At 39.6% G+C, this 57,671-nt stretch carries 54 protein-coding genes, 1 other RNA gene and 1 pseudogene; 41 read left to right on the top strand and 15 right to left on the bottom strand.

Annotated elements, in window-relative coordinates; genetic code table 11:
- Positions 1-208: 208 nt before the first annotated feature.
- Positions 209-526, bottom strand: a complete 318-nt coding sequence (locus ACXYMX_RS12085; protein ID WP_459044491.1) for a hypothetical protein — start codon at positions 524-526, stop codon at positions 209-211.
- Between the two features lie 156 nt (positions 527-682).
- Here ACXYMX_RS12085 and ACXYMX_RS12080 point away from each other — a divergent pair, with 156 nt between their 5' ends.
- Positions 683-1,501 carry an aldo/keto reductase family protein gene (locus ACXYMX_RS12080; RefSeq protein ID WP_459044490.1) on the top strand — a complete coding sequence of 273 codons (819 nt, stop codon included), beginning with the start codon at positions 683-685 and terminating at the stop codon, positions 1,499-1,501.
- A gap of 128 nt (positions 1,502-1,629) precedes the next feature.
- Here ACXYMX_RS12080 and ACXYMX_RS12075 read toward each other — a convergent pair whose 3' ends face one another.
- Positions 1,630-2,424, bottom strand: coding sequence for a VLRF1 family aeRF1-type release factor (locus ACXYMX_RS12075; protein WP_459044489.1), 795 nt, complete (start codon positions 2,422-2,424; stop codon positions 1,630-1,632).
- A 381-nt stretch (positions 2,425-2,805) separates the two neighbouring features.
- On the opposite strand from ACXYMX_RS12075, the gene ACXYMX_RS12070 reads away from it, so the two are divergent.
- A complete protein-coding gene (locus ACXYMX_RS12070; RefSeq protein ID WP_459044505.1) occupies positions 2,806-2,889 on the top strand; it encodes a putative holin-like toxin in 84 nt (27 codons plus the stop codon).
- A gap of 406 nt (positions 2,890-3,295) precedes the next feature.
- Here ACXYMX_RS12070 and ACXYMX_RS12065 read toward each other — a convergent pair whose 3' ends face one another.
- Positions 3,296-4,285 (bottom strand): VanW family protein, encoded by a 990-nt coding sequence (locus ACXYMX_RS12065; protein WP_459044488.1) that lies wholly within the window; start codon positions 4,283-4,285, stop codon positions 3,296-3,298.
- A 131-nt stretch (positions 4,286-4,416) separates the two neighbouring features.
- On the opposite strand from ACXYMX_RS12065, the gene ACXYMX_RS12060 reads away from it, so the two are divergent.
- Both ACXYMX_RS12060 and ACXYMX_RS12055 read left to right on the top strand, forming a co-directional pair.
- Entirely contained in the window at positions 4,417-5,082 is a 666-nt protein-coding gene (locus tag ACXYMX_RS12060; RefSeq protein ID WP_459044487.1) for a reverse transcriptase-like protein, read from the top strand.
- A 507-nt stretch (positions 5,083-5,589) separates the two neighbouring features.
- Positions 5,590-7,071 (top strand): DASS family sodium-coupled anion symporter, encoded by a 1,482-nt coding sequence (locus tag ACXYMX_RS12055; RefSeq protein ID WP_459044486.1) that lies wholly within the window; start codon positions 5,590-5,592, stop codon positions 7,069-7,071.
- Positions 7,072-7,159: 88 nt separating this feature from the next.
- Here ACXYMX_RS12055 and ACXYMX_RS12050 read toward each other — a convergent pair whose 3' ends face one another.
- Positions 7,160-7,999, bottom strand: a complete 840-nt coding sequence (locus tag ACXYMX_RS12050; RefSeq protein WP_459044485.1) for a YitT family protein — start codon at positions 7,997-7,999, stop codon at positions 7,160-7,162.
- A 212-nt stretch (positions 8,000-8,211) separates the two neighbouring features.
- Positions 8,212-8,580 (bottom strand): annotated as a pseudogene (locus ACXYMX_RS12045) (YfbR-like 5'-deoxynucleotidase); the annotation flags it as partial.
- Positions 8,581-8,820: 240 nt separating this feature from the next.
- On the opposite strand from ACXYMX_RS12045, the gene ACXYMX_RS12040 reads away from it, so the two are divergent.
- The gene (locus tag ACXYMX_RS12040; RefSeq protein ID WP_459044484.1) at positions 8,821-12,309 is read left to right on the top strand and encodes a right-handed parallel beta-helix repeat-containing protein; all 3,489 of its coding nucleotides are present in this window, start codon (positions 8,821-8,823) and stop codon (positions 12,307-12,309) included.
- A 51-nt stretch (positions 12,310-12,360) separates the two neighbouring features.
- On the opposite strand, the gene ACXYMX_RS12035 is transcribed toward ACXYMX_RS12040, so the two are convergent.
- A complete protein-coding gene (locus ACXYMX_RS12035) occupies positions 12,361-12,660 on the bottom strand; it encodes a methyltransferase domain-containing protein (protein ID WP_459044483.1) in 300 nt (99 codons plus the stop codon).
- A 267-nt stretch (positions 12,661-12,927) separates the two neighbouring features.
- On the opposite strand from ACXYMX_RS12035, the gene ACXYMX_RS12030 reads away from it, so the two are divergent.
- On the top strand, positions 12,928-13,905 hold the full coding sequence (locus ACXYMX_RS12030) for a papain-like cysteine protease family protein (protein WP_459044482.1): 978 nt from the start codon (positions 12,928-12,930) through the stop codon (positions 13,903-13,905).
- Between the two features lie 131 nt (positions 13,906-14,036).
- On the opposite strand, the gene ACXYMX_RS12025 is transcribed toward ACXYMX_RS12030, so the two are convergent.
- Positions 14,037-14,993 carry an aromatic acid exporter family protein gene (locus ACXYMX_RS12025; RefSeq protein WP_459044481.1) on the bottom strand — a complete coding sequence of 319 codons (957 nt, stop codon included), beginning with the start codon at positions 14,991-14,993 and terminating at the stop codon, positions 14,037-14,039.
- Positions 14,994-15,344: 351 nt separating this feature from the next.
- Between ACXYMX_RS12025 and bluB the strand changes: the two genes are divergently transcribed.
- The 5 genes from bluB (at position 15,345) to ACXYMX_RS12000 (ending at position 22,250) form a co-directional block, all read left to right on the top strand.
- Positions 15,345-15,986 (top strand): 5,6-dimethylbenzimidazole synthase, encoded by a 642-nt coding sequence (bluB, locus tag ACXYMX_RS12020; RefSeq protein WP_459044480.1) that lies wholly within the window; start codon positions 15,345-15,347, stop codon positions 15,984-15,986.
- Between the two features lie 198 nt (positions 15,987-16,184).
- The gene (locus ACXYMX_RS12015; RefSeq protein WP_459044479.1) at positions 16,185-17,558 is read left to right on the top strand and encodes an MBL fold metallo-hydrolase; all 1,374 of its coding nucleotides are present in this window, start codon (positions 16,185-16,187) and stop codon (positions 17,556-17,558) included.
- Positions 17,559-17,765: 207 nt separating this feature from the next.
- A complete protein-coding gene (locus tag ACXYMX_RS12010) occupies positions 17,766-19,031 on the top strand; it encodes a M20 family metallo-hydrolase (RefSeq protein ID WP_459044478.1) in 1,266 nt (421 codons plus the stop codon).
- Between the two features lie 199 nt (positions 19,032-19,230).
- A complete protein-coding gene (locus tag ACXYMX_RS12005; protein WP_459044477.1) occupies positions 19,231-19,464 on the top strand; it encodes a DUF1059 domain-containing protein in 234 nt (77 codons plus the stop codon).
- Positions 19,465-19,709: 245 nt separating this feature from the next.
- Positions 19,710-22,250, top strand: coding sequence for an EAL domain-containing protein (locus ACXYMX_RS12000; RefSeq protein WP_459044476.1), 2,541 nt, complete (start codon positions 19,710-19,712; stop codon positions 22,248-22,250).
- Between the two features lie 120 nt (positions 22,251-22,370).
- Here ACXYMX_RS12000 and ACXYMX_RS11995 read toward each other — a convergent pair whose 3' ends face one another.
- Positions 22,371-23,102, bottom strand: coding sequence for a dihydropteridine reductase (locus ACXYMX_RS11995; protein ID WP_459044475.1), 732 nt, complete (start codon positions 23,100-23,102; stop codon positions 22,371-22,373).
- Positions 23,103-23,427: 325 nt separating this feature from the next.
- Between ACXYMX_RS11995 and ACXYMX_RS11990 the strand changes: the two genes are divergently transcribed.
- From ACXYMX_RS11990 to ACXYMX_RS11975, 4 genes are all read left to right on the top strand, one after another.
- Complete coding sequence (locus tag ACXYMX_RS11990; RefSeq protein WP_459044474.1) at positions 23,428-24,204, top strand: conserved phage C-terminal domain-containing protein; 777 nt, start codon at positions 23,428-23,430, stop codon at positions 24,202-24,204.
- A gap of 3 nt (positions 24,205-24,207) precedes the next feature.
- Positions 24,208-25,464: a replicative DNA helicase gene (locus tag ACXYMX_RS11985; RefSeq protein WP_459044473.1), complete on the top strand. Its 1,257-nt coding sequence runs from the start codon at positions 24,208-24,210 to the stop codon at positions 25,462-25,464.
- A gap of 21 nt (positions 25,465-25,485) precedes the next feature.
- Positions 25,486-25,959 carry a hypothetical protein gene (locus ACXYMX_RS11980; protein ID WP_459044472.1) on the top strand — a complete coding sequence of 158 codons (474 nt, stop codon included), beginning with the start codon at positions 25,486-25,488 and terminating at the stop codon, positions 25,957-25,959.
- A 124-nt stretch (positions 25,960-26,083) separates the two neighbouring features.
- Entirely contained in the window at positions 26,084-26,665 is a 582-nt protein-coding gene (locus ACXYMX_RS11975; protein ID WP_459044471.1) for an MEDS domain-containing protein, read from the top strand.
- Between the two features lie 78 nt (positions 26,666-26,743).
- Here the strand turns inward: ACXYMX_RS11975 and ACXYMX_RS11970 are convergent, their stop codons facing one another.
- Positions 26,744-26,992, bottom strand: a complete 249-nt coding sequence (locus ACXYMX_RS11970; RefSeq protein ID WP_459044470.1) for a hexameric tyrosine-coordinated heme protein — start codon at positions 26,990-26,992, stop codon at positions 26,744-26,746.
- Positions 26,993-27,179: 187 nt separating this feature from the next.
- On the opposite strand from ACXYMX_RS11970, the gene ACXYMX_RS11965 reads away from it, so the two are divergent.
- Entirely contained in the window at positions 27,180-27,896 is a 717-nt protein-coding gene (locus ACXYMX_RS11965) for a toast rack family protein (RefSeq protein WP_459044469.1), read from the top strand.
- 80 nt (positions 27,897-27,976) lie between these two features.
- Here ACXYMX_RS11965 and ACXYMX_RS11960 read toward each other — a convergent pair whose 3' ends face one another.
- Positions 27,977-28,618 (bottom strand): GIY-YIG nuclease family protein, encoded by a 642-nt coding sequence (locus ACXYMX_RS11960; protein WP_459044468.1) that lies wholly within the window; start codon positions 28,616-28,618, stop codon positions 27,977-27,979.
- 325 nt (positions 28,619-28,943) lie between these two features.
- Here ACXYMX_RS11960 and ACXYMX_RS11955 point away from each other — a divergent pair, with 325 nt between their 5' ends.
- The 6 genes from ACXYMX_RS11955 to ACXYMX_RS11930 all read left to right on the top strand — a co-directional run bounded on the left by ACXYMX_RS11955 (position 28,944) and on the right by ACXYMX_RS11930 (position 36,466).
- The gene (locus ACXYMX_RS11955) at positions 28,944-30,563 is read left to right on the top strand and encodes an amidohydrolase (RefSeq protein WP_459044467.1); all 1,620 of its coding nucleotides are present in this window, start codon (positions 28,944-28,946) and stop codon (positions 30,561-30,563) included.
- A 97-nt stretch (positions 30,564-30,660) separates the two neighbouring features.
- Positions 30,661-32,196, top strand: a complete 1,536-nt coding sequence (locus ACXYMX_RS11950) for a class I adenylate-forming enzyme family protein (RefSeq protein ID WP_459044466.1) — start codon at positions 30,661-30,663, stop codon at positions 32,194-32,196.
- Between the two features lie 204 nt (positions 32,197-32,400).
- Positions 32,401-33,195 carry a gluconate 2-dehydrogenase subunit 3 family protein gene (locus ACXYMX_RS11945; RefSeq protein WP_459044465.1) on the top strand — a complete coding sequence of 265 codons (795 nt, stop codon included), beginning with the start codon at positions 32,401-32,403 and terminating at the stop codon, positions 33,193-33,195.
- Between the two features lie 26 nt (positions 33,196-33,221).
- Positions 33,222-34,976, top strand: a complete 1,755-nt coding sequence (locus ACXYMX_RS11940) for a GMC family oxidoreductase (RefSeq protein WP_459044464.1) — start codon at positions 33,222-33,224, stop codon at positions 34,974-34,976.
- Positions 34,977-35,140: 164 nt separating this feature from the next.
- Entirely contained in the window at positions 35,141-36,163 is a 1,023-nt protein-coding gene (locus ACXYMX_RS11935; RefSeq protein WP_459044463.1) for an Rpn family recombination-promoting nuclease/putative transposase, read from the top strand.
- Between the two features lie 57 nt (positions 36,164-36,220).
- The gene (locus ACXYMX_RS11930) at positions 36,221-36,466 is read left to right on the top strand and encodes a hypothetical protein (protein ID WP_459044462.1); all 246 of its coding nucleotides are present in this window, start codon (positions 36,221-36,223) and stop codon (positions 36,464-36,466) included.
- A 205-nt stretch (positions 36,467-36,671) separates the two neighbouring features.
- Here the strand turns inward: ACXYMX_RS11930 and ACXYMX_RS11925 are convergent, their stop codons facing one another.
- A complete protein-coding gene (locus ACXYMX_RS11925; protein ID WP_459044461.1) occupies positions 36,672-37,364 on the bottom strand; it encodes an SDR family oxidoreductase in 693 nt (230 codons plus the stop codon).
- Between the two features lie 248 nt (positions 37,365-37,612).
- On the opposite strand from ACXYMX_RS11925, the gene ACXYMX_RS11920 reads away from it, so the two are divergent.
- From ACXYMX_RS11920 to ACXYMX_RS11910, 3 genes are all read left to right on the top strand, one after another.
- Positions 37,613-39,370 (top strand): PDDEXK-like family protein, encoded by a 1,758-nt coding sequence (locus ACXYMX_RS11920; protein ID WP_459044460.1) that lies wholly within the window; start codon positions 37,613-37,615, stop codon positions 39,368-39,370.
- Positions 39,371-39,424: 54 nt separating this feature from the next.
- Positions 39,425-39,673 (top strand): DUF7669 domain-containing protein, encoded by a 249-nt coding sequence (locus ACXYMX_RS11915; protein WP_459044459.1) that lies wholly within the window; start codon positions 39,425-39,427, stop codon positions 39,671-39,673.
- Between the two features lie 160 nt (positions 39,674-39,833).
- Positions 39,834-40,289 (top strand): SRPBCC family protein, encoded by a 456-nt coding sequence (locus tag ACXYMX_RS11910; RefSeq protein ID WP_459044458.1) that lies wholly within the window; start codon positions 39,834-39,836, stop codon positions 40,287-40,289.
- A gap of 70 nt (positions 40,290-40,359) precedes the next feature.
- Here the strand turns inward: ACXYMX_RS11910 and ACXYMX_RS11905 are convergent, their stop codons facing one another.
- On the bottom strand, positions 40,360-41,751 hold the full coding sequence (locus ACXYMX_RS11905) for an MDR family MFS transporter (protein WP_459044457.1): 1,392 nt from the start codon (positions 41,749-41,751) through the stop codon (positions 40,360-40,362).
- 717 nt (positions 41,752-42,468) lie between these two features.
- On the opposite strand from ACXYMX_RS11905, the gene glmS reads away from it, so the two are divergent.
- From glmS to ssrS, 6 genes are all read left to right on the top strand, one after another.
- Positions 42,469-44,271: a glutamine--fructose-6-phosphate transaminase (isomerizing) gene (gene glmS, locus ACXYMX_RS11900; protein WP_459044456.1), complete on the top strand. Its 1,803-nt coding sequence runs from the start codon at positions 42,469-42,471 to the stop codon at positions 44,269-44,271.
- Between the two features lie 851 nt (positions 44,272-45,122).
- Positions 45,123-45,998 carry an ectoine/hydroxyectoine ABC transporter substrate-binding protein EhuB gene (gene ehuB, locus ACXYMX_RS11895; RefSeq protein ID WP_459044455.1) on the top strand — a complete coding sequence of 292 codons (876 nt, stop codon included), beginning with the start codon at positions 45,123-45,125 and terminating at the stop codon, positions 45,996-45,998.
- Positions 45,999-46,072: 74 nt separating this feature from the next.
- Entirely contained in the window at positions 46,073-46,735 is a 663-nt protein-coding gene (locus tag ACXYMX_RS11890; RefSeq protein WP_459044454.1) for an amino acid ABC transporter permease, read from the top strand.
- The gene (ehuD, locus tag ACXYMX_RS11885; protein ID WP_459044453.1) at positions 46,732-47,421 is read left to right on the top strand and encodes an ectoine/hydroxyectoine ABC transporter permease subunit EhuD; all 690 of its coding nucleotides are present in this window, start codon (positions 46,732-46,734) and stop codon (positions 47,419-47,421) included. Before ACXYMX_RS11890 ends, ehuD begins: the two co-directional genes overlap by 4 nt.
- 14 nt (positions 47,422-47,435) lie before the next feature.
- Positions 47,436-48,215, top strand: coding sequence for an ectoine/hydroxyectoine ABC transporter ATP-binding protein EhuA (gene ehuA, locus ACXYMX_RS11880; protein ID WP_459044452.1), 780 nt, complete (start codon positions 47,436-47,438; stop codon positions 48,213-48,215).
- Between the two features lie 65 nt (positions 48,216-48,280).
- A non-coding RNA gene (gene ssrS / locus ACXYMX_RS11875) (6S RNA) lies at positions 48,281-48,477 on the top strand.
- 804 nt (positions 48,478-49,281) lie between these two features.
- On the opposite strand, the gene ACXYMX_RS11870 is transcribed toward ssrS, so the two are convergent.
- On the bottom strand, positions 49,282-49,995 hold the full coding sequence (locus ACXYMX_RS11870; RefSeq protein WP_459044451.1) for a GntR family transcriptional regulator: 714 nt from the start codon (positions 49,993-49,995) through the stop codon (positions 49,282-49,284).
- 15 nt (positions 49,996-50,010) lie between these two features.
- Positions 50,011-50,625: a sterol desaturase family protein gene (locus ACXYMX_RS11865; protein ID WP_459044450.1), complete on the bottom strand. Its 615-nt coding sequence runs from the start codon at positions 50,623-50,625 to the stop codon at positions 50,011-50,013.
- Between the two features lie 189 nt (positions 50,626-50,814).
- On the opposite strand from ACXYMX_RS11865, the gene ACXYMX_RS11860 reads away from it, so the two are divergent.
- The 7 genes from ACXYMX_RS11860 to ACXYMX_RS11830 all read left to right on the top strand — a co-directional run bounded on the left by ACXYMX_RS11860 (position 50,815) and on the right by ACXYMX_RS11830 (position 54,694).
- On the top strand, positions 50,815-51,567 hold the full coding sequence (locus ACXYMX_RS11860; protein ID WP_459044449.1) for a hypothetical protein: 753 nt from the start codon (positions 50,815-50,817) through the stop codon (positions 51,565-51,567).
- A 168-nt stretch (positions 51,568-51,735) separates the two neighbouring features.
- Positions 51,736-52,158, top strand: coding sequence for a PH domain-containing protein (locus ACXYMX_RS11855; protein WP_459044448.1), 423 nt, complete (start codon positions 51,736-51,738; stop codon positions 52,156-52,158).
- A 116-nt stretch (positions 52,159-52,274) separates the two neighbouring features.
- A complete protein-coding gene (locus ACXYMX_RS11850) occupies positions 52,275-52,475 on the top strand; it encodes a hypothetical protein (RefSeq protein ID WP_459044447.1) in 201 nt (66 codons plus the stop codon).
- Between the two features lie 73 nt (positions 52,476-52,548).
- Positions 52,549-53,100, top strand: a complete 552-nt coding sequence (locus tag ACXYMX_RS11845) for a hypothetical protein (protein WP_459044446.1) — start codon at positions 52,549-52,551, stop codon at positions 53,098-53,100.
- Positions 53,101-53,274: 174 nt separating this feature from the next.
- Positions 53,275-53,862 carry a hypothetical protein gene (locus tag ACXYMX_RS11840; protein ID WP_459044445.1) on the top strand — a complete coding sequence of 196 codons (588 nt, stop codon included), beginning with the start codon at positions 53,275-53,277 and terminating at the stop codon, positions 53,860-53,862.
- A gap of 95 nt (positions 53,863-53,957) precedes the next feature.
- Positions 53,958-54,383: a hypothetical protein gene (locus ACXYMX_RS11835; protein ID WP_459044444.1), complete on the top strand. Its 426-nt coding sequence runs from the start codon at positions 53,958-53,960 to the stop codon at positions 54,381-54,383.
- 131 nt (positions 54,384-54,514) lie between these two features.
- Complete coding sequence (locus ACXYMX_RS11830; RefSeq protein WP_459044443.1) at positions 54,515-54,694, top strand: DUF6440 family protein; 180 nt, start codon at positions 54,515-54,517, stop codon at positions 54,692-54,694.
- Between the two features lie 230 nt (positions 54,695-54,924).
- Here the strand turns inward: ACXYMX_RS11830 and ACXYMX_RS11825 are convergent, their stop codons facing one another.
- Positions 54,925-55,098: a hypothetical protein gene (locus ACXYMX_RS11825; protein WP_459044442.1), complete on the bottom strand. Its 174-nt coding sequence runs from the start codon at positions 55,096-55,098 to the stop codon at positions 54,925-54,927.
- A 1,011-nt stretch (positions 55,099-56,109) separates the two neighbouring features.
- On the opposite strand from ACXYMX_RS11825, the gene ACXYMX_RS11820 reads away from it, so the two are divergent.
- The 3 genes from ACXYMX_RS11820 (at position 56,110) to ACXYMX_RS11810 (ending at position 57,444) form a co-directional block, all read left to right on the top strand.
- Positions 56,110-56,559, top strand: a complete 450-nt coding sequence (locus ACXYMX_RS11820) for an SMI1/KNR4 family protein (protein ID WP_459044441.1) — start codon at positions 56,110-56,112, stop codon at positions 56,557-56,559.
- Positions 56,560-56,633: 74 nt separating this feature from the next.
- Positions 56,634-56,921: a hypothetical protein gene (locus ACXYMX_RS11815; RefSeq protein ID WP_459044440.1), complete on the top strand. Its 288-nt coding sequence runs from the start codon at positions 56,634-56,636 to the stop codon at positions 56,919-56,921.
- A 112-nt stretch (positions 56,922-57,033) separates the two neighbouring features.
- Entirely contained in the window at positions 57,034-57,444 is a 411-nt protein-coding gene (locus ACXYMX_RS11810; protein ID WP_459044439.1) for a GNAT family N-acetyltransferase, read from the top strand.
- The last annotated feature ends 227 nt before the right edge of the window (positions 57,445-57,671 follow it).

Genomic DNA, 57,671 nt, shown 5'->3' with positions numbered 1-57,671 from the left:
TGTCCACTTAGTACGAGTGCGTATGGTCATTTCCATTTACCGGTAGTACAAGAAAAATATCAAACGTTCGTTATCAAAAAGGTTAAGAAAAATGAATTGTGAAAAGATGCCTGTGCACCACACAATTTAGACACAATTCAAAATTGTGTTGAAGTTGTGTGGTGCACAGGCATTAAATTAGTGGCGGGCACTAAAAAAGGAATCGGTGTTAAATCACATCATCATAAAGAGAAGTGGCATTGAATAGAATTTCACCATTTAGTAGTAAATCTAAATGCCACCACCATTCGTCCATGGTCTCTTTGGATGTCGAAAAGTCATAGGCTTTACTCGTGTGCTCAAAAACTTGTTCAGCATTACTTAATAATTTCATATCGTAGGAAGCTACCATCTTTTTTTCTTCTTTCGTTAGCGGTAACTGATGCAACTCGCTTCGAATATGGAAGGTTTCAAGCATTTCAAAAGGGCTTGTTTCACAATCAGTAATACCTTGACCATAAAGATTAATCAATTTCACTCGATCCATGAAAAAACCTCCTTTACTGTACCTATGTAAGTATACCCTTTTTCTTTTGATAAATAACGTTTGGGTGCCCTTGTTATCATTTATTGACTGAACAAATAGATTGCTTCCTTACTTTAGTATGAGTAAGGTTAGAACTATAGTATAGGAGGGGTTAAGATGAAGGATCTAACATTAAATAATGGCATTGACATTCCAATCGTCGGAAGTGGGACAAATACGTATGGTAAAGAGGGAAATCAATACGCAGGTGCTTTAAGAGGAGACACGGAGGAAATTGACTGGGCCATTGAAAACGGCTACCGTCATTTTGACTCTGCTCAAAAATATAGGAATGAAGAAGTTCTTGGACAAGGGATAAAGAAATCTTCCCTGCCACGTGAAGAATTTTTTATCACGACGAAGCTCAATACATTCGAAGGTTTCGGTGGTACAGACTGGGCCCATGCTGAAATTGAGAAAAGCTTAGAGAAATTACAAACGGACTATATTGATTTATTCCTTATCCATAATCCATGGGATGATCATGCTGAAATCCTGGAAGCGTGGCGTATTTTAGAAGACTACCATAATCGCGGAGTGTTTAAGTCAATCGGTGTTTCTAACTTTAAAAAAGAACATCTGGATATAATTCTTGAAAATGGCAGCGTGCCACCAGCGGTTAATCAAATTAAATCCCAAGTCGGTAACTGGAATGAAGAATTAATTGACTATAATAAAAAGAGTGACATTGCAACTGTGGCATGGTCTCCATTAGGCGGTATCGATGAAAATGCCAAGCAGGTACTAGAAGAAATCGGTAACCCGTACGGAAAAACATACGCACAAGTTGTGTTACGCTACCAAATTGAACGTGATGTGATCGTCATTCCTAAGTCTCATCATATAGATCGCCAAGCCCAAAGTTTAGATATTTTTGACTTTGAACTCACTGCAAGCGAACGTGACCGTATTGCCCAGTTACCAGGTTCTCATTGAATTCATTGGGTATCTGGTACTTTTAGTAACAATTACTTGAGATAACTAAAAAAGATGCCTGTGCACCACACAACTTCGACTCAATTCCGAATCGTGTCGAAGTTGTGTGGTGCACAGAGGCACTAAATTTATTTTTCGAACACCTGGTGAATGACATCGCTCGCTTTGCTTTTATTTAGGTTTTTATATAGACAACTAGCTGGTTTTTCTCGTAATGTTTCGGCAAAGGCGTTGGCTAGCTCGGTTTCTCCGGTTACGTGGATTTCTTGCCAGCCACGTTCATTCTTTAACTTTTCGATAACTTTTTCCATTCCTTTATAAAATCCTTTTATATTACTTCTAGGGCGGGGCTCTAAAGCAGGCCTCGCACTATCTTTCCTTCCCCCATCATGATTTGCAGAATCTATTTTCCGTACCCTCCATCCTTCTACGTTTGAGTCGAATTCGTAAGTAAGTTCCTCTTTAACAGCTCCCATTGCTGTATCTAAAATGCGCACCTCCCCAAAACTTGGTAAAACAATACCCGCTTCTGGGTAAGCTTTGTACATATATTCCATTTCTTCTGTCATCGGCAGGTTTTCCCAGTGAAAACTTGTTTTTACAGGAACTTGTACATAATGAACTGACCATAATTCAGGCTCAACAGCCCCAAAAATCACAACACTTTTACTAAGGTTATTCAGATTACTCTCCACTTTTTCTTCTACTTTTTTCCTAAGTGTGTTAAATGCTTTGACCTCTTTTTCATCTTTAGAAGCCGTTAAATACTCATCGATACGCTTAAATCCATTCTTTAAATGAATCTTCCAACCACCGTTCAATTGTTGGGGGTCACCAGGATTGGTATTTAAGTATACGCTTAGCACACAACGGTCCTTACCGTAAAATTCTTTTAATGATTCGAGTTCTTTGCCTAATGTCATAATTAAATTCCCTCCTTAAGTTGCGGTCGCTTTTAGCATGCCCATGAAAGACGATTTGTACAAAGGAAAAACAATTTTAAGCAGTTAACTTTCCGAATAACTTCGGGCGCCGATCACTTATTTAATTAATGAAGAAAAAGAATGAATACATAGAACATAAGTATTTTGTTAACCATTCCCAAAACAATTGAGCTGGTTGAATGAAAATATTTGGAGCGTCGATGCTAGTATTTATATTTTATTTAGTTTATCAAAACTTGACCCAATCTAAGATGTTATTTTCATAGAAATGCAGAACGTATGTATGGTATGATAATAGCGTAATAGAATAGGTGACTCAAGGGTGGTCAGTCATTTCCCGAAAGAAGGGAGGTGGCTGATATGACAATATTTGAAACGATGATGCTTGTATTCACATTTGCAGCATTGATTGTAGCAATATTGTCTTTCCACAATAAAAAATAATCCATCCTTGAGTGGTAAGCTCGTTTCAGGATGGATTTTTCTCATCAGGCTGACCCCCTTTGAAGGGAACCTGCTATTACAGACCGCCTAATGTTAAGAGCATTAGGTGGTCCTTTTTAGTATATGACATTTAAGTTAGTGATATGCTTCTATGTTAAAGTATATTACATGTTTTCACTTAATACAAATCAAAAGTTAGGGCGGTATGTGTTATGTTATTCTCGACACTCCGAGAAACTTTACTACTATACATGAATCACCATCTCCATAATAGTGCCAGGTGGCTGCGCGATAAACACTCGTGAATATTTCGCGCACAGGCACCTTTTTATACAGCCTCTTTTAGGCATCTATTTTTATGCGAAGGAGGAGGATTTTTTTCCTGACTTGATTTTCCATTACAAACTTACTCTACCGTATTTTCATTTGCCCTCGAAGTTCTTACTTCTATCGTGAGAAAGCCATTACCATATATCGCTTTGAATAAAAAAGGTCCGTCTTGTGTATTTTGAAATCTGAAATCCAATGCATCATACGAAACAGTAGCATCTCTTCCTTTTGGCACATAGCCCACATCCAATGAATGATGATGTCTTTCAATATAGTTTACTGATAATTGGTCGACTGCATTAAAAAGTGTTGAGGACGTTTGGCAAACCCCTCCGCCAATACCCATGACGAGTTTCTTATTACTTATTTCCGGTGCTGGTTGGTACCCATTTAGTTCGTCTCTCGGCCCGACCATCTCGTTAAATGAGAAATAATCCCCACTTCCAACGATCACATTATTGATAGCCTTTGCTGAAAGTTCAATATTTTTGTTCCTGTTTACATCTGAGATGTTGAAATAAGTTGTATAAGAAGCAATTATTACATCCTCTAAGTAAGGAATATCTTCAACATTATAACTACTTTCTGTAACATACAAAGGAATTTCAATGTTCTTGCCAGTAAATGATGCTTCTACAATCCTATCCACCAATTCACTTTCTTTTAAAATAATCCTTGGACTTCCTTTAATGATCTGACCGTCTTCATCCATTTTATCAAGAACCATTCTCTTGTCATACCCAGTTTCTGTTTCCGTACCTCTTGCTAATTCATAAGCTAATTTTTCAATATCCTTTTTATATGTTTCGAAATCTGTTTCATATCCTAAATCGATTGGTGATACAGTTTTAATTATTTCTAATGTAAGTGGATCAATGATATTTACAACTAAAGGATTTGTTTCCTTTTTTACTTTATTATCATAAGTTACGGGTATTTTTAAATCCTCCATCGGTTGTTTCTGTTCATTATCATTTGTTTCGAACTCTTCATTTACTGGTTTTTCTATACAACCCGCCAATCCGATTGAACATAGAATGACCAGAGCAACAATCCATCTTTTCATACTATCGTACTCCCTGCTATAAGATATTTCCAATTAAATAGCATATTCAAGTTGTAAGGATCGTGTGAAGAACTTCTAAAAGAGCATCGCATTAGGTACACTACAAAGACATACGAGTTGGAGGGATTGAGATGAAAGTTTTAATCGAATGCAGTTACCGAACACCTAAGGGGACAGAAACCGTCTTCCACTCGGAAGAAATGAAGGCGGCTCATGCGATGCTCATTGCCGAAGATTTGGTGAAGACTGGGCGTGCGAAAAGTTTGAAGTTTATCGATCAATATGACAACTCGTGGTCGGTCAAGGAAATGAAGAGTTATTTAATTGAAATCAAAACAGAGCCACATAATGTTACAGTCTATTTCGATGGAGGATTCGACCAGGCTACGAAGGCATCCGGATTGGGTTGTGTCATTTATTATGATCAGAATGGAAAGTCGTACAGACTAAGGCGGAGCGCATCTGTTCTGGAACTTACATCGAATAACGAGGCGGAATATGCAGCACTTCATCTTTGTATACAGGAGCTTGAAAATTTGAATGTCCACCATCTTCCAGTTCGAATTATTGGGGATTCTCGGGTTGTCATCAACCATTTAACCGAGGAGTGGCCGGCGATTGAACAAAATCTATACAATTGGGCGGACCGAATCGAAGCAAAAATGAAAACCCTTGAAATTACACCAGAGTATGAATTGGTATCTCGAAAGGGCAATACAGAAGCAGACAGACTAGCTACACAGGCATTGAATGGGATTGAGGTAACAGCAACTTTTGAAATCGAGAAAACGCAATAGCCAAAAAAGTGGATATGCGATGTGATACCGTTAAAGAAATCAATGAGGACTTGCGGAATAAAACTAAATCGTCTTCACTCCATTCAATGGGGCGAAGACGATCTAGGTGTGTTTAATATGGGCGTATTCTATAAGGTGCAAGTACCCAAACTGTGAAGGCGGAAATAGTATAGGAAACCAAAACGCGAATAAGCATTTACGAAGAAAGCCGAAGTCGATTTACTAAAAAAATCATAATGACTAATTGGAAAACCTGATGGATTGGCAAGGTTTTTTTCATTTATAAACTCAAGTCCAACTTAGAATTATCCTTTTGTTGAATAAACTTGTTCATTGAAACAAACATGAAAGTTATGTGCACGGTTACCCGAAACGATGTTTCCGTTCAAGGTTTTGTGGGAATATCTAAGATACAACCTATTTAATGAGAATGGTATTACATAAAGAAAATCGAATATAAAACAGACGATTTAAGAGGAATTCTAAAATTGAAAGGAAGTTATATGTTTGGAAACAACAGCTAATGATACGCAAAAACGAAATTTACAACCAATTTGGATAGCCCTTGCCTTTGCGGTTATGATCATCATCGTATTGCTACCAACACCTGATGATTTACCTGTCATGGGACAGCGGGCGCTTGCAATTTTGGCATTCGCAGTCATTTTATGGATGACTGAAGCCGTCGCTTATCCTGTTAGTGCGGCAATGATTATTGGGCTCACGACGTTGCTGCTTGGATTAGCACCCAACATGGAAGATCCCAGTGTGATGTTAGGAACGAAAGGTGCACTTAAATTGGCACTTGGCGGATTCTCTAACTCTGCTGTTGCACTCGTGGCGGCGGCATTGTTTCTTGCTGCAGCGATGCAAGCAACCAATCTCCACCAGCGTTTAGCATTGTTCATATTATCCAAAGTGGGAGTGAAAACAGGTGCAATCGTCTTTGGAGCAATCATTGTATCGATTATTCTCGCATTTTTCGTGCCGAGCGCGACAGCTCGTGCAGGCGCTGTAGTTCCGATATTATTGGGAATGGTGGCGGCTTTTGGATTGCCGCATAATAGTCGGCTCGGTGCACTGCTCGTTATTACAGCTGTTCAATCCGTGTCAATATGGAACATCGGCATTAAAACAGGAGCTGCTCAAAACATGGTCGCTCTCAGTTTTATTGAACAAGAAATGGGAGAAACAGTTGCCTGGAGTAAATGGTTTCTATACGCTGCGCCTTGGTCCATAATCATGTCAATTGCCCTCTATTTTATTATGATAAAAGTGATTAAACCTGAAACGAATCTTGTTGAAGGTGGTAAGGAGATGATTGAGGGAAAGTTAAAAGAGTTAGGTCCAATAAAAGCTCCAGAAATTCGCCTAATTGTCATTTCACTCATCCTCCTATTCTTATGGTCAACAGAAGAAATCTTACATCCATTAGATACAACAACAGTAACCCTTGTCGCTATTGCAATCCTGTTATCGCCTAAAATCGGGGTGTACGACTGGAAAACAGTTGAAAAGTTAATTCCGTGGGGAACGATTATCGTTTTTGCGGTCGGTATTGCACTTGGTTCAATTCTCCTTCAAACAAACGGGGCGCAGTGGTTATCTGATAAAGTATTTGGGGCAATGGGACTCGACAATATGCCACTTCTGGCAACAATTGCTTTGTTGTCCGCTTTTAACATTCTGATTCACTTAGGATTTGCAAGTGCAACGAGTTTATCATCTGCACTTATTCCTATATTTATTGCATTGACAACAACAATAACACTTGATGCAAATGCTGTCGGATTTGTACTCATTCAACAATTCGTGATTAGCTTTGGTTTTCTACTTCCTGTAAGTGCACCGCAAAATATGCTTGCGTATGGAACGGGTTCATTCACAGTAAAAGATTTCTTGAAAACTGGAATTCCGCTCACTATTTTAGGTTACTTGCTAATTCTATTATTCAGCGCCACTTATTGGAAATGGATTGGTTTATTATAAAAGAATTTTGGATGCCTGTGCACCACACAATTCGGGAACGATTTAGAATCGTGTCTAAGTTGTGTGGTGCACAGGCACGAAAGCGTCCTTACAATTTGGTGTTTTCCCTAAAGCCCTCGCCAAAGACATCTCGGACGTCATGTATGGCAATAAAAGCATCTGGGTCCGCGGCTCTAACAATCTTTTTGAGCCTTACAACTTCTTGGCTACCGATGACGATATAGAGAATATCTTTTTTCTCTTTTGTATAATAACCATGTCCGGAATAGACCGTTACACCCCTATTCATCAGTTTGTTTACTTCACTTGCAATTTCATTGGGTGTTTTGGAGATAATCGTAACAGCTTTCTTTATGTTGAAACCTTCAATGATAAATTCCATCACTTTTGTCGCGATATAAAGCATGATAATCGTAAGCATCATTTTTTCTGCACCGATAACAAAATAAGAGGAAAAGACGACGATTAAATCGAAAAATAACAACCCATAACTGATGCTCCAACCGAGGTATCTATTCGTAATGCTGGCAAGAATGGTCGTACCAGCTGTTGTTCCGCCAACGCGGATGATTAACCCAATCCCAACACCTATAAATACACCGCCGAAAATCGCATTGACGAAGATTTCGTCTGAAGCAATGCGCCAATCTGACGTTAGATGTAAAAATAATGAGTTGAAGAGTACGGCGAAAATCGTATAAACGATTGTACTTTTATTTAAAAATTTGAAGCCGGCAATGAGTAAAAATCCATTTAAGATTAAGTTAACAAGTCCTGGAGACCAACCGTATAAGTAATAAGTGATGATTGTAAGTCCAGTGACTCCTCCTTCTCCGAGATTATTCGGAATAACAAAAATATTCACCGCAAGTGCAAAGATAAAAGAACCTACGATAATGAAAAGGAAATCGATAATTTTTTTCTTCATGTTGCCCCACCTATCTACAAGTCAATTCCAATAAATTGAATCGAATTAAATTCTAACATACCGCCCGTAAGTTTGCTTTATCTTTGTACGGAAGGCGGGATTCGAATTGTTGTATTTAGGATGCCTGTGCACCACACAACTTAGAAACGATTCAAAATCGTTCGGAAGTTGTGTGGTGCACAGGCATTAATTTGCTGGCACCTGAAATCTTGTCAACTCCCATGTTCTTCGATTATGCGCATTGCAATGCCTGTTAACTCATCATGTTCTGTGAATCGTTCGCTGAGCATATCGGTAAGAATATGTTTTAGGAAGTATTCTACACAGTCCATATCTTGAAACGTCATGATTGTCCTTAATGCTTCTTCAAATATCTCTAAAAACAATGGCTCCGGATTATTCTTTTGAATCTCTCCAAATGATTCATAAAGCAAATCGATTTTATCGGCAACAGATAAAATGCGCCCTTCCAATGTCTCATCTTTACCTTCTTTAAATCGTTCCAAATAAATGTCTTGAAATTCAGATGGAAATTCCTTTTCAATAAACTTTCTTGTCATTTCCTCTTCGACTTCACTGAATTACCATAGGATGCCTGTGCACCACACAATTTAGACACTATTCAAAATCGTTTAGAAGTTGTGTGGTGCACAGGCAATAAAAATACAGGCAATAAAAATGCGTTTGTTCATAAGCAGTTCTTTGCTCTGTCTCTAGGCTTACTAGTATACTTAACTAATGGTAGTATTCATTTGTTTAATTATGTTTAGAAAAATAGTATAGATCTAAATTGAATTTAGGAATAGAAAGTAGGAAGATACGTGGCGATTATTGAAGTGTCTCAGCGTGTAGGAGCCAACTACAAAACCATTCAGGCTGCAGTAGAGGCAGCTCTACCTGGAGATACAGTGGAAGTTGAGAATGGCATTTATTATGAACATGTAACAATCGATAAGTTACTCGTTCTTCGAAGTTCAGAAGGTGAAGCTAGCTCAGTTCGTCTAACAGGAAGTGTTCGTATCGCGACAACTGAAGAAGTGCGTATCGACTCAATCACGTTTGGAGGAGGCACGGATACAGTTGACTATGGTTTACAGATCGACTCAGGAGATGTAACGCTGCACCACTGTCTTTTCTCGGAGATTCAAGGCGGTGCTATGCAAATAGATGAAGCAGCAAAAGTTTCTGCTGAGCATACGGTGTTTCAAAAAAATCTAAAAGGGATTGTCGTATTCGGGCGTCTCGCTTTGTTCGAATGTATCGTAGAAGACACAATCGAGTCAGCGCAAATACGTGTGGGCGCAGGCGGGGAAGTTGCGGTAACGAATACCGGAATTTTAAGCGGGCAACAAGAGGGCATTCGCTTGTTTGAAAAAAGTCGAGCAACGATCACCAAAAGTTCATTCATCGGAAATCGTGGGGTTCAACTTCGTTTGGAACAAGACAGTTCTATGGATATAGAAAGTACTGTTTTTTATTTTGGACATATGCAGGGAATCCATTGTGACCAATCTAAAGGTGTCTTAAAAAATTGTGTCTTTAAAAACCAACGTCTCGAGCATGTGGCATTTTCGAATGGCTCCGACATTGAAGTCGAGTCATGTACTTTTGAAAATGGTGAAGCTGAGGGAATGAACGTTAGTGGTTCATCTGTTAAGCTATCGGACTCGCAGTTTAAAAACCAAAAAGGAGACCAAATTTCCTGTAATGAACAAAGTAACCTCAGGATGACAAAAACACAGATCCTGTCGGGTGCGTCTAGGGGAATTGTTTCTGGAAATTCTACGTGTACACTCATCGAATCTGAAGTAAAGTACAATCGGTTGACGCAACTGTCTGCATTTCATCAAAGTCTGTTCACGATTCAGGATTGTGAAATTGAAAGTGGAAATAATAAAGGGATTTACGCGACAAGTAGTCAAGTGACCATTTCAGATTCTTTGATTAGCCATCATAAAGGTGTGCAGATTTTTGCATCTGATCAATCGGAAGTAATTCTGTCGGCTACTGAAGTAAAGAGTGGGGATAGTGCAGGGATATTCGTGAAAGAATCCGAGTTGACGGCTGCCAACTGTATCATTTTCGGTCATGATGGATCCAGCATTTTACTCAGTGCTGCGGCGAAAGCAAAAGTTACCGATTGTAGAATCTCAAGTGGTGATAAGAACGGTATACTTGCGGGTCCTGAAGTAGTCGTTTCATTAGAACGGTCCATTTTGTTCAATCATAAGCGACCCCAACTAACGGCAACAGCGTCTGCAGAAGTTTTTGTGAAGGATTGTGAAATCTATGACGGTAAGTCGTCAGGAATTGTTTTGAGTCAGGTTGAGAGATCTGAAGTAACGACAACTCGAGTACATAGCCACCGTGATGATCAAATCATCTTGCAAGATTGTTCAGATGCTGTATTCACAGGGGTGCACGTGATGAGTGGGGAGAAGGCTGGATTGCGTTTGGAACGTTCGGTTCCTGTTCTTAGCGACTGTTCTTTTGAGAAAAACCGGGCAGGAGATTTAGTTCGCTGGGATGACAGCGTTCCTGTGCTAACCGATACGGACGTGCAGGTTCCGCCAATAACTAGTAAGTTAGGCGGCAGTGTTGGAAGTGCCTCAACTTTAGACTCATCTACTACGGACCCGATGAACGAATTCATGAAGGGTTTGAACGCGTTTATTGGACTGGAAGATGTGAAAGACAAAATCAAGGAGTTTAAAAACATAAGCGAGATCAATCAATTCAAATTAGAGCGGGGAATGAAAGTAAGCGAAGTGGTCGCGCCCCATATGGTCTTTCAAGGAAATCCAGGTACTGGAAAAACGACAGTCGCTCGGCTTATAGGAAACATTTTTAAGGAACTCGGTTTATTAAAGACAGGCCACGTAACTGAAGTGAAGCGAGAAGATCTTGTTGGAACACATGTCGGTGAATCAGAAGCACGAACGAAAGTCATTATTCAGGAAGCGATGGGTGGCGTGCTCTTTATAGACGAAGCGTATACGCTTGCAGCTGGGGGCAACTCTAGTAAAGATTTTGGAAAGAAAGTAATTGAGACGTTGCTTCCTGCGATGGAAAATGCTCGTGGTGAATTCATTGTGATCGCGGCTGGTTATACTGAAGAGATGGATCGGTTCCTAGCGTCTAATCCGGGATTGAAAGACCGTTTTACTGAAAAGATTACCTTTCATGACTATACACCAGATGAGTTGTTTCAAATCTTCTTAACTCAGTGTGAAGGAAGTTATGTGCTCACGCAGCCTGCGAAGCAAGCAGTCTATGAGGTGTTCGTGGAACGCTATCGTACGCGCGATGAAACATTCAGTAACGCTCGAATGGCACGTATCCTATACGATCAAATCGGACTTGCACAGTCGATGAGAATTGCGAAACTTTCGCGTGAAGAGTGGACGGAAAAGGTATTGACGACGTTTGAAGAACAAGACGTTGTCCAAGCGGTACAAGAGCGCGAGGTGAAGACGTACGAAGTCCCAATCGATGAAGTACTACTCGCCCAAAAACGTGCAGAACTTCATCAGTTTATCGGCCTTGGTTCGGTGAAGGCTGAAATCGATAAAATGATTGAACTCATGAGGTACTACAAACGAGAAAATCATTCTACAGAGAAATTGATGAACCACACGCTGTTGATTGGTAAACCAGGGACGGGTAAAACCGAGGTCGGTCGTGTGCTCGCTGGTATTTATCAAGCCCTTGGATTATTAGAACGAGGCGATTTGATTGAAGTAGATCGCAGCGATTTAGTTGGGAGTCATATTGGTGAAACCGAGAAGCGAACAGCTGGGCTGGTTGAACGAGCGATGGGTAGTGCGTTGTTTATTGACGAAGCGTATACACTTGCGAGTGGTGGAGAGAATGATTTCGGGAAAAAAGCAGTTGAAGTGTTGCTGAAAAAAATGTCCGATCAACAAGGCGAGTTCCTATTAATTGCCGCAGGATATGAAAAAGAAATGAATCGTTTCTTGGATAGCAACGCGGGACTCCGTCGCCGTTTCGGACTTACGCTTCAATTTGAAGATTATACACCAAAGGAATTAATGGAGATTACCGACCTCTATATTAAAGGGTACGGCATAACAGATGAAGCGAAGAGTACGTTATATCGTCATTATGAAGAGATTTACGCGCGTAGAGATTGTAATTTCGGAAATGCCGGTCTTGCTAAAAAGATTGCGAAAGAAATGATGCGTAAAGTCGATTATCGAATGGCTGTTGCGAGCAATAAACAGCATGGGATTGCGATTGCGCTTGAAAAAGAAATTACGAAGGATGATTTAGTTTTGTTGGAGAGTTGAATCATTTTGGATGCCTGTGCACCACACAATTTGGAAACGATTCAAAATCGTTTAGAAGTTGTGTGGTGCACAGGCAATAATTTGATCCCTGATTTTACGTTTTGCTTGGTCAAGCATTCCACTGGACAGGTCTATGCCGATGACGCGTCCTGTGTTTTCAAGCTGTTTTTGAAAGAGCTTGAAATTCACGCCTGTTCCACACGGCAGGTTGATGATGGTTTGTCCTTTTTGAATGTCGAGTTCTTCAATGGCATATTGTCTAGCTTTTACATAATACCAATTCGAAATACTATCATAAATGCCGGCAAGTTTATCGTAGTGGAGGATCGCTTGTTGTTGATTCATATCCATTGTCTTCAGCTCCTTTTTCGGCGAGGGATTTGTTGTTACTCTCTGTATACCCAGAAAACACTAGTGTTAATTAATGAATAAAAAAAGAACTTTCCATTCATTCAAGAAGCATAAATAGGCTGTAAATAAATAGGGTAAACAAATGTGAAGTATTCAACTATCCGACGTATTTCAAAGTACATAAAAAAGGATTGCTAATAGTTAGATTTTGGTTATAATAAATCTCGGTGCAGAAAATGCACAAAAAAAGAAAAGGTGGAGTGATAGATGAAAAGAATCCTTACGGCAGTTGTAGCATCTGCAATGTTCTTAGGTGCGTGCTCAGGTGAAGAAGTGAAAGAAAATGCGGAGGCGTTAGTTAGTTCGAGCGCATCAGCAAAAGTGACTGAGGCGGTTAAACCAACCCCGATTCAAGGTGAAGATTATGATGAGTTTGGGGGCGCGGATGCTTACGGTAATGCTGGGGATAATGAACAATCCCGCTATTATAGTGCACCTGATTTTTATAATTTGAAATCAGATGACAATTTGACGATTATCGAAAATTTCCAAACGATGCAACAAACAACGGAATGGTCTTGTGGTCCAGCAACGGCTTTAATCGTGGCGAATCATTTTGGTTATAATGAGATGACTGAAATGGACATTGCGGTTCAAATGAAGGCAATGACGGACCTAGATGTAGAAGGTGCTTTACCTGGATCTGCAAATAGCTTCCATGAATACGGTGCAGACGTTTCTCAGTTGCATAACTTCTTTACAAGTCTTGAAGGCTTTGAAGTCGTAGAAACGAGTTACCGCGCAGATTTCACGGATGCAGATTTAATTCAAGCGGATTCGGGTGCAACGGGCAATAACGTCGGAAACTTACCTGCAAAGTTCACATGGAGCAGTTTGTATGCTTCTGAAAACAGTGATGAGACAGAGGCGTGGGTAGAAGATGCCAAAGATAGCTATTTCGTGAAATGGCTAACGGGTCATCTGGAGAATGATCGTCCAATCATGGTTGAGTGGGCGGACTGGGATGGTCACTGGCAATCAATTATAGGCTATGACAATAACGGTACACCAGGTATCGGTGACGATATGCTTATTTTTGCGGATCCATATGATACATCGGATCATTGGCAAGATGGCTATTTCTTCTATCCATTAGAGCGCTGGTTCGCGCAGTGGAATGACCGAAACATTGCACCAAAGCCATTCCAATTACAACCGTTCATCGTTGTGGATTACAATAAATAGAGAAGTAGTATCTAGGGCAGACGTTATGATTTTTTACGTCTGTCTTTTTTTTGTGCCAGTGCACCACACAACTCTGACACGATTCAGAATTGCGTCTAAGTTGTGTGGTGCACAGGCATGATTTGGAGATTTTATTTCGAAAAAAGATTTCTCTTCAAGTTTAAGTAGTTTTCGATTTCGAAAATTAAATAATAGAGATTTGCACGTACTTCAAATTCTTCTCGTGTTTTCGGTAAGTCCGTGTTGCTGATTGCTTCTTTTAATTCCTCTAATTCATGTAACGTAACGTCAGTTGTATCGCGTGAATGCACGTTTTTACTTAAATCCTCTAAGAATGCTGCAAACATTTCTTTTTGTTTGATGTGAAGGCCGAAGGAGGTACAAATGGCTATAATTCGCATCATCTGTTTTAAGAGTTCCAATTGGTTCTCTCGCATTTCTAAATAATAATAATCTTTGTTTTCTTTTCGCAATAGGTGATTTTCTACATCTTGAATCGCAATGCTTTTCGATTGGTTGATCAATTCTTCTACTTCAAGTAGCTCTTTTCCATCCCAAGTTCGTGCATTGTCACGTAAATGAGCGGAAAATTCAAAGAGGATTGTTTGGAATTTTTGTTCGATTTCTAGTTTAAGGAGTTCGACATCTTTCTTGAAATTTGGCATAAAGCTATTGACGAGCAATGCGATTCCCATCCCGATGAAAATAATATAGAATTCATTCAAAAACGTACCCCAAACGGCATTTTGAACTGCATACAGATGCAATAAAATAACCATGCTCGAAACAAAACCATCCTGGAGTCCAGCTCTTACTAAAATTGGAACAAAGATTAATATAAAGAGACCAAACACGATCGGGGAGTACCCTAATAACTCAAAAATCAAAGCACCGAGAAACATAGATAATAGAGAGGCTAAGAACTTATCCTTCATGGAGAGGATGGTTTTTTTCTTCGTTTGTTCGATACTAATAATTACCATTATGGCTGCAAATGTTGCGAATTCCAAATTCATTAAACTCGCAATCCAAATGGCAAGAGCTGCTCCTATAGCAGTCTTTATTGTCCGATAACCCATACCAGGCATACAAGCACCATCCTATAAATTTCTTCGTACGTGCACAGCAACCGTACATATAGCTCTAGTTTACCACGTGGCGCACACTTAACGAGTTATAACCTTTTCTATCGTACGTTTATACCCCCTTTGGTATATTGTGCTTAAGAAATCATTCTGAATGGAAGTAGTTTTGTTCTTTTGTCAATATGAGTTATAGGTCGAGAAGCACTAGATACATACTATTTACACAGTTAATATGGTAAAATAATGTTAGGTCAACTGATAGAATGAGTCGTATGAAAAAGGTTAATCGTAAGGGAAGCATGTAGGATATCGGTACGAGAAGTCAGAAGTTTATTACAATTAGGAGTGAGTGTTTTGTTTACGAATGAAGAAAGAGATGCGGTTTACAAATCGATTTATACGAGAAGAGATATACGAAGTTTCTTAAGTGATCCAATTCCGAGTGAAACGATACATAAATTACTAGATGCCGCTCATCATGGCCCTTCTGTCGGTTTCATGCAGCCTTGGAACTTTATTGTCATTTCGTCTCCTGAAATTAAAGAAAAATTGGCATGGGCAGCGGATAAAGAGAAAAGAGCACTTGCGATTCATTATGAAGGAGAAAAAGAAAATGAGTTTCTTAACCTAAAAATTGAAGGATTAAAGGAAGCGCCGATTACGATATGTGTCACATGCGATCCGACTCGAGGAGGATCCCATGTATTGGGACGCAATTCGATTCCGGAAACGGATATACTATCAACAGCGTGTGCGATTCAAAATATGTGGCTAGCCGCTTGTTCGGAAGGTTTGGGAATGGGATGGGTGAGTTTTTATAAGAAAAACGACGTTCGTGATATTTTGGAAATTCCACCTCATGTTGACCCGGTCGCTCTTTTATCGATAGGCTACACAGATCAATATCCAGATAAACCTCTGTTGGAATTAGCTAATTGGAGGAAAAGAGAAACATTAGATGAATTGATTTTTCGGGATAAATGGGGAACTCAATAACGCTCAATAAGCATGCAAACGATACTCGGGAAATTATTTCGAGTATCGTTTTTGTATGTAGCGAATAATCCTTGTGTGGCAAATGTGTTTCTCACGCAGGCATTCTTTATAATTTATCAAACAGGCTACTTGCTCATTTATACCCCCTATGGTATATTGAGTCTAGATTAAGAAATCATATTATTGGAGGCGGTAGAATTGTTCTTTAAATCATTCACAGATCCAAACTTAGCACAAAATGCGTATTTAGTAGGGTGTCAGCGAACGGGAGAGGCAATACTTATTGACCCACCACGTGAGTTTGATCATATTTTAGCGGTTGCAAAAGAAGAAGGATTGCGTGTCACAGCCGCAGCAGATACACATATTCATGCGGATTACATTTCGGGTGCACGTCAGCTTGCTGTTGAGCATGGAGCGAAATTGTATTTATCCGATGAAGGCGACGAAAACTGGAAATACACCTATACAGATGGCATTGATGTGGAGTTGGTGAAAGAAGGTTCCAAATTTTCTATTGGAAACATCGACTTTGACGTATGGTATACGCCAGGACATACGCCTGAAAGCATTTCGTTTATTTTAACGGATCGAGGTGGCGGTGCGTCCGGTCCAATGGGAATGTTTACGGGAGACTTTGTATTTGTTGGCGATGTGGGACGCCCGGATTTATTGGAAGAGGCGGCAGGAATTGTTGGAACAGCGGATAGTGGTGCGCGTGATATGTTCAAATCACTTGAGCGTTTTAAAGAATTGCCGGATCATTTAGTCGTCTGGCCAGGTCACGGTGCAGGTTCAGCATGTGGGAAGTCGCTCGGTTCTGTACCGATTTCGACTGTCGGATACGAGAAGCATTTCAACTGGGCACTTCAATTTGACGATGAAGAAGCATTTGTTAAAGAATTATTATTAGATCAGCCAGAAGCTCCGGTCTATTTTGCGGAAATGAAAAAGCTGAACAAAATAGGTCCAGCCGTATTACAAGGTGAGGCGGTTGATGTGATTACGGATACAGCTTCATTTGAAAAAGTAATGGGCGAGGCCAATACGCTGGTGATTGATACAAGACCTGCGACTGTCGTAGAAAACAATCTTGTGGAAGGTTCGATCAACATTCCTTACGCGAAATCGTTTACGAATTGGGCGGGCTGGCTTGCGAAGTACGATGAGCAATTGCTTGTCATTTCGGCAGAAGCCAATTACGAAAATGTGGTGAAGGCATTGCAGTCAATCGGATTGGATAACATTAAAGCACTCGTTAACCCATCTGCATTGGAAGGATTAACGCTGCAGTCTTACGAGACACTTCCAGTAAATGAATTTATCGAAGAAATCAAAGAACCAAACACGTTTGTAGTCGACGTTCGTAACGATGGTGAATGGAAGGACGGCCACTTAGAAGAAGCGAATCATCTATTTCTAGGGAAATTGCGTTCACTCGACATTCCGAAAGAGAAAAAATTGCTCATTCATTGTCAAAGTGGCGTACGGTCTGCAATTGCAATCACCGTTCTAAAAGCACGTGGTTTCGATGATGTCGCGCAATTAGCGGGCGGATATAACGCTTTATAACTCTCTTAGGTGTGCAGGCAAGAGAAAAAATCCTACTTTTCGTAATTGAGAAGTAGGATTTTTTGCGTTTTGGTGATTTTGACAATCAATTTTCCAGGTGCAATAATTGGTATAGGTGTGCCTGTGCACGAAACAACTTCAAAACGATTCTGAATCGTTTCAGAGTTGTGTGGTGCACAGGCAAGAAATCCGAGAAGGAGTGTATTCTTGAACAATCTAAAGTTAATTCCTAATATAGAACGTATTCAAAAGGATATTGAATCCATCTCTCGTTTCGTAGATGAGAGTAAACCAGGGTGGACGAGGAAGCCGTTTACGCCGTGGTATACACAAAGTAGGGATTGGTTAACGAAGCAGATGACGGACTGTGGATTGGAGGTAGAGGTGGATGCGGCATCGAATTTAGTCGGTGTGCGACCTGGAAAAAATCCCGAATTGAAGCCGATCCTCATTGGTTCTCATACGGATACGGTAGTAGGTGGTGGCCGCTTTGATGGGGTGGCTGGTGTCGTTGCTGGGTTGGAAATTGTTCGTATGTTGAACGAAGCGAATATCGAGTTAAATCATCCACTGAGGATCATCGATTTTACTGCGGAGGAAGCGAGTGATTTTGGTATTTCTACCATTGGGAGTCGAGGCCTCGTTAACAATCTTCCCGCTGAAGTTTTGACACGCGCAGACGCGACCGGTTTAATTTTAAACGATGCACTCGTAAATCTTGGGGGCAGACCTGCCAATCGTGAAAAACATGCCTTGAAAAAGGGTGACATTGCCCTGTATTTAGAACTACATATTGAACAAGGCCCTGTGTTGGATAAAACCGGGGATAAGCTCGGTGTTGTTTCAGGTATTGTCGGCATTCAAAGATTTAACGTAGTCGTCGAAGGCGTACCGAATCATGGCGGGACGACGCCTTCAAACATGAGAAACGATGCACTTATGGGGGCGTCTGAAATTCTATTGGTTTTGGAGGCGTTGTGTCAAAGTGAAGAATCCATCGTTGGAACGGTAGGCCGGTTACATGTCCATCCGAATTCAATCAGTGTCATTCCTGGGCAAGTTGAATTTGGATTTGAAGTGCGTTCGATGGATGTGGCAATGATTGAACACGTTGTAAACCAATTTCAAGAACGTGCGCGCGGCATTGCACAATCCCGTGGGCTAACTGTGGATTTTGATTTATTATCAACAACTGAACCGATTGGGATTCCTACACATGTCCAGGAGGTCCTTTACGAGTCATGCCAGACGGTTGCTTCTACAAGGGTATTAACGAGTGGCGCCGGACATGACGCCAACCAACTAGCTACTGTCGGGCCAATTGGAATGATTTTTGTGCCGAGTAAAGGCGGAGTAAGTCATAGCCCTGAAGAGTGGACAGATTATGAAGATATCGCCAAAGGAATTGAAGCGTTGGCACGTGCACTTGTTGTGTTTGATCGAAAATTGTCGGACGAATCGGGTGGAAATTAACCTTGTTGAAATCTACTTCTCGAAAGATGAGAAGTAGTTTTTTTATTGGGAAAAAGTGGTTGCAAATACATGTTCTTTATCTCATTTTAATTAAAACTGAATCCCCAGAATTATAAAACAACTTTATTTATGATAAAATAAAACCATGTTCGAGGAACGTTTTCTATTTATTTGAATGAAGAAACGAGGAGGAAAACGTATGAAAACAATGACATGTGTGCAGCTTGGTGGAGCATGCGATAAAGAGTTTCGTGCGAATACTTTTGAGGAAATGGCTAAAATGAGTCAAGAACACGGAAAAGAAATGTTTCAAAAAGAAGATGTGCCTCATATGGAAGCAGCCAAAAAAATGATAATTTTAAGCCCCGAAGCCCAAAAAAGTTGGTTTGAGAATAAAAGAAGAGAATTTGACGCGTTAGCAGAGGATAAATAAGAAACTCTACACGGATTTTCACGCTGGTTTGAATTTCCTAATTTTGACTGAAAATAGACCTAGAGCTTAAATCTATTAACAATGTACGGGATTTGGTAGAATACTACTAAGTGCCGTATTTTTGAATGTATAGTACTTATAGATTAGACACCGTACATGAGTGAAAATGGCTAATGGAAATTATTGCAATAATCAGTAAGGTGGAGGGGTCTTTAGTGATAAATCAATAGAAAGGGGGAATTTGCTTGGTTTTTAGGAGAGGTAAAAAGAGAAAATTGATGGAGTACTTAGAACAAGAAAAGGGTTCATATCCCGAAGTATTTGAAAAATCACCTGATACTTTGTTGTTCATCATTGATTTAAAAGGGGTAATTATAACTATACGTGGTGGGGAAAGTAGTGTATACAGCGAAGAGATTAAACAGCAGATTATCGGTGAGAAGTATAAAAGATTTGTACATAAAGAGGATGTAGAAAAGGTAGAGGGCTATTTCGAAAATGTGTATAGTGGCGTATCTCAATATGCGAATTACAGGGTTCTAGGAATTCGGGGTGAAACATACCACGTTGAGGTGACGCTCGTTCCGATTCGACTTGAAGACGATGAGATCGTTGGATTATATGGGTTGTCGCATAATGTCACGAATAAAGTAGAGTTGGAAATGAATTTAAAAAAGTCGAAGGAAAAGCTCCAATCTTTACTATATTACTCCCATGAGATAATTACGAAGCTTGATTCGGAGGGGACGATCACCTTTCAAAGTTCTTCGGTAGAAACAGCGTTGGGGTATAAGCCTGAAGAGATTACCGGATTGGCTTTTACGACTCTCGTTCACCCGGATGACCACAGTATCTTAACGAGGAAATTTACTGAAGCGATCGCTCGTCCAAATACGCCGTTATCCGTAGAGGTTCGCTTAAAGCATCTTAACGGGGAATGGCGAACCATCGATTTCATTGCGACGAATCTTCTCGATAATCCGAGCATTCAGGGGATTATCTGTAATGGACAAGACGTAACGGAGATGAAAAAGAAGCAAAATGAAATTTACTATATGGCGAACCATGATTATCTGACCGGATTGCCAAATCGACGCTCTTTTGAGGAGAGGCTTGATTTTGAAATTAGATTGGCGAATGTTGACGAGCGAAAGTTCGCGGTTTTGTTTCTAGATTTAGATGGCTTTAAATACTTTAATGATTCGTTGGGCCATGAAATTGGTGATTTGTTGTTAATTGAGATTGCGAGAAAGTTAAAGGTAACGCTTTCGAAAACAATTGAGTTCATTGCTAGAGTTGATGGAAATAAATTCGCTATTTTAACGAAAAAAGTGGAGGATATCTCCTCTGTTGAACGAATTGCCGGTAAGGTACTGGATATTTTCAAGGTGGCATTTGAAGTGAAGGAATTTACCCTTTATGTCTCGACGACGATGGGAATAAGTGTATATCCTGAATCGGGAGTTGATACAAACTCACTCATGAAGCATGCCGGTATTGCGCTGCATCTCGCTGAACAGAAGGGAAGCAACCATTATAAAATCTATTCGGAGTCTGCAAACGTAAGCACGTTTAAAGAGTTTTCGTTAAGAAACGATTTGCGACATGCTGTAGAAGAGGAGCAATTCCTTATTTACTATCAGCCGATTTATCATACAGGGACGAACCGAATTGAAAGTGTAGAAGCCTTAATTCGGTGGGATCACCCAGAGTGGGGCATTATTCCTCCAAATGAATTTATCCCGTATGCTGAACAGTCTGGATTGATTATACAGCTGGGTGAATGGGTTTTGAAAACCGTTTGTAGCAAACTTCGAACATGGCAAAATGCGGGCTATGAGGTGAAGGGTTCCGTGAATTTGTCCATGGTTCAATTTTTACAAACGAATTTGCTAGAGGTAATTAAAAAATCTCTTGAAGAGAATGCGCTCGATGCAAAATGGCTGACACTTGAAATTACCGAAAGTGCAGTCGTTGAGCAGGAAGTGAACGTGTTGGAAAAGGTTGAGAAAATACGTGAATTAGGAATTACAATCTCGCTCGATGACTTTGGAACGGGTTATGCTTCATTTAATAAAATAAAAGAGCTAAAACCTGACATCCTGAAGTTGGATAAGTCTTTAATTGACGGCGTTCTTACGGACCCGGAAAGCATCGAAATTACGACTGCGGTTATTCGGTTGGCACATCGACTTTCGATTCGGGTCGTAGCCGAAGGGGTAGAAACGCAAGAACAGCATGATTTTTTAGCAACACTCGACTGCGACTGGGTGCAAGGGTATGTAATGAGCAGACCTGTACCTGAAGAAGATATTTTGAGATTGCTAAAAGGCAAATGGGAAATTGAAGAAGAAACTGAAATCAAAGAAGAACGAAGAAAATACTTTAGAATCAAGTTCGACTATCCATTGGAAGCTTGGATGACGCTGTCCGAATTGAATGGACGAAAAGTTGAATTAGGAAATACGAAAGTATTGGTAGAAGACTTCGGGCCAGGTGGATTGTGCTTTTTATCGAACATCAAACTCCCTTCATTAGCAGGCGTGGTATTAAAATTCAAAACAACTATACTTAACGAGGAACTAACACTTTATGGCGCGATTATACACGATTCCGAGCAAGGTAATCTGTATCGTTACGGTGTCGAATTCATCTTGGATGAACCGAAACGAGAGGATCTAATTAAATACCTCAATCAATTTCAAGTTCAGTTAAATAGAAATCCGATTTTAGAAGGCCATCCTTTTGTAACAGAAAACGTACACAAGTATTTTAACAATAGGTGAAGTTGAAACAGTTTTGAGACAGTTAAAAATGCAGCATTGAATTCCACAGTTGGAATTCGATGCTGCATTTTTTTGTTGTTTGTTTTTGTGTGCCTGTGCACGAAACAACTTCAACTCAATTCAGAATCGTGTCGGAATTGTGTGGTGCACAGGCACAAAAAAGTCTGGTAGTTGTTGTTCACGTTTGTCGAGCATAATTTGTTCGGGTTGAATGCCTTGTTCACGCAAGACGCTAATGTTTTGCATAAGGAATTCATCGCTTCCTACTACATAGAAGTGTCCGCTTTTGTCGTTAGCGAGTTGCTTCACTTTGTCATAGTAGTCCTTCCGATTATCGACGAATTGTGATGTAAACTTCTTGTCCGGTGCCGATGCAAAAATTGGAGTGAATAAGAATTCTTTTGATGAGTCGATGTTCAGGGAATGGATTTGATTGACGTTGTCTGCACGTTCGAAATAATCAAGGACAAGTGGTCTGAAAGTTGCCAAGCCCACACCTGAAGAGAGCAAGTACACATTTTTATCCTCTCTTTTCAGCGGTATATTCGAATGCGTTTTAAAGAGTGCCACTTCATCCCCAACATCAAGACTTCTCAACGATGCTTTAAACTCAGAGCACTGCTCTTTGATGCGTGTTGTGATACCGATTGAATTTTCACGCGGCAAGGTTGAAATGGACATGTGACGAATCAGTCCGCGGTTGGGTTTATCTCCGACATTAAAACCTTGCAGTGCAAAATGCGTATGAGCACCTTCTTCCCACGTAAAGTCTTTCGGGCAATCAAGCATATACGTTTTTACCTCAGGCGATTCTTCAATAATCTTATTTATTTTCGTCCAGTAGATTTCCATTAGACATTCTCCTCACTCAATTGTATGGTCCACTTATTCATTTAGTATACAGTAATTGATAACCATTCTCAATTAAAGTTGCTTAAATCGTTGTTGTGTGCCTGTGCACGAAACAACTTCAACGCAATTCAGAATCGTGTCAGAATTGTGTGGTGCACAGGCACACAAAAGAAATTTTGTCTTTTATGTATCCTTTTTGTGATTTTGAGTCTATATAGAAAATGAAAGCAGTTATTGGTCTAGGCTAAACCATTTGTGCATTGATGAATTAATTCCTCATCGAGAGGGCTTAATTTGACGAAAAATTACTGGGAGGCGTTTTTGAATGAAATTACTTATTAACGAAGCACCGCTGCAGATTATTCCGTCGTTGGCATTGAAAGTTGGTCTGAATGAAGCAATCGTACTGCAGCAACTCCATTTTCTGTCGCTTATTTCTCAAAATTGGAGAGAAGGACATAAGTGGGTTTACAAAACGTATGAAGAATGGAGAAATGATGCGTTTCCATTTTGGTCTGTGGACACGATAAAAAGAACGATTCGAAAACTCGAAAAAAATGGGTTTGTTCGATCAACATCTTCCTATAATCGGATGAAAATTGACAAGACGAAGTGGTATCGAATTGACTATTCCGCTTTGCATGACCTGACATTGCAAAATGCCCATTCCAGAGATTCACTATTACCTGACCAAGAAATGCAAATTGCTCCGTCTACTCAGGTTACTTTGCCCCTACCAATAACCAAAGAGTTTAAGAGTATTAAGAAAGAACTTGTCGAGAAGGATCTCGACGTTGAATCTGTTGTTGCTTATTTAAATCTAAAAACATCCAAGCAATTTAAACCGACATCGAAAACGACGGAGCGATCTATACGTGCTCGTTTTCATGAAGGATATGTACTTGAAGATTTTTTGAAAGTGATTGATTTGAAAGTAAAAGATTGGCTGAATGATTCTCATATGCACAAGTATTTACGGCCTTCCACTTTGTTTAGTCCTACGAATTTTGAAAATTACTTGGAAGAAACGAGGAAGAATAAAACTGTTGCAACCGCGCCGCTGGAACCGGTTGAACTCGATTTCAGTAAAGGGGAAGAGTAACCGATGACGAGCCATGAACAAATCGAAAAAAGTGTATTGGGAACGATGTTGGCAGAGAATTATTTGATCGTAGATAGTGGCGTGCAGCTGGATTATTTCCTCGGTCAAATTCATAAAAATATTTTTACATGCATGCAAGGGTTAATCGCAAAAAAAAGACCTGTGGACTATGTAACGTTACTGACGATGATGGAACCTGCAGCACTTGGTGGCGCGAATTATGTGGCCGAATTAACAAATTTCTCAAACCCGACGAAGTTTGATAGCTATGTGGAAATGCTGTTGGGGTCGTGGAAAAATCGGGAGAAGAACAGGATTTTAATTCAAGGAAAAGAAGGGGACTGGGAAATCGGTGCGATTCAAAAAGCTTTTGAGGACTTAGAGAAGAGTGGCAGTACTGGTTTAGAAACGAGCATTCAAATGGATTTAGTGCGGATGGCGGAGAGACCTTATGAGCCGATGCAAGAAGTTTTGGGGGTCCCGACAGGTTTAGCGGAGTTGGATAAAGTGCTGAATGGTTTTCAACCTGCCGAATTAACAATTATTGCTGCACGGCCTTCGATGGGAAAGACGGATACGCTCAATCACTTAGCACTCCAGGCGGGGTTTGCAGGTTACAAGCCGATCATTTTCTCGCTTGAAATGAGTCGGGTTTCCATGGTGGATCGATTGATTGCAGTAACAGGGGGCTATAATCGACTTCGGATGCGTGATCCTTATACGCATTTTACGGACAAGCAAAAAGCGAACTGGCTGCCGGCGATCGACAGGTTGAACGAGGCCAATATTCATATCGATGACCGTGCAGCGCTTCGGGTTTTTGAAATGCGCGCTGCTGCTAGAAAAATCATCAACAGTGAACCGATGTTAAAACCGATTATCTTTGTCGATTATTTGCAAATTATTCGTGGGGACTATTTGCAACAGAACCGAACGGAGATTGTTGGGCAAATTAGCAATGACTTAAAACAAATGGCGAAAGAGTTCGACTGTCCGGTTGTCTGCCTGTCGCAATTAAACCGTGGCGTCGAAGCTCGGGACAATAAACGTCCTTTGATGAGTGATTTGCGAGATTCTGGGAATATTGAACAAGACGCGGATGTGATTATCTTTTTATACAGAGACGATTATTACGATAAACAAACAACGCGCCCCAATCAATTGGAAATGGCGATTGCCAAGCACAGAAATGGGCCAACGGGAACTGCTACTGTTTGTTATGTGAAAGAAACGGGGATTCTCCTCGATTTGAAGAGGTGAACAGGAAGGAGTGCATTGGGTGTGGTTAAAGTTGAAGAGGTTCTTAAATTAGCGATTGATACAGATATGAGCGGGCTGGCACATCGTGTTTTCTGGGCGATTACTGAGGGGAAAGTGAAAGCGCATGAGGACTCTAAAAAGTTGGATTGTATCGACTATGATCAAGAAGCGATTGCTCAACTGATTGAAAAGAATGTGCTTTCGATCGGCAAAGTGAAGTTGTTTGTCGCCACAATCAAAAACCCAGAAATCTATGCATTTTACTACAGCGAGAATGTGTTAGAGGCGAATCATCTTCATCGAAAGCTATTTAAAGAAGCGCCAAAACGACTCACACATGCGCCTCATTTGCTGGGGAACGTGTTTCAGTTGGATGAAAAGAACGACCCAGAAATTTTGTATTTTCATCGTGAAAAAGTAGTTTCGTATCCGTATTATTTAGGAGTTGCGAGGGCGGGTGAGAGGTTTTTGGATCGGGAATTGGTTACGAGCTAGTGCTATACATGTGGATTAATAGTGATTCTCCGAATTAAATTGTGGGAATCTTCTTTCATTTAAACCCGCTCTGTAATAAGATGTAAGTAGAGGATACTTATCGTTATTTTTAGGGGGAACTAAAGTGGTTGAAGCCATACAGACAGAGACAAGAACCAAAATTCAACAGTTGCTCGAAAGTCAACATGCTCATATCCTTTATATGTATCCGGACGATGAGAGATACATTCAAGAAGTTTTGAATTATATAGAAGAAGGTATAGCTAAAGATGAATATGTGCTTCTTGTAGAAAACGAGCGCAACTACATTGTTATTGAAGAGCAATTGAGAACTCGTTTGACAGAAGAAGAAATGAAGCTTGTCCGGTATGTTAACAGCATCGATTTTTATTTATCGAGTGGGAGTTATTATCCGCCTGCAATTCTGGCATACTTCACGAAATCCGTTCAGTGGTTTGCGGATAATAAAATCCCCTTCCGTTCGTGGGCTCATGTGGAGTGGGCGACGATCAAAGGTCCAACGCATCTAATCGAGCAATTTGAAAGAATCGTCGATGAAGCAGTTGTTCAGTTACCATTTTCGTTAATTTGTGCATATGAGGAAAATCGGATTTCGAGTGATTTGCAAGAGATGCTTTTCCAAACACATCCTTATATTTTGGGTGAAAAGGGCTTAAATAAATCAGAAAAGTATATACTATCGTAATGCGTGCCTGTGCATCACACAACTTCAACACAATTCGGAATCGTGTTGAAGTTGTGTCTTGCACAGGCATCTTACTGTTTACTGGTAAAATGACGGCCATGTTTTCCAATAGTTATTCGCTGCAGCGACCGTTTGAAAATGGATCGCAATGACTTGTGACGCGGCAGTTAAACTATCGGCATTTCTTGAATAAGTAGGGCGCAGTACCTTTCGAATTTCTTCAGAAGGTTGCGTGACTTCAACTCCCTTTTGTGCAAGTTTAACGGCTAATGAAAATCCTTCTTCCGGGGTTTGTGTAAGAAGCGTTTGCAAAGATGGATTCGGCATGCAGTTCACTTCCTTTGCCTAGGTGATAGTCTATACATATGCAATGCGGGAACAATTTGATCAATTGGGGCACTGTCTTACCCACTATTTATTTAACTACTCAGACCTAAGGCTGAGTTGCAATTCATTCGTTTGTTGGAATCTATTTTTGAGGGATTCATTTATAATCAAGCAAAGGGGTGATAATATGCGTAAAATTCTGATAGCTATAGTGTGTGCGGCAATTTTAGGTATGGCCGGCTTTTTCGTGTATGAATGGGTGATGATGGGGCGGAATTCGGACGTAGTGTCAATTAAAAAGGACAACGCGAAGTCATTGGACATTGATATTCATTTTGGTGCCGGCGAGCTTTTGGTTGAGGGCGATGCAGCGGAATGGTTTGAAGGTACGACAAACACGACCAAGAAAAGAGGGTATCCATCCGTTACGTATAAGAATAAAAGAGATGTCGGTTATGTAGTGATTCAGCAGAAAAACAACGTATTTACACCTTTCGGAAAGAAGCGAAATAACTGGAATCTTCAACTGACAAATGAAATACCCGTAGATTTAGACGTCCAAATGGGTGCTTCTGAGTCAACGTTGAATTTGGCAGGAATCCGTATCAGCCACTTATCCGTCGATGCAGGAGTCGGCGATACGACGATTAATCTGGGTGGCGACTGGAAGGAAAGCTTCGACGCTGAAATTAATCTAGGAGTGGGCGATGCAAAGATCCATGTACCTCAAGGCACGGGCGTTAAATTGTCGGTTTCAAAGGGAATCGGCAGCATCACTACCGAAGGTTTTACATCTCTTGGCGGTGGCGTCTATGTGAATGAAGCATACGATCAAGCGGATACCCAAATTAATTTGTCGGTCAATATGGGTGTCGGTCAGGTGAAATTTGTGCTTGTGGAGTAAAAAATAGTTGCCTGTGCACCACGCAATTTCAACACGATTCGGAATTGTTTTGAAGTTGTGTCTTGCACAGGCATGTTTTTTTATTTCAGCATCGTATTCCATTTAGGTGTATATTTTCCGACGAAAACTCTTTCCAACTCTTTCGTTATATGTATATCTTTTTCTGTAGTTCCTACAACTAATATATCTGTGCGAATTTGATCCAGGTTTTCATTAATTAAGCGACCTGATTTATGCGTTCGTGCACTATCGCTATCGCGTCGATAATCGCTGAGTCGTTTTCTAAATCCACCGTTGTTTAGTTCAATTGCGCGTCCAATGTATACAATTTCACCCCTAAATGTATGTCGATACAAACCCACGGACCTATTATATGGAGTTAAGTTCGCACTTGCCAATTGACCGATGCTTTCCCACTTTCGATCCCATTCGCGATAGCTAAAATCTCCAAACCGCATCTCACCAGAGGATGTCACTGTTACACCTTTGTCTTGAAAACTTTTTTTCCTTTGTTCATGCGTTTGTTTAATTTGTTCAAATTTCTCTCTTTGTTCAGTTGTCATTTTGTGTTGCATACCTTCATACTTATTTATTTGTTTTTCACGTTCGGCAAGGGTTTTTCCTGCCTGCTGATATGCCCGCCCTTGTGCTTTTTGTCCTTCTTCTGCTAAAGCAGCAAATACAACCTTACCTACGTTAAACGCCTTGTTCCAAAAACTCATTTCGACACTCCATTCATAATTCCATAGGACTAATTATATCGTGATTCATTTTAATTTAGCAGTGTAAATATACCTAGTTCTTTACTGGTGCCTGTGCAAGACACAACTTTGACACGATTCAGAATTGAGTTGAAGTTGTGTCTTGCACAGGCACACGACAGAGATATAGAGGAAATAGAAATTTACTGTCGAATAGTAATTGATATAGGTGTTAGATTCATTGCACTAGTATGAATTTTACAGTTTACTATAATTATAGTAACGGTGAATGGATTTCGTCGAACATAAACGGAATCTATTGAAAGTATGAAAGGGGTATATACAAATGACTAAAGAAATATTTATAAACGGTGAGGTTGCAACAGCTAATGGCACGAATGACATTGCAGAGGCGGTTGCGATTGAAGGCGGGAGAATCACGGCTGTCGGAACGACGGATGAAATCTTGAAGCTGCAAGACAAGGAAACAAAAGTGACGGATCTTGCGGGGCGGACACTCATGCCCGGCATCATTGAGTCCCATATTCATACGACGATGTATGGAGCAAATGTGCTTGCTGTTTCATGCAAGGATCCGCAGATTCGTACGATAGCGGATTTGCTTTTGAAGTTGAAAGAACAAGCCGCGATTGTTCCAGCGGGTCAGTGGGTTCGAGCTTGGGGATTCAATGAAACTACTATTGCTGAAGGACGCTTTCCCAATCGGGAGGAGTTAGATAGCGTGTCAGACCAGCATCCGGTGATGGTAGTCCGTACATGCAGCCATATGTCAGCTGTCAACAGCAAAGGTCTTGAAATTAGTGGAATTACCCGAGACTCGTTAGATCCAGAAGGCGGCGAAATTGGTCGTCGAGCGGACGGAGAGCCAGACGGACTTCTCATCGAGACTGCCCATATGCAGCTGTTTCAACTCGCGGCACATACCCGTGACGAGATTCGTAATGCCCATAAGGTTGCCTCTATCCATTTTGCTGAAAAGGGAATCACATCGATCCACGATGCAACGGGGTACGGCATACATAACATTGAAGCACTTCGTGAGGATGCAGAAGCAGGTGTCATTAAACAGCGAGTTTACGCGATGGTAGGTGCTTTGAATAAACCAGAGGAAGTCGTCCGTCATTATCTTGAAAAGGACATTCAGACAGGGGATGGAAACGAGCACTTCAAGTATGGCCCCGTCAAAGTATTCCTTGATGGTTCGAGCAGTGGACCGACAATCTGGACGACTGAACCGTACACGAGTGATTCGGAAAACTACGGAATTCATTACTTGGAACAGGAGGAGTTAGACGCACTTTTCGTTCCAGCTCATGAAAAGGGATGGCAAATTACTGCTCATGCACAGGGAGATGCGGCAATCGACCAATTGCTCAATACGATTGACAAGGCACTTCAGCTCCATCCACGTGAGGATGCTCGTCACCGCATTGAACATGCAGGACTTGCTAGAAAAGATCAAGTTCAACGGATGAAGGAATTGGGCATCGTCGTGACACCAAACCCAGCCTTTTTCCATGAATACGGAGATGGCTACGTGAAAAATTACGGGGAGCGAGCGGAAGGGATGTTTCCTCTTGGAAGCTATTCCAAAGCTGGCGTTCCAGCAACAATTACAGCAGACTGTCCAATCACAGACTTCAATCCGATGCGTGGTATCCATAGCGCAATGACGAGAAGGGCGCCGTCTGGCCGGATTATCGGAGAAGTTGAGCGAATCAGTTTGCTTGAAGCCATACGTTGCTACACGATCAATGCGGCCTACTCTGGTTTTAGTGAAAAGGAGACAGGGTCGATTGAAGTAGGGAAATTGGCGGACATCACAATCTTAGGCCGCTCGATTTTGACCGCAGAAGTGGATGAAATCCCTGAAATCAGCATAAATCGGACAATCATCGGTGGCGAAACTGTCTTTGAGCGGAAAGAGGGAACGGTTCGGGTATGAATTTGAGTGCCTGTGCACCAAACAACTTCGACACGATTCCGAATCGTGTTGAAATTGTGTCTTGCACAGGCACATTAATAAATGGAGGTACATATAAATGCATTCAATCGATACGGGAACAATGAATCTAGGATTTATGCTTGCAAGAAATGCGCATCATTATCCTGAAAAACTAGCAATTGTTGTAGGGAATACAAGGTTAACTTATAAACAATTTAACGAAAGAGTTAATCGGACAGCAAATGCCCTAACCAGTCTTGGTGTGGTAAAAGGTGATCGGGTAGTGATGCTTCTATCGAATAGTTTGGAGATGCTTGATCTGTTTTGGGGGACGGCAAAGATTGGCGCAGTTATTGTGCCTTTGAATCCAATGATAAAAGCTGAAGATAATGTTTTTATGATTAAGGATTGTAAACCCAAAGTGGTCGTTGCGAATGAAAGTTATTTTGAAGAAGATGAAACAATCTATGATGAATTGAATTTTGTTCAAGCGTATATTAGTGTAGGCGAAAAATCATCGAATCGATTCTTGAATTTTGAAGAATTGAAAAATGGCGCAGAATCGGTAGAACCAGTTACTAAGGTTTTTGAAAAAGATGATTGTAACATTATGTATTCTTCTGGAACAACAGGCAATCCAAAGGGAATTGTTCATTCGCATAGAGCAAGAATCATGTATGCATTTTTATTTGGAATGGATTGTCAGTTTACGTTGGATAGTAATGTTCTAGCGGCAGGAAATCTCGTGTTTAATGGCTCACTTGCATTTATGTACCCTACAATATGTGCAGGTGGGACTTATGTGGTTATGCCTAGTTTTAAAGTAGATGAGGCAATTAAAGTTATTGAGGAAGAAAAAATAACTCATACAACTTTTGTTCCAACACAAGTTATCGGGTTATTAGATTCACCTCAGTTTCAACCCGAGAAGCTGGAGTCATTGAAAGTGCTAATGTCATTGGGGTCGCCGTTGTCTGTAACACGAAAAAAAGAGTTTTGTGAAAAGTTACCAGACCGATTATATGAGTTATACGGACTGACAGAGGGACTATGTACGATACTTCGACCACGAGATGTTCTCGAAAAGCCAAATTCTGTAGGATTACCGGGGTTGTTTATCGACTTTAAAATAGTCGATGAAGATAGGGATGAAGTAGAAGTTGGTGAAGTCGGAGAAATTATCGGTCGTGGTCCGAACCTAATGACCGGTTATTTTAATAATGTAGAAGCGACTAGGAATACGTTTCATGACGGGAACTATTTAATAACTGGAGACTTGGGGTACCAAGATGAGGAAGGCTATCTTTACTTGGTTGATCGTAAAAAAGATATGATTATTTCTGGCGGCATCAATGTTTATCCTAGTGATATAGAAAGTGTAATCGCACAACATGAGGCAGTTTCAGAATGTGCTGTTTTTGCAATACCGCATGAGAGATGGGGAGAAACCCCGATTGCGCATGTCATTTTAAAGGCGAATATACAACTTACGGGTGAAGAGTTACTAGAGTGGGTAAACGAAAGAGTGCATGGAAAGTATCAACGATTAAATAGATTGAAGATTGTCGATGAATTTCCTAGAAATTCATCAGGTAAAATCTTAAAACGTACAATAAGAGATGAATATAATTAACTTATTAGGGTGCCTGTGCAACAGACGGCTTCGACACGATTCAGAATTGTGTTGAAGTAGTGTCTTGCACAGGCACCTTTTTTTGCCGTACTGTATAAAACTCTGATTCTGGTCTAATAATAAAGGGGATGGGTTTTAATGGCCCTTAAAAATTACAGGTAGAGATGCGAATGGAAATTAATGAACTAGAGGAGGATACATGAGATGGAAAAGTCTCCAGATGATGACTTGCAAATGAAAGATCATAAAACGTATGATCCGGGACGGCGAAAATTTTTGAAGAGTACAGGATTGCTAGCAGGTGGCGTTGTAGGGGGTTCATTACTTGGTGGATTACTAACCAATAATTTCATGACGAAAAATGAAGCAGATACAGGTGTAGAAAATGCATCGCACCCTCAAGAGGCATTGCAGTTTTTTACACGATATGAAGACTTTGCCGTACTATCCGCAGCGACCGAACAAATCTTTCCGAAAGATGAGCTTGGTCCGGGTGCAATCGAATTGGGCGCACCTTATTACATTGACAAGCAATTAGCCGGTCAATGGGGAGTGAACGCCAGAGACTACCGATCCGGCCCATTTTCCCCGAAGCGTAAAGTAACTGAAAGACCGACAGAAGTTCGTGGCGAACAATCAATTTTGGATCGAGGAAGTATCTTTCTCGTTGGGCTAAGAAAAATGAATGATGAAAGTATGAAGCGATTTAATGTGAGTTTCGACAAAGCCGATGACACACAACAAATTGAGATTCTTCAAGAGTTGGAAAATGGGGACTTAAAACTGAATGGTATATTGTCTCAGGAATTTTTCTTTTTACTTCATAGATCTACATTAGAAGGTGTTTACTCGGATCCACTTTATGGTGGGAATAAAAATATGGATGGCTGGAGAATGAAAGAATTTCCAGGTGCGCAAGCCTCTTATATGGGAGTCATTGATAGTGAAGAGTTTGTGAAAATGGAACCGGTTAGTTTAACAAATTATCAGGGACATTAACCCTATGTCTATTAGGAGGAAATGGTATGGTAATAAAACTCGATAAGGTTGACGTCGTCGTGGTCGGATCAGGGTGGACAGGTGGAATTATTGCTGCAGAACTTACGAAAGCTGGCCACAAAGTCGTCGTCCTCGAACGTGGTGTAGATAAAAAGCAAGAAGATTTTATTGGCACAAAAGACGAACTCCGTTACTCGCAACGATATGATTTAATGCAAAACCTTCATAAAGAAACAATCACATCCAGAAGTGAACTAACTGAAACCGCACTACCGGTTCGAAATAATGTGAACGCACGATTGGGTGAAAATACAGGTGGGGCCGGCGTTCACTGGAATGGATGGAGCTTTCGTTGGTTGCCATACGATTTTGAAATCTACAGCAAAACAGTCGAGCGCTATGGTAAGGAGAAGATCCCAAGCCATTCAACAATGCAGGATTGGGGGGTAACCTATGATGAGATGGAGCCCTATTTTGATAAATTCGAAAAAACGGCTGGCATATCAGGAGAAGAAAATCCACTCGGGCCTCCGCGAACCGATCCGTATCCCAATCCACCACTAAAAGCTACGCCAGCGATCAATTTATTTAAAAAGGTAACTACCGAATTAGGCTATCATCCTTATCAGATGCCCTCTGCTAATGTTTCGCAAGCGTATGAAAACCCTGACGGAGAACAGTTAAATGGATGCGTGTACTGTGCGTTTTGTGAGGAATATGGGTGCGATTTCGGGGCGAAAGCAGACCCGATTGTGACAGTGCTTGCAACTGCGAAGAAAACCGGCAATATGGAACTGCGCAACAATGCAAATGTGACGCGTGTGAGTCACGACGGAAAACGGGCGAATGGCGTCATTTATGTCGATACAACTACTGGACAAGAATACGAACAACCTGCAAATATAGTTGTTCTTGCTGGATTTGTCTTTACGAATACGAAGTTGCTCTTGCTCTCTAAAATCGGAGTTCCGTACAATCCAGAAACAGGCAAAGGGATCATCGGTAAAAACTTCACGGGCCATTTCTCAAATCTATCTACTTATATAGGCGCACGTGGATATTTTGAAAACAAGAAGTTTAATCTCTTTATGGGAACAGGTGCGATGGGTGTAACCATTGATGATTTTTCTGGGGATCATGAAGATCATACAAATATGGATTTCTTGCACGGTTTCGAAATCCACTATAGTCAGTTAGGGGCAAGACCCATCTCCAATAACTACGTTCCAAGAGGAACACCTACATGGGGGAAGGAATTCAAGAAAAACTCCTTGCATTATACAAATCGGAACATGTTTATCACATCACAAACTGGGTTTCTACCGAATAAATACAGCTATTTGGATTTAGATCCAACGTATAAGGATGCACTCGGCAATCCACTCTTGCGCGTGACGGTTAAATATATGAAAGAGGATATTGAACGATCTAAATATGGGGTCTCGAGATGTGCAGAAATCATGAATAGCATGGGTGCAGATATCGTTGATGTTGACGTTGTTCCGGATGATTTACAATTTGATCATAAGTTTTATACGGATCACTTTATAGGTGGTGTGATTATGGGTCCCACACCAGAAAACTCTGCAGTCAACACGTATTCGCAAATGTGGGATATGGATAATTTATTCGTCGTGGGGGGTTCTTCATTTCCACATACGAGCAGTTACAATCCAACCGGAACAATTGGTGCATTTGCCTATCGTGCTGCTGAAGGAATGATAACCTACTTAAAAAATGGCGGTCTGATAACTCAAGTGGAACAAGCAGAAAATGCATAAGAATATTGAATGGATGCTTGTGCACGAAACAACATTGACACGATTCTGAATTGCGTTGAAGTTGTGTCTTGCACAGGCATCTTTTTGTTATTGAATCATACGTTCGGTTTATGTTATAATTAATTAAATAATCTGAAACTAACTATTGGAGGTGTTGTGTCAAAATGGTCGTTGCATTAGTGAGAGAAGAAAATGAGCAATATGAATCATTTGAAGTCGATCAAGATGGGCTTTGGAAAAAAGTGATTGGTGAGCTGTTTGAAGATTTCCTACTATTTTTCGCTCCAAATTTGCATGCACTCGTTGATTTTACTGTCGCTCCAGATTTTTTAGATAAGGAATTATTTCAAGAAGTCACCGATCAGAAAAAGGGCAGGAGATTTACTGATCAGTTAGCTAAAGTTCGTTTGAAAAGTGGAGAAGAGAAATGGATCCTTGTCCATATTGAAGTGCAAAGTACAAATGAAACAGAATTCCCTGAACGAATGTTTCAATACTTTTATCGTATCTATGACAGATATCAAGAAAAAATTAGTGCGATTGCCGTTCATACTTCTCCGATGAAAAGCGATGGACTTGACCATTTTGAGTATGATTATTTTGGCACAAGACTTCATTATACGTATACTAATTATAGGACGGAAGATTTTGTAGATGAAGAACTTGAGCTGTCAGATAAACTCTTCAGCAAAATCGTTTTAGCTGCTAAAGTAATGCATCAAACAAAAAATAAAGAGCATCAACGATATCTATTTAAAAAGAGACTTATGCGGATAATTGTTAGAAATAAAGATTATTCTCGCACTTCTGTCCAAGCCGTATTTCATTTCATAGATTATTTATTAAAATTGTCGGATGAGTATACAAAGCAATTATCGGCGGAAATCCGACCGATGATAAGAGAGGAGACCGAACTGATGGAACTTTACAATAAAGAAAATGCACCTCCAACGATAATGAATGCTTTTGATTTGGAATTTGAAAAAGGAATAGAGCAAGGAATAGAACAAGGAATAGAACAAGGAATAGAGAAGGGAAAGCATGAGGGGCAGATGGAAGGAAAGCTTCTAGAACGTCATGCGATTGCGCAAAAGCTAATCATTGAAAAGCTCCCATTGGAACTGGTTTCTACTGCGACTGGGTTGACGTTAGATGAAGTAATAGCCATTCAGAAGAAGCTGAATTGATAGAACACCCTATTGTCCAAAGAAATCCGACCGATGATAAGAGAGGAGACCGAACTGATGGAACTTTACAATAAAGAAAATGCACCTCCAACGATAATGAATGCTTTTGATTTGGAATTTGAGAAAGGAATAGAACAAGGAATAGAGAAGGGAAAGCAAGAGGGTCAGATGGAAGGAAAGCTTATAGAACGCCATGCAATTGCGCAAAAACTAATCATTGAAAAGCTCCCATTGGAACTGGTATCCACTGCGACTGGGTTGACACTAGATGAAGTAAAAGCCATTCAGAAGAAGCTGAATTGATAGATCATCCTATGTGCAGCTGCTATAGTGCTTAAGTTCCCTATATCCTGACCAATAAATAAAACAAGTTATATTAAAATAAGATGACGATCTCTTTGGGTAAAGAGGTTGTCATCTTATTTTTTTTGAATTCAACTACCTGTATAATCGCGAGTTGAAACGCTATTCTGAATTGTGTTGAAGTTGTGTGTTGCACAGGCACCGTTTAGTGATTTTTAATAACAACTTGCTCGACATTCATATTCTTTCTGAGCGATGCATTGTGGTAGATGATGTCTGCGATATCTTCAGGGTCCATGAGTCCAGAAGTGATCGATTCATCTAAAATTCCGTCCCAGAATTCTGTGTTCATGCCGCCCATATACGCGCCGAATACGTGAATGTCTGTGTCTTTTAGCTCAACGAGTAGACTTTCGTGGAATCCACGTGTACCAAATTTACTTGCACAGTAAACTGCCTCTGTCTTTTTCCCCTCTAATCCAGCTGTAGAAACGATGTTTAAAATACTGCCGCTATTGCTTTCTTTCATGTCAGCAAGTACTTCTTGTGTACAGAAAATCGTTCCTTTTAAGTTGATGTCGATCATTTGATGGACCGCATCTTCAGTAATGTTTTCAGCTAAATCAAAAACTCCAACGCCCGCATTGTTGACGAGGACATTTACGGAACCAAGATTTTCTTTAATTGTAGAGAAAACACTTGAGACCTCTTTTTTAGATGAAACATCTACTGAGAAAATCGAATAACTTTCGTTCGGTAACATTTTCGCAGTACGCTCCAATTTATCTTCTGTTCTTCCGAGTAAACAAACATGATAGCCATCGTTCGCATATTTTTTCGCAAGGGATGCGCCTAAGCCACTTCCAGCTCCTGTAATTACAGCAATTTTATTAACCAAAATCAATCAACCCTTTCTGCTCTCTGTAGTGATAGATTGCTTATTCTATTATAGGCTATTGTTGGGTTGAATCAATTAAAACATTCATTAGAAGGCCTTAATTCAGGGGGAGTACATATCAGAATCGATTTTCAGAATTGTAGAATACAGAATAACCAAATGTGGTAAAATTATACTATGCGTTTAAACATAATAGTATTTGCTTTACATAATACTTTCCGATCACTAGAAAAAGAGGTGGCATGTACGTGTCAAACAAACAACAGATCCTTTCACTTATTGAAGATACGCAAGAATTTACGCTTTTGGATAATCATTTTAACCGATTTAATCCATTAAAGGTGTTGAATGTGGATAACTATGAAATCCGGCATTCCAATGTGCTTGCTTGGTTGTTAAATCCAAAAGGGAATCATGGTTTAGGTTCTTATTTGGCAAATAAAATCCTTGCGAAGACATTTGTAAATCCAGTGAATTTGGAAGAAGATAAGCTTGGAAATTACGATATATTAAAGCTTAGCCGCAATAATTACCAAGATTTGATTGTTCACAAAGAGCATTTAACACGTTCCGGTAGAAGAATTGATCTTTTGGCAGTATCGCACATACATAAGGTAGTGATTCTTATCGAAAATAAGTATTTTTCTACGGAATCCGCCGGTCAATTAGAAGATTACATCGAGCATGTCCGTTCGGAGTACGAAGGATTTAAAGTTCTTCCAATCTATTTAACGTTATTGGATGAAGCCCCGTCACATGAGGATTATTTGATGCTTGGTTACTCAGATATATTAGAAGTTTTAGAGAATTTGATTGAAGCGAATGAGCAAGCGATGAATTCAGAAGTCCATAAGTTCCTTTTTTATTATACGGAAAATCTAAAGGATCAGCTTCTGCGAAATACGGAGCTGAACGAGATTGGACTAGCGTTGTATCAAAACCATAAAATAGCGATTGATGAGTTAGTTTTTGCTAGTACGAGTGATGCGGATCCAATCGTGAAGGACATATACAATGATTTTAAAGGGACAATCGATTTCATCAAACAAGTAGGCGATAGTATTTTGGAAGAAGCGTTTACTCGATTTGCGAAGCAGTTAAGATGGCCAGAACGTCTATATAAACCACATTTCAGGTTACCAAACTTTATTACACAAAAATGGTTTGATCATTTTGAGGCAACAGATATGCGTGAAAACTGGTTTATGAATAAAGGGCTCATCGTATGGTTTGAAGTTGTAAATACGAAATTATCTATAAAACTTGAGATTGGTCCGTTAAAACAGGAGAAGCGTGTGAAGTTGCTTCAGGCAATAAAAAACCGTGGGATTGATATACGAGACCTTGCATTTGATGAAGGTAGAAAATATACGAGGATTTACATGGATACCGATACACCATCTAAATGGGAAAGTGTCGATTCGATCGTGAAGTCTATGAACACCTTATACAGTAAGGAGGCGTTTCAAACCTTACTACAGATTATCGATGAAGCTATTGAAGATAAGGGTGAAGTTGAAGTTGCCCAACCCAAAATAGTCAATCGTCCGAATGAGCAGGCTTTCAATCGATTTACGACGTCTAAAATGATGGATCCGAACCTATTTTATAGTCATAAGACGTTACCGAATTTTGTACTCCCAGAATGGACAACGTTACCAAAATCCTTTGAAGTCACCGAGAATTACTGGCTAGGTCACCCGTTTATCGCATGGTTTTCGAAAAGAAACTCAACGATTCGACTCATTGTAGAAGTAGGTCCAATTGCACACAATGAACGCGTATTATTGTTGAAACAGCTAGAGGCGAAGGGAGTTCCAGTGCGAGCTTTAGCGTATGAAGAAGGGCGTAAGTTTACCCGAATTTATTCGCGGGCGGTACCGATAGGAAACAGTGAAGACTTTATTGAAATTGAACAAGCAATGAATGAGCTGTATGCGTGTAGAGAATTTCAAGAAGTGAGAGAGCAGATTAGCCAGGCGATCAATGAGTTAATCGAAGCCTAGTATTTTATAGCGTGTTGATTTGAATGCCATCAAAGCTTGAAGGGGTGAGAATATATGAAAAGAAATCAATCCTGTAGAGATGAAATTTTAGTTGCCGTTCATTCAATCCTTAAAGAAAAAGCTGTGAATGAATTCACCGTGAAAGAAATTGTTGATGAGATGATGAAAAAGAACACGACCTATAAGGAATCTACCATTCAAACTCATATTTCATCTAAGTGTTGCATGAATAGCCCGAAACATCACGGTACGGTTTACAATGATTTTGAAAGAATTCGTAGAGGCGTTTACAGGATTCTTTAATTAATTGGATGAATGATTGTACCTAATCATCAAAGAGAATGAACATTTTAGAGTCCTTTATAAGGAGGGAAGTAAATTGATACCCTATAGTGATTAGCCCTCCTAATTAAAGCACAGGCTAAAGTTGAATTGAACATCCACATCGTTGAAAGGAATACTAATGCCTACAATCCAACATGAAATCTTCATAGCAGCCCCAATTGAACTGTGTTTTGATCTTGCGAGAACAGTTGAAGTGCATGCGGGTAGACAGTTGTTGACGGTACAAAAAGCAATTAGCGGCGTCACAGCGGGAATAATGGAAAATGGAGACTTTGTCACTTGGGAAACAAGTCATTTCGGCATTAAACAAAACTTAACATCGAAAATCATTGAGATGGAAAAACCATTTACTTTTACGGATAGGATGCTAGAAGGGGCCTTTCACTCATTCACCCATACGCATGAATTCATTGAAAACGATGGAGGCACTATGATGAAGGATACTTTTTCATATACATCTCCTTTTGGGGTTTTCGGTCAATTTGCAGATCGACTGTTTTTGGAGAACTATATGGGAAGTTTTATCTCTGAACAAGCAAAGAATGTAAAGTGGTACGCTGAAATTACGCTTTGATTTGCCTGTGCACGACACAACTTCAAAACGATTCAGAATTGTTTTGAATTGTGTCTTACACAGGCACCGTTTAATTTTTCGGTTTCGAATCCCTAATTGTAAAAGATAATAAAAGTCCGAAGGCTGCAATGTATCCTGCCACATGAAAGGCGACGTTGACTCCGTGGATGGCGCTTGCAACCGAGTCGTCACCTTTCGCTGCGGTAACTGTGATGGCGACGAGAACAGCGGTCCCAATTGCACCAGAAATCTGACGGAACGTGTTGTTCATGGCGGTTCCGTGGGCAATCAGGTGATTTGGCAACTGATTCAATCCGAGCGTTGTAGATGGCATCATGACCATGGCAATGCCAAGCATCCGAACTGCATTCAAGACAGTTAAATACGTAAAACTTGTTTCTTCCGATAGGGTTGCAAACATGAAAGTTGTCACTGTTAGAATGACAAATCCAGTGCGCAATAGCCATTTTGCCCCGTATTTATCGAACAGAGTTCCTGTCACTGGGTTCATGATACCCATCGCGATGGCACCTGGCAAGAGCATTAGGCCGGAATGAAAGGCGTTGTATCCAAGAAGGTTCTGCATGAAGATTGGCAAAATCACAGTAGTTGCAATCATGGAGGCAAATACGATCATGCCAAGTCCAGTGGCTAACGTGAACACAACATTTTTAAACACACGGAATTCAAGGATTGGTTCATCCAAATTCAATTGTCGCTGAATGAATAAAAAGAGTGAAATAGCTCCTACGATAAGCGATACCCCAACGTTCAAATGAAGCCATCCCGTGTTACCAGCAATACTGAAGCCGTAAAGGAGTCCGCCAAAACCTAGCGTGGAGAGAACAATGGATAGGTAATCCATCTTTGGATTGGTTAGTTCCGACACGTTTTTCAGCAAAAAGAAGGCCGCAATGATAATGATGAGGGCAATCGGTAAGACAACGTAAAAAATGCTTTTCCATGCGAAGTGATCCACAAGATACCCCGATAGGCTAGGACCAATTGCGGGTGCAAATGCAATGACGAGACCAAACATTCCCATCGCTTTCCCTCGTTGTTCAATGGGAAAGAGTAGAAACAAGATTGTTTGTAAGAGTGGCATCATAATCCCCGCACCTGCACCTTGAAAAACCCTTCCAAGCAATAAAACAGCAAAATTAGGCGAAACAGCAGCAACGAATGTACCAAATGCGAATATACTCATCGCCGTAATGAATAACTTGCGTGTTGTAAATTTCCCGATTAAAAATGCTGTGATTGGAATCATGATTCCGTTGACAAGCATGAAAATCGACTGCAGCCACTGAACCGTACTTTCTGAAACATGGAGATCCTTCATAATTGGTGGCAGGGCCGTTGCAAGAAGGGTTTGATTTAAAATAGTAATAAATGCCCCGGATAATAAAACAGCCATCAGTGGAATATTCTTTTTCAGTTCAAACGTTTGCGTGTTATCCATTTGCTTAATCGCCTCTTTATAGTTACTTGGTCCATGAATAAATCGGAATGCATAAAATAAAGAATAGATGCCTTATTAAATAGTGTTGTGGTTTACGCATCACAAAACGAAGCAATCGAATGAAATGGCTTATCTGTATCATGCACTAGAACACCAGAATTGATACGCCAACATATGGAACGCCAGGCTATGGGTGCATTCGAAATCCTTAAATTCAAATAGGGAGGTAAGAGCATCTATTCCCTATTTATTTAAATTAAAACCACGTAGGAGGTCTTTTCAAATGGCTCATTTCTATAATTAATTCCAAGTTAGAAAACATGTACAATCCATTGTTTTGAATTTAAGAAAAAGGGGAATTGTTTTAGGTGTGGATAATCTGAATCAAGCAATTATCTACCGAAGCAAATTCCAGTAAGATGAGGGGGGAGCGCGATTTGACACTAAAAATGAATAGGGATACATGGGGAACATAGAAGCTATACAAACTAAAGCGCCTGAACTAATGATGTTAATTAGTTGACGAGGTGGAGGTTTATCGATCCATTCGGCGGATGCCTCCCGGCTGTAGCACACAGTCGAAATTTCTTTCTTAAAACACTAGAGGCGACTCGGTAGACAAAGGGAAGAAAAATATGTGCACAAAAAATTCTGAGGTAAGTTAGTAGAATTTCGATTAAATGCTACTTGCCTCCTTACTTCAAGGAGGAACTGCCGATGTGCGGAATTACAGGTTATATTGGAACAAAAGACGCAAAGGAAATTTTACTTGCGGGTTTAGAAAAGCTTGAATATAGAGGCTACGACTCAGCAGGAATCGCAGTTGGAAGTGATGAGGGTGTCCATGTTTATAAAGAAAAAGGACGCGTTTCAAACTTACGTGATGCGATGGAGGACACAATTGTTACCCAAATAGGCATCGGACATACGCGCTGGGCGACGCACGGGAAACCGACACGTGAAAATGCGCATCCTCATCAAAGTGCATCGAAACGTTTCACGTTGGTTCATAATGGGGTCATTGAAAACTACATGCAGTTAAAGAGCGACTATTTACAAGATGTTCCTTTCGAAAGTGATACGGATACAGAAGTCATTGTTCAATTGATTGAACAATTTTCAAAGGATGGTTTGCCGACAGAAGAAGCCTTTCTTAAAACGCTCAATGTCCTCATCGGATCGTACGCGATTGCTTTGCTTGATAATGAAGATACTGACGTTATTTACGTTGCGAAAAACAAAAGTCCAATACTAATTGGTGTTGGAAATGATTTTAACGTAGTCGCAAGTGACGCGATGGCAATGATTCATGTAACGGATTCGTATATTGAGTTAAAAGATAAGGAAATCGTTGTTGTGAAAAAAGATTCGGTCGTCATTAAAAACCTTCAAGGCGAAATACAGAATCGTGAACCGTATCTCGCAGAAATGAACACGGGTGATATCGATAAAGGAACGTATTCGCATTATATGTTGAAAGAAATCGATGAACAACCACTGATGGTTCGAAAAATTATTCAAGCCTATCAAAATGACAACGATGAGCTGACGATAGATGAAGACATTCTAGCTGCGATGAATGAGGCAGATCGAATTTATCTCATTGCATGCGGAACAAGTTATCATGCTGGATTGGTTGGCAAGCATTTCATTGAAAGCTTGGCGAAGATTCCAGTGGAAGTCCATGTGGCCAGTGAATTTAGTTACAATATGCCGATTCTATCTAAAAACCCATTGTTCCTATTCATTTCCCAAAGTGGGGAAACAGCAGATAGCCGCACAGCACTCGTCCGCATTAAAGAAATGGGTTATCAAGCGATTACGATTACGAACGTTCCTGGCTCAACACTTTCAAGAGAAGCAGATTATACGATGCATTTGCATGCGGGTCCGGAGTTGTCTGTCGCTTCGACGAAAGCATACACAGCCCAACTCACCGTTTTAGCGATTCTTGCGGATGTAACAGCAAAATTGAAAGGCAACATCTACGAACTCAATCTTGTGAAAGAGTTAAGTCTCATCGCAAATGAAATGGAAGTCTTGTGCAACTCGAAAGGTGAATTTGAACAAATTGCGAATGAGTATCTTTCCGTCACGCGCAATTGTTTCTTCATAGGTCGGGCCCTAGATTATTATGTTAGTTTAGAGGCGGCTTTGAAATTAAAAGAGATATCTTACATTCAGGCAGAAGGGTTCGCAGGCGGAGAACTAAAGCACGGAACGATTGCACTCATCGAAGAGGGGACGCCTGTCATCGCGCTTGCAACTCAAGAAGCAGTCAACTGGGGAATTCGTGGAAACGTTAAAGAAGTTTCTGCCCGTGGTGCGCATACATGCATCATTTCGATGAAGGGGCTTGAAGCAGAGGACGACAATTTTGTTCTGCCGAAAACACATGAAATCCTAACACCGCTTATCTCAGTCATCCCATTCCAACTGCTCGCCTATTACGCAGCCTTGCACCGTGATTTGGATATCGACAAACCGAGAAATTTAGCGAAAAGTGTAACTGTGGAATAAGAAACGTCTAGTCCGACGAGTTGCCTTTTCTTTTGATGAAATCATTATTTAGTTATAACCTTTAAATCGGAAAGGGATATTTTATTATTCAAATTAATAAGCCACACTTGTTTTATTGTAAACAATGAGGACGAAATGAATAGTTTCTGCGGCACCTACTTTGAGGAGTAGGTGTTTTTATTTTTATTAAGAAACGTTTGGTGAAGGCGGTTTCACAGTGTCACATACAAATGCATTCTACAAACTTGAAATTACGTTATCGTTATTCTAACAAAGAATTTTATACAAGAAAGAATAGGTCATATATGATCGATCGCTTGTATTAGATGATTAGTACTATATCTGTAAAAATGTAATGTGTAGGTGGAGAAATTTAAAGAAAGCCATTCTTAATTTAAGTTGATTCACTACAAAAAAACTGTGTTTCACGAATTAGACACAGTGAAAAACTGTTTTATTGATGTTTATTAACTGGAAAATAAAACGGGAAAGCCACTGTTTTTATATTTAGAGGCGAATTTTTTCGTATCACATTATTGATACAAACCAATATTTAAAGTATTTATATGATGTTTATATGATTTATTATCTCGGCGCAATTTAATTCAACTTATAAAAATAAAAGAAGTTTAAAACCTGAATTTCCAGTAATTCTCGAAAAAAATAAAATAAATTTTTTTTATTTTTGAAATTGCTCTGAGCGCCTTCGTGACGTAGGTTAAAAGCACCTTGACTTTTTGTGAAACGTATGAATTTATGGCAAAACGATTTGAAGTTTAAATTTAGCTATGTTAGGTTTTTAACCATACACAAATTGCTTGTGTGGAAATTAAGAGGGGGATAAACACAACATGAAGAAAGCTTCAATGGGTCTGATGCTAGTTGCAGTGTTGCTAATCGTAGCGGCTTGCGGCAATGATAAAGCATCTGAAGAGACGAGTATTTTAGAAGAACTGAGAGAAAAAGGGACAGTAACTGTCGGTTTTGCAAATGAGAAACCGTATGCATATGAAGAAGATGGTGAATTAAAAGGCGCTGCTGTTGAAATCGCCAAAAAAGTATTAGGGAATTTAGGGATTGATGAAGTTAAAGGTCAACTGTCTGATTTCGGTAACCTAATTCCAGGGTTAAATGCTGGGAAATTTGATTTGGTAACAGCTGGTATGGCAATTACGCCAAATCGTTGTGAAAACGTTGCATTTGGTGAGCCTGAGATCAAGTATGGCGAAGGGCTAATCGTAACAACTGGCAATCCTGAAAATCTAATGAGTTACAAAGATATTGCGGACAATCCAGAAATTAAAGTTGCTGTAATGAGTGGGGCTACGGAAATCGATTTCCTACAACGTGAAGGCGTCGATGATAGCCAAATTGTTAGAGTCCCAGATATTCCTGCATCGTTCTCTGCTGTAGAATCTGGTAGAGCACATGCAACAACAGGAACTGAAATGACGATTAAAATGGCGTTAGAATCTGCAAATGCTGACAAAATTGAATTTGTAGAAGGCTTCGTACAGCCAGAAATTGAAGGCGTGCCAAGCTATGGTGCTGCAGCGTTTCGTACAGATAGTGAAGAGCTAAGAAATGCGTATAACGAAGAACTAACTAAATTAAAAGAAGAAGGTAAAATTGCTGAGCTGATCGAACCATCTGGTTTTAGCGCAGAAATGAATTTAGTAGATACCGATTTGACAACTGCAAGTGTTTGTAGCGGTGAAAATTACTAATTGCATTTGAGAGGTCAATCCTTTTTAGGCTTGACCTTTTCTTACTTTGACTAAGCAAAGATGGGGTTGTATGTATGGGCAGTACACTAGAAATATCACTTGTTTTACTTAAAGGGATTAAAGTTACACTAATTGTTTTAATCTTTTCAATTATATTTTCTACGATAATCGCATTTGTTGCGGGACTTTCAAGATCTTCTAGCAATCTACTTCTAACTAAATTCACAGGATTTTACGTAGAAATATTTCGAGGAACTTCATTAATCGTTCAATTATTTTGGTTTTCATACGCGTTGCCGGGGTTGTTTAACATCCATTTAGGAAGTGATATTTGGGCAGGTGTTCTCGCGATTTCATTAAACTATGGTGCTTACATGTCTGAAATTGTGCGCAGTTCAATCGCAGCAGTTGCTCCAGGACAAACCGAAGCGTCAATCGCATTGAATATGTCGAAGTTACAAAGGATGCGTGTTGTAATTTTACCTCAAGCAGTCCGGATGATGCTTCCGGAGTATGGAAATTACTTAATTCAGATTTTAAAGGCGACTTCTTTAGTTTCGCTTATCGGCCTTACGGACATTTTATATTACGGCGATATTTATCGAAGCACACATCTGGCAGAAGCACCGCTCGTTTATTTAGTCGTCCTTGTCTTTTACTTCATCTTGGCACTCCCGTTAATCTCATTTACGCGTAAAATGGAAAAAGTGTCTAAGAAAGGTGTTGCTGTAGGATGACTTGGAGTTGGGAAGTATTTATTGATGTCATTCCTATTATCTTTAAAGGGATGTGGATTACACTTGGCATGACAATTGCCTGCTATCTGTTTGCAGTCGTCTTCGGATTTTCTTGGTTACTAATGGATAAAATTCCTTCAAAGGCGTTTAGATGGATCGCTAAGTGGACTGCAGAGTTTATCAGGTCGACACCACCGCTCGTGCAATTGTTTTTCATATATTATGCATGGCCTATGGTTCCAGTTGTAGGGGTTGCACTCGACCCATTTACAGCTACGATTATAGGACTAGGCGTTCATTTCAGCACGTACCTTTCTGAAGTGTATCGTTCGGGTATCGAATCTGTTGATAAAGGACAATGGGAAGCGGCAACCGCACTCAATTTATCGACAAGAAGTAAATGGTTAAAAATAATTTTGCCTCAAGCGATTCCTCCTACAATTCCGATGCTAGGAAACTATTTAATTATTATGTTCAAAGAGGTACCATTAGCGTCGACAATTGGTGTCGTTGGAATGTTGCATTTGGCGAATGATTACGGAGCGCAATACTACAAATATGTAGAACCGTTGACCGTTGTCGCGATCTTCTTCTTAATTTTAAGTTATCCATCTGCTTTATTAATTAAGAAACTAGAAGTGAAATTTAATAGACGTTTTGAAAAAAAATATGTGACCGAATCATAAGGAGCAGAGTTGATATGGGAGAACCAATTGCAAAGTACCGAAATGTACAAAAATCCTTTGGCGAGGTTGAAGTATTAAAGGGGATTGATTTGGATATTGGTGCTGCAGAAAAAATAGCGCTAATTGGACCAAGTGGATCGGGTAAAACGACAATTATTCGGTTGCTCATGACGTTGGAAAATCCAACGGCGGGAACAATTGAAGTAAATGGCAAGAATTTATGGCATATGGAAACTGAAAAAGGACTCGTTCCAGCAAATGAAAAGTATTTGCAAGACGTTCGTGGAGATATCGGTATGGTATTTCAGCACTTTAATTTGTTTCCTCATATGACCATTTTGCAAAATTGTATGACCGCGCCGATTAACGTGAAGAAAGAAAGTAAAGAGTCGGCAAAAAAGCGTTCATTAGAAATGTTAGAAAAAGTAGGTCTTGGGGATAAAGTGGATCATTACCCGAATCAGTTATCGGGCGGGCAAAAGCAACGTGTTGCAATGGCAAGAGCATTAGTAATGCGTCCGAAAATTATGCTATTCGATGAAGTAACTTCTGCACTGGATCCGGAACTCGTCGGTGAAGTGCTTGAAGTCATTCGCGATTTAGCAAAAGAAGGCGAAATGGCAATGATTTTAGTCACGCATGAAATGGATTTTGCGCTTGATATTGCAGACCGCGTCCTATTTCTGAATGAAGGTGTAATCGAGGCAGATGGTACGCCATCTGAAATTATTGAGAATCCGGAAAGTGACCGTTTGAAGGACTTCTTAAGTCGATTTAGATCGAATAATGGCTAAAGGTTATCTTCGATTAGTAATAAATTTCCATTGATATCATTCAACCTATCCTGTATAGTACTATATACAAGCTGCATTGTTCGTATATCTATTAAGTTTTAACCTTTAAGCTGTAAAAGGGAGTTTTATCATCGGAACCGAAATGGCATGCCTTGTTCTTCTTAGGAACAATGAGGACAGACAGGAAGGTTTCTGCGAACACCCACTTTGAGGAGTGGTGGTTTAAAACTTTCTAAAAACGTACGGCAAATGCGGCTTCTACATATTGATTAGCCTGAAAGCATCCTCCTAATGGGGATGCTTTTTTTCGTGACCAATAAATCTGCGTACATCTCAAATTTGCGCGTACAACCCAATCAATTGCGCGGAGGTTACTCCTGATTGCGCGGACATTCAAAGGAATTGCGCGTACATCTCAAATTTGCGCGGACAACCCAATCAATTGCGCGGAGATAACTCGATATTGGGCTGACATTCAAAGGAATAGCGCGTACATCTCAAATTTGCGCGTACATTGCAATCAATTGCCCGGAGATAACTCGATATTGCGCTGACATTCCAGGGAATTGCGCGTACAACTCAAATTTGCGCTGACATTCCATGGTATTGCGCGTACATCTCAAATTTGCGCGGACAAACCAATCAATTGCCCGGAGATAACTCGATATTGCGCTGACAATCCAAGGAATTGCGCGTACATCTCAAATTTGCGCGGACAACCCAATCAATTGCCCGGAGATAACTCAAGGTTGCGCGGACATTCCAAGGTATTGCGCGTACACCTCAAATTTGCGCGGACAACCCAATCAATTGCCCGGAGATAACTCGATATTGGGCTGACATTCAAAGGAATAGCGCGTACATCTCAAATTTGCGCGTACATTGCAATCAATTGCCCGGACATTATTCCTCATTGCGCTGACATTCCAAAGAATAGCGCGTACATCCCAAATTCGCCCACACATCCCGAAGCAATCACCAGTCCCACAAACTAACGCAAACAAAAAAATCCACTTAAAGACAACTTAAATTGTCCTAAGTGGATTTTTCACATCTTCCGATTAAATTACATCTCACCCAAACTAAATTTCACACCTATTTTCACATCAGGGGATAGTTGGCTTTCCCATAAGACATAACTCTTCTCCATCATTGAGCGTACGAGTTCCTCTGCCTGTAAATAATCGCCTTTTAACGCAACAACCATCAATTTCTTGTAGTAACTTAATGAAGCTTCGCGTCGAAAAGTCGAGTCGAAATAATTCATTGCCATTTTGACATAAGCGGGCTCGAAGCTATTGAGCACCAACGAAAAAATTGGATTGACTGATAATTGAGCGAGCTCTTTTTGGATCTTCCAGTCGAATAACGCAAAAGCTTCCTTCGTATCGGCCAATTCATCCATCCCGGAAAGGATTCCAACCACTTTAGGATGATTCAACTGGATTGCTTTTTTAATATATTGGGGTGTCAATGCGATGCGCATTTCTAAAAAATAAAGTACAAATGCATCAGGAACTTCATCAAAATAATGGATAATATCAACAATCGTCGTAATATTTCCTCCGTGCCAATACTCGTTTACTAGTGCGGGTTGGCCTTTTCTTAACGTCAGCCACCCCCCGTGACTTAAACGTTGCAAAACTTCTCGAATCGCAGGACGCCCGAGCTGAAATGTCGCCGCCAATTCTCTTTCGGTTTGAATCGGACTCCCAGCTGGATAGTCACCTTGAAGGATCGCTTTAATCATCTCTTTTTCAACAGTCGCAGTTCGATTCATTACACAATCTCCTTTTTAAGCACGTTCTTCTAAATTCCTAGCAGTTTCACTTTTATCGACCGATTTCTGATCTTTATACGTACCAAACGTTTTATCAATCGATGTATGGGTGACACCAAACCAATAGTTTTCATTTTTAAAGTGATGCCATAAATGGGCTTTCTTAATCTTTTTCCCCATTTTCGTACGAGGTTGTATCGGTTTATGCGCAATGTAATGCTTCCATTCATAATACAAGAAATAAAGGATTAATCCAGCAACAAATGAAATCGTAAGCGCCGTCGAACCTGTGATTAAATAAAAGATGAATGCTGCGATTAACCCATTTGGAACACTGAACCAAAGAGGTAGAAATAACAACTTCAAATTATCAGGATCTGAATGATGGTCGAAGTGTAGACGTTTAATCGTTTTCAGTAAGAAGGGATTGGTTGGCGTCTTCATGTGAAATAAAAATCTGTGAACCATATACTCACTAAGCGCATAAGCAACCATTCCAATAATAAAAGCAATCCACGTGCCAATGTGAAGCGTGTTTAGTGCCGTGTAGATCATAAGTGGAATAAATAGCACGAGCATAATTGCGATATCTGGATATGTAACGAACTCTTTAACATACTTCTTATTCATTCGTATTCCCCCTAAGTTTGTACTTCGAAAAATCGTAAACGAACAACTAAATTGGTATGACCGAAAGATTTATTGGTCTTACCAGAAGTGTATCGGAATCAGAATAGATAGTCAAATCAAAAATGTGGTAAAATTATACTTTAAGATTACATATTTTTCTAAAATTAAAATATAGGTTGGGGGAACACGATGAATCCTAGCGAACTTATTTACTTCACTGGAATCGGCGTTGCAGTAGTTGTCGCGAACGCAATTCTATGGTTTATTTTCAAAAAAAGAAAAAGGGTGGCAATTGCGGTAACAAGCATCCTTGTCCTGGCATTTATTGGATACAATCTCTATTTTCCTACGTTGAAAATGAATAAGCATTCTGAAGCATATGAAACAGTTCGTCACTTTCTTGATGAAAACTACCCAGATAAGGAATTCAAAATCGTACCGGAACATTATGAAGCCGGATATACGGTTGGTGATTTCGATGTCAACGATATAGAGTCGCCTACAATCGGCGTCACCTTGCGCGTCGAAAAAGACGAAGTAACAGAAATAGGATATTGGTCAAATCTTGACTATCCATCGCAGCATGAACTTTGGCGTGAAATCCAATCGTATTATGAAAGTCCTTATTCCTTAAATAAAGATCTCGCAGAAATTACGAAAATCGATGAATGGATAGAAGGTGAACTCACTGCCTTTGCGTTAACGATTGATCAAGCACTTGCCATAGCCATCTTTAATTACTCAAAAGCTGGTTATAGTTTATTAGAATTGCACAAAGGCGACCTTGAAGAATTTGTTTTTATCGAAGAAGAGGGCTATCTATTTATTTATGTTGATGAACTTTATTCGGAGGAAGAAATCATTATTCGAATGAAAAACGGGGAAGAGTATACATTAAATGTAGCTGGAAAAAAGGGCAGATTAATTGTAGAAAAACAGTAGGAAGGGCATATGTCTTGATTGTTTCACAGGTATTTTATAAATAAAGGATGAGGTATCAAGCGAGGCAATGCTATCGAATGAAACTAAAAAGGTATTCATACGTATACAAATCAGGGAGTAATTTCCAAGCGGGAAAATATAGTTATTGTATGTTGTTGAAGAAAGCAGGTGGTAACAATCTTTTTTGCATCAAAAAGGGATAGTTTTTACTTTATAGCTGTCTGGGGCACAATCCTGATTCTTTTAATAAGTATCCTTCTTACCTTTTCATTTACTTTTTTTAATCTTTTATGGGGATTACTTAGTTTACTAGCTATTGGATTCCTAATCTGGATATGGTTTGGCACAGGTTATCAAATTGAAAACGAGACCATTCAAATTAAAAACGGCTCTTTTAAATGGATAGTGAAAATACATGATATCAATCGCATTAGTAAAAGAAGAAGTTTATTGGCAACACCATCTTTATCAATGGATAGGTTGGTAGTGCATTATGGTACATATGGTGAAATGTTACTGTCACCTAAAGATGAAGCGGAATTTATTGATCTATTGTTGACTAAAAATCCTCAAATAGAGTTGAATGAATAATTTTTCGATAATAAAGCAAACCGCTGCTTTAATCGAACAGCATTGTGCAAGAATAGGGCCATTTTTTTCTACGAGAATATAAATAGAAAATTGTTAGTAGGAGGTAGTTTATTCAGATGGAATATCTAAAGAAAAGAGTGAAAAGATTTATATCTGTATTTATATTTCTTCTAATCGGATTTTTTATTGCTGGACTTATATTTGAAAAACCAGATTATAAAACTGCTAATTTCGCAATTTTATTCGGATTAATAATTGGGGAGCTAGTAGCATTTATGAATTGGCGAAAAAGAAAAAAAGAAGTGGTAAGATATTAAGCTATCGGGCGTTAAATGAATAAGGATCGTATTACAATCAGGCCAAATACTTTAAGAACAAAGGGGGAAAGTAATGAGAAAGTTATTTATTGGTATAGCAATAACATCAGTACTTTTAACTATATTTCTAATATATAATCACAAACAACTCCCGACTAAAGAGGGTGTATTTAAAATTACAGAAGGTTGGTCTTCAGCAACAGAGGAAGTCTATTTAGTGAGACAAATAGGTGGGGAATGGTTAACTATTTTTAGAAATACTCATTCAATTATGCTTGGTCGATTGGGGCAAAACTGGTTAGGATTTTGGGTGTTAAAAGATGACCTTGGAAAAGAAGGTACATTGGCTTCATCTGATTATCCCCCTTTGCAGGACGAATTTAATTGGACTCTGGCTTCGAGCGGGAGAGATATATCATACCACTTTGGTCAAATTAACAATCCTTCAATAAAAAGAATAGAAGTTGAAACAAAGAAAGAATTTTTGGAAGATGCTGTAATCATTAGTACTGAAGAATTTCGTTTTTTCTATGTAAGAACAGAAGGTGAGTCAGTGATGCCCGTAAATATTACGGGATTTTCTGAAACTGGAGAGTTAATTTATTCTACAATTAAAGAGGATTAATGAAACTAAGGAGATTTTCTGTTAACGGGGGCTTTACTTGAATATCGTTGAGCTGCTTAGACGGCTATTTTTTCTTATTCAACTAAAGGGCAGAAGTTAGTTGAATAAGAAAAGTGAAAGTATATAACGGGAACTAAATTGGTACTAACATTAGCGTGTGGAGGTGAAGAAAGAATGAAAGGAAAGGTCTTTTTTAAAAAACGCTATTTTTTTATCTTAATACTACTAATGATAATAATTTATTTCGGACCTTCCTTCTTGGGAGGATATTATTGGACAGAGCGTTCTGCAATTAGAGATACATTTCCGAATGAAGATGGGGTTGTAGTCTTTGAAAGGGATATTAAAAACAAAAAGGTTGTTGTTTGGGATACAGGTCAAAATAAATATATCAAACTTATAGAAAATAAATTTTGGTTTCTATACCGTCCTATCATATCGAGTGGGATAGATACTGAAACATTAGATAAAAAGATGAATATAACTTGGTCGGCAACTTATCAGGAAGGTGAAATCTACTATACACTCTTTGCGGCAGAAGTTCTTGATGATGACATTGTAAAAGTTATCATTAGTAATGAAACAAATTTAGAAGAAAAAGATTTGTCATTAAAAGAAGTAGAAGAACAATCAACAATATTTGCAGAAAAGGATGTTAAAAATGGTGTTGCGGCACATTATGCCTTAATTCCTAATTTTGAAGTTGGAAATTTTATTTTCCGTGGTGTTGATGCAGAAGGTAATGTTGTGTCTATTAGGTAGTTTCCTTCTTGAACTAACGGGCGCGATTGCAGTATAAACGATTGCGACCAGATCACGTAAACGGGCCATTTTGCGTAAAAAAACAGTAATTAAAATTGTTTGAAAGGATTGGAGGGTTAACCATTTTCCTTGTAGTTATTATCATTTTATTGCTTGTTATGTCCTTAGTGTTCAGTGGAAAAGCTCTGTATAATAAATGGGTGAAAGCATTGGTAACATTCTATTATCTTATTATTACTTTCGTATTCATCTATGGTTATCATCGTATTCACGAGAAATACAATATGTATGACGGACCTGTCATACCAGAGGGCTGGGACGTGAATAGGAATTGGGCATTCGGGTTTAGTTTTGCTTTTATCATTCCAATCGCGATTCTTTTTTTATACGCAATAATTCAAAAAATAAAGCCGGTGGAAAAAAAACGATGGACTTATTTTATAATAGCCATATTGCTTAGTGTAATAGTATTATTTATTTTATTTAGTATTTTTAATCTGGCATATGGTTTGAGTCCTTGAGATAGTTTACTAGCTATGGTTAATTTAACGGATGCATTTCTTGCATAGGATTTGTGCTTCAAACGGGCGTAGTTGTGGAAGATGATCTTTTCCTGATAAGGGCCAAATAATTGAATTAGGAGGATGAAATAATGACTGATAAACGTTTTGAAGTTATTGAAAAGCAAGGAAAGATTGAAGTCTTTCAAATTATTAGAGATAACGAGACAGGTGTTCTATATATGTCGTACGGTCTGGGAATGACTGTTATGGTTGATCCTGAAGGGAAACCTCTAGTAGATTTGGAATATCAGAAACCTAAAACTTGCTAGACTATCGGGCGCTATAACAGAACAAGTACTTTACTTTAACAGGGCCAGACATTCAATATATAAATGACGTAAAAAAAACACCCGTAGAGGGTGTCTTGATTGATTGATTACTGTCTACCACCTAAATTGAACACATCTTTTTCAACGCTGTTAAGTTTATGAGTAACAAATTTTAGATCCTGTTTTATCTCGTCAATGCTTGCATCTTTTTGTTCAGTACCCAGTTCAAACTAATTGCCGATGCCGTAAAGCATTTCTTTCATAAAATTGAACCCTGTATCAACCTTTGAATCCAACCCATCAATTCGTTCATTGACTGCTGAAAAACCGTTCTTCACTTCTGACTGCATTTCATTCATTTGTTCCATCATTTTACCCATCATTTCAATCAATTCTTTATTCATCCCGAATCACTCCTATTAAGTCTATTATATAGTTTACCTTAACGGAAAGAAGTCCTATCTAACGCTTTACGCTGAAACGAGCTATTTATCGCAACTTGAGAGTTTATTAGAGAAAACAAAATTCTAAAGTTGCCTTGTGCTAAAAAGGTAAAGTGCTCTAACCATACCATACAAGAGTCGATTGGATCGGTAAAAAGTTAAATGGCATGAATTTGAGGGCAATCGAATTTAGGGATACGAACTTCTCTTGTTCAAGAAATGGGTGCGATTGTGTCACAAGTATTTTATGCGGACACCTAGTTAATCGGAGTGGAAGCCGGCGACTCTGGGAGGATCAGCAAGACAGGTGAAACAACCAGCGAAAGCCGTCACGAAGAACGGCTTTTGCGAATAAAAGCGCAGCGTTATGAGCATAGCTCTTGCTAAAGCGAACGGGTTGGTCCACCGCTTGCCCTCCAGAACGCGTCCGGCTGCAACGCAGATTAACGAGTTTAACCCTATTCCAGATTTGGGCGCGATTGCAGTATAGACGATTTCGTCCAGATTACGTATATTGACCATTTTTTAAAATAATTGGAACTAATCTTCCTTTTAAACGTATTCAAGTAAAGGAATAGATTCGCTCGATTGAAATGAAGGAGGGGATAAAAATAGGTATCTTTAAAAATAAGTACTTTAAAGCTGTTTTATCGCTTTTCGTCATCGCTTTATTTGCAGTATCTTTTTTAACGCATAGCTCTAGTTATTTCAATACGAAAGAAATAAATTTATTGAGTACTAGTTGCTATGAAATTGGCGGAGAAGCCATATTAGAAATCCATAATAATTTCACGAGTGTTTATTCTTTTGAGTGTAAGCCGAAATAGATTTGATTGTAATTATTCATTGTATCGGAAGAACTAAGTTAAGTACCTTCATTTCTTAGTTAAATTATTGGGTGCTGATTGGAGTACAATCGATTGCGCTCAAATCACGTAAATTCGCCAACTAAACTTATAGAGGAGCAATACTATGCAACACTTATTTTCAAACGAAACAATGAACAAACCAGCCACAGACGAAGAAATCACATATGTCGAACAAACGCTTGGCAGAAAATTACCGGCCGATTTCATTCAATTATTGAAGAGTGCAAATGGAGGAGTTGTCAAAGATTCATTTCAAGCTTTTCCCGTTGAATTTGCAATTGAGAGCGGAGATCCATTCATTATGGTTGAAGAAATCATGGGGGCGAATGAGGAAGGATTGTTAGTAAGCGATTCTTTCATAGGAGAATGGGATCTTCCCGAAGAGCTTGTCTTATTTTCAGGAAGTGGCCACGCATGGGTAGGATTTAACTATGAAAATCGTGAAATTCCAAATGTAGCCTACGTTGAACCAGATGACGGTGACGGAAACAACTTTCATGTACTTGCTGACACTTTTGAAGAGTTCATCAGCAAACTGACAGTGGCTAAATAATTGTACTAAAATCGTTCCACTTGGTTGGGAAAGCATTAATTAAATCCCGGTGTTTACTAAAAGGAGGATGACCTATGTATCTACTTTTTTGGCCTTTTATACTTGCTTCAATTGTCTTATCATTTGTCGCTATAAGTATGAGGAAACCTTTGTTTCTCGTTTTTTCTTTCTTGCTATTCATCCCTTTTTCACTTTACTTAGCCGCTACACCACTGTTTAGTTGGTGGGGATTAATCTTTCCTTTCTTTTATCTTGGTTCAGCTTTTTCGCTAAGGAAAAATAGAGTTAGGTTATCGATATTATTGATCGTGCCAGTTCTACTACTAGTTGGATGGTTTGGAGTTGTTGTACTAATTCAGTGAAACCTCACTTTTGATTATATATTACATAACTAACTTTTTAAGGAGGTATAAGACAGTGGATAAACTATGGATGAACTCTTCAAATTAAACCTATTTTGAGGAGGAAAAATGAATGAACATAAACTTTGATACGAATAAAAAGATAAGTAAGGAACAGTTAGAGAAATTATATAACGACGTAGGTTGGTACGCTTATACAGATAATGTAGAAGAACTTCAAAAGGCACTCGAACATTCTTTAGAAGTTATATCCGTTTGGAACACCGAAGAGTTAGTTGGATTAATTCGTGTAGTTGGTGATGGATTAACGATTATCTATATTCAAGATATACTTGTGTTGAAATCTCATCAAAATCAAGGAATTGCTACTCAATTGATCCAACAGGTTTTGAATAAATATAAGAGTGTTCGGCAAAAGATTTTAATGACAGAGGAAGCTCCTGATGTGCGACACTTTTACGAAAAAAACGGCTTTCAATCTTGCGATAAGGGACACTTAGTAGCGTTTGCAAAGATGAACTGATTTGTGATACATCGGAAGTTTTTCTACTTGAAACCTTTCGATGTACTTCATTTACCAACCTTTAAAGCAAATTTAGAAATTTAATAAAGGAGCATTCCTGTTAGAAGTTTTTTAGGGGCTTGAACAAAAAAAGCCCTCTTGGTATGATGCGGGGTGTCAGTTTCTCGACGAAGAAATGACCCCTAATTTAGATACCAGGAGGACTCACTTATGAATTTTAAACAAAA

The sequence above is a fragment of the Sporosarcina sp. CAU 1771 genome, assembly GCF_054482775.1.
Note: the sequence above shows the minus strand (reverse complement) of the source record. Positions and strands in the feature narration are given on the sequence as shown.

Excerpts from the sequence above, each read along its gene's own strand:
- ACXYMX_RS11820 (WP_459044441.1), top strand. The coding sequence starts at position 56,110 with ATGCAACACTTATTTTCAAACGAAACAATGAACAAACCAGCCACAGAC.
- ACXYMX_RS11935 (WP_459044463.1), top strand. The coding sequence starts at position 35,141 with ATGGTCGTTGCATTAGTGAGAGAAGAAAATGAGCAATATGAATCATTT.
- ACXYMX_RS11905 (WP_459044457.1), bottom strand. The coding sequence starts at position 41,751 with ATGGATAACACGCAAACGTTTGAACTGAAAAAGAATATTCCACTGATG.
- ACXYMX_RS11945 (WP_459044465.1), top strand. The coding sequence starts at position 32,401 with ATGGAAAAGTCTCCAGATGATGACTTGCAAATGAAAGATCATAAAACG.
- ACXYMX_RS11865 (WP_459044450.1), bottom strand. The coding sequence starts at position 50,625 with ATGAATAAGAAGTATGTTAAAGAGTTCGTTACATATCCAGATATCGCA.
- ehuB (WP_459044455.1), top strand. The coding sequence starts at position 45,123 with ATGAAGAAAGCTTCAATGGGTCTGATGCTAGTTGCAGTGTTGCTAATC.
- ACXYMX_RS11985 (WP_459044473.1), top strand. The coding sequence starts at position 24,208 with ATGACGAGCCATGAACAAATCGAAAAAAGTGTATTGGGAACGATGTTG.
- ACXYMX_RS11890 (WP_459044454.1), top strand. The coding sequence starts at position 46,073 with ATGGGCAGTACACTAGAAATATCACTTGTTTTACTTAAAGGGATTAAA.
- ACXYMX_RS11965 (WP_459044469.1), top strand. The coding sequence starts at position 27,180 with ATGCGTAAAATTCTGATAGCTATAGTGTGTGCGGCAATTTTAGGTATG.
- ACXYMX_RS12060 (WP_459044487.1), top strand. The coding sequence starts at position 4,417 with ATGAAAGTTTTAATCGAATGCAGTTACCGAACACCTAAGGGGACAGAA.
- ACXYMX_RS11815 (WP_459044440.1), top strand. The coding sequence starts at position 56,634 with ATGTATCTACTTTTTTGGCCTTTTATACTTGCTTCAATTGTCTTATCA.
- ACXYMX_RS11960 (WP_459044468.1), bottom strand. The coding sequence starts at position 28,618 with ATGAGTTTTTGGAACAAGGCGTTTAACGTAGGTAAGGTTGTATTTGCT.
- ACXYMX_RS11950 (WP_459044466.1), top strand. The coding sequence starts at position 30,661 with ATGCATTCAATCGATACGGGAACAATGAATCTAGGATTTATGCTTGCA.
- ACXYMX_RS11850 (WP_459044447.1), top strand. The coding sequence starts at position 52,275 with ATGGAATATCTAAAGAAAAGAGTGAAAAGATTTATATCTGTATTTATA.
- ACXYMX_RS11910 (WP_459044458.1), top strand. The coding sequence starts at position 39,834 with ATGCCTACAATCCAACATGAAATCTTCATAGCAGCCCCAATTGAACTG.
- ACXYMX_RS12035 (WP_459044483.1), bottom strand. The coding sequence starts at position 12,660 with ATGGATATGAATCAACAACAAGCGATCCTCCACTACGATAAACTTGCC.
- ACXYMX_RS11930 (WP_459044462.1), top strand. The coding sequence starts at position 36,221 with ATGGAACTTTACAATAAAGAAAATGCACCTCCAACGATAATGAATGCT.
- ACXYMX_RS11940 (WP_459044464.1), top strand. The coding sequence starts at position 33,222 with ATGGTAATAAAACTCGATAAGGTTGACGTCGTCGTGGTCGGATCAGGG.
- ACXYMX_RS11860 (WP_459044449.1), top strand. The coding sequence starts at position 50,815 with ATGAATCCTAGCGAACTTATTTACTTCACTGGAATCGGCGTTGCAGTA.
- ACXYMX_RS12025 (WP_459044481.1), bottom strand. The coding sequence starts at position 14,993 with ATGCCTGGTATGGGTTATCGGACAATAAAGACTGCTATAGGAGCAGCT.
- ACXYMX_RS11825 (WP_459044442.1), bottom strand. The coding sequence starts at position 55,098 with ATGAATAAAGAATTGATTGAAATGATGGGTAAAATGATGGAACAAATG.
- ACXYMX_RS12070 (WP_459044505.1), top strand. The coding sequence starts at position 2,806 with ATGACAATATTTGAAACGATGATGCTTGTATTCACATTTGCAGCATTG.
- ACXYMX_RS11840 (WP_459044445.1), top strand. The coding sequence starts at position 53,275 with ATGAAAGGAAAGGTCTTTTTTAAAAAACGCTATTTTTTTATCTTAATA.
- ACXYMX_RS11845 (WP_459044446.1), top strand. The coding sequence starts at position 52,549 with ATGAGAAAGTTATTTATTGGTATAGCAATAACATCAGTACTTTTAACT.
- ACXYMX_RS11995 (WP_459044475.1), bottom strand. The coding sequence starts at position 23,102 with ATGGAAATCTACTGGACGAAAATAAATAAGATTATTGAAGAATCGCCT.
- ACXYMX_RS12085 (WP_459044491.1), bottom strand. The coding sequence starts at position 526 with ATGGATCGAGTGAAATTGATTAATCTTTATGGTCAAGGTATTACTGAT.
- ACXYMX_RS11915 (WP_459044459.1), top strand. The coding sequence starts at position 39,425 with ATGAAAAGAAATCAATCCTGTAGAGATGAAATTTTAGTTGCCGTTCAT.
- ACXYMX_RS12030 (WP_459044482.1), top strand. The coding sequence starts at position 12,928 with ATGAAAAGAATCCTTACGGCAGTTGTAGCATCTGCAATGTTCTTAGGT.
- ACXYMX_RS12075 (WP_459044489.1), bottom strand. The coding sequence starts at position 2,424 with ATGACATTAGGCAAAGAACTCGAATCATTAAAAGAATTTTACGGTAAG.
- ACXYMX_RS12080 (WP_459044490.1), top strand. The coding sequence starts at position 683 with ATGAAGGATCTAACATTAAATAATGGCATTGACATTCCAATCGTCGGA.
- ehuD (WP_459044453.1), top strand. The coding sequence starts at position 46,732 with ATGACTTGGAGTTGGGAAGTATTTATTGATGTCATTCCTATTATCTTT.
- ACXYMX_RS11990 (WP_459044474.1), top strand. The coding sequence starts at position 23,428 with ATGAAATTACTTATTAACGAAGCACCGCTGCAGATTATTCCGTCGTTG.
- ACXYMX_RS11955 (WP_459044467.1), top strand. The coding sequence starts at position 28,944 with ATGACTAAAGAAATATTTATAAACGGTGAGGTTGCAACAGCTAATGGC.
- ACXYMX_RS12050 (WP_459044485.1), bottom strand. The coding sequence starts at position 7,999 with ATGAAGAAAAAAATTATCGATTTCCTTTTCATTATCGTAGGTTCTTTT.
- ACXYMX_RS11870 (WP_459044451.1), bottom strand. The coding sequence starts at position 49,995 with ATGAATCGAACTGCGACTGTTGAAAAAGAGATGATTAAAGCGATCCTT.
- ACXYMX_RS11810 (WP_459044439.1), top strand. The coding sequence starts at position 57,034 with ATGAACATAAACTTTGATACGAATAAAAAGATAAGTAAGGAACAGTTA.
- ACXYMX_RS12005 (WP_459044477.1), top strand. The coding sequence starts at position 19,231 with ATGAAAACAATGACATGTGTGCAGCTTGGTGGAGCATGCGATAAAGAG.
- ehuA (WP_459044452.1), top strand. The coding sequence starts at position 47,436 with ATGGGAGAACCAATTGCAAAGTACCGAAATGTACAAAAATCCTTTGGC.
- ACXYMX_RS11830 (WP_459044443.1), top strand. The coding sequence starts at position 54,515 with ATGACTGATAAACGTTTTGAAGTTATTGAAAAGCAAGGAAAGATTGAA.
- ACXYMX_RS12065 (WP_459044488.1), bottom strand. The coding sequence starts at position 4,285 with ATGAAAAGATGGATTGTTGCTCTGGTCATTCTATGTTCAATCGGATTG.
- glmS (WP_459044456.1), top strand. The coding sequence starts at position 42,469 with ATGTGCGGAATTACAGGTTATATTGGAACAAAAGACGCAAAGGAAATT.
- ACXYMX_RS11970 (WP_459044470.1), bottom strand. The coding sequence starts at position 26,992 with ATGCCGAATCCATCTTTGCAAACGCTTCTTACACAAACCCCGGAAGAA.